This is a genomic window from Meridianimarinicoccus aquatilis, from assembly GCF_004358675.1.
GTDB lineage: Bacteria > Pseudomonadota > Alphaproteobacteria > Rhodobacterales > Rhodobacteraceae > Meridianimarinicoccus > Meridianimarinicoccus aquatilis.
This window is the reverse complement of the sequence record NZ_SMZO01000007.1, coordinates 55923-113593: the sequence shown is the minus strand read 5'-3', so window position 1 is coordinate 113593 and position 57671 is coordinate 55923. Positions and strand designations below refer to the sequence as shown.

Sequence of the window (57671 nt, the reverse complement as noted above, 5' to 3'; positions counted from 1 at the left end):
GGCGGCGATCATTCAGCGCCCGCAACAGGGCGTCCGTCACCGACGAGGCGGGCAGTTCGAACTTGTTGCCCCCGCTCCCTTTGTAGAGCTGGTCCAGCAGGCTGTCGCGATATTGCGCCGCGCGGGGGGATGCCTCCCAATCGATCCAGCGTTCGAATTGCTTGATGGCATTGGAACGGAACGCAGTGGCAATGGGGCCGGGTTGCAGAAGCACCACGCGCACCGGCGTATCGGCCAGTTCAAGACGCAACGTGTCGGTATACCCTTCGAGCGCATATTTGGACGCCACATACGCACCCCGCCATTTGGCCGGAATGAAGCCCAGCACAGACGAACATTGCACGAGTCGCCCGCCGGAGGCGCGCAACATTGGCAGCGCGGCACGGGTCAGGTGGTGCCAGCCGAAAAAATTCGCCTCAAACAAGGTGCGCAGGGCGTCGGTCGGCACGTCTTCTAGTGGGGCGGGTATTGCATAAGCGCCATTGTTGAACAGCGCATCAAGTTGCCCGCCGGTCAGGGCCGACACCTGGGCAAGCGCGGCATCGATGCTGGCGGTATCTTCGTAATCAAGATGAAGCGCGGTCAGACCGGCCTCCGCAAGCGCGGCGCAATCAGCCGGGTCGCGGACCGCAGCAAACACGTTCCAGCCCAACGCGTGCAGCCGAAGCGCTGCGTCGCGGCCAATGCCGGACGAACAGCCCGTGATCAAAATCGAGCGGGCTGTCACGTCAGGGCTGTATCTGAAGAAAGCGGCTGGCCATGAAGACCTCTTGGCCGGTGTCCGGGTGCACGACACTGGCCCAGCCATCGCGGAACGGCGCGGTAAGGTCTAGTTCGACCCCGAAGTTCACCCGCCCCACGACCGCGTCAGAGGTGGATGGTCCTGCCCGCAGGTTGACCGATGTGGCGGTGACCAACGCCCGTCGCGTGACCGGCGCGGGATTAGGGCTTGTGGGTTGCACATCACCCAGAACAGGGGCGCCGTCTTGCTCACCCGCCGGGGTTTCGTTCAATAACCCTTGCAGCAGGTCGTCGGTGGCATTCTGCGCCGCTTCGGCACCCCGATTGCGCACAGATTCGGATAAGGACAAGGCGTCAGCCGCATCGCCGCCTGTTGCGCCGAAGTCGAGACCCGGCAAGGTCACCGCCCCGTCATTGGACTGACTTGCATCATCTGAAAGCAAGTCGTCTGCCTCATCGGCTCCGGGCGCTGGGGCCGGGTCCAGCAGCGAAGGCTGCGGTTCGGCTTGCGTGACCTGGTCATCCAATGGCGGCGTATCTGGCTGCGGCGCTGGCGCTGCGACAATCGGTTCGGAAGGCTGCGTTGCGCGGCGCGGACCCTCAGGCGCGAAATACATCGCGAGGAAAATGACCGCGAGAAGCAAGAAAGTAAGTTTGAAACCCATAGAGCCGCCCAGCAACGCTTTTTCCTATGGAAGTACAAAACAATATTCCGCGTCGTAATGCCAGTGGGTAGCATTAGCAAAGCGCGCGGGTGCTTTACCCTTCCGCAGGCCGGATATACTGTTCTCGCATGGATGATCCACAGTTGCCCGACAACATTCCCGAAAGTGTAACCGAACCGCTTCGCCGTGCCATCGGCAGCCGGTACCTGACCTATGCCTTGTCCACGATCATGCACCGGGCCTTGCCTGATGCGCGGGATGGTCTGAAGCCAGTTCACCGGCGAATTTTATACGCGATGCGCGAATTGCGATTGGCGTCGAACGGCGGATTTCGCAAATCGGCGAAGATTTCCGGCGATGTCATGGGCAACTACCACCCGCATGGCGATGCCGCGATTTATGACGCCATGGCACGGTTGGCGCAGGATTTTGCAGTTCGCTATCCCCTGGTAGATGGACAGGGCAATTTCGGCAATATCGACGGCGACAACCCTGCGGCAGCGCGGTACACCGAGGCCCGCATGACTGCCGCCGCCGAGGCGCTGCTGGAAGGTCTGTCCGAAGACGCGGTGGATTTTCGCGACAATTACGACGGCACATTGCAAGAACCCGTGGTTCTGCCTGCCGCATTCCCGAACCTGTTGGCCAATGGCGCCAGCGGTATTGCCGTGGGGATGGCAACCAACGTGCCGCCGCATAACCTGCATGAATTGGTCGGGGCATGCCTGCATTTGATCAAACACCCCGGCGCGGCGGATGACACGCTGCTGGATCACGTAAAGGGCCCGGATTTCCCGACGGGCGGTGTGATCGTGGAAACGCCCGCATCCATGCGGGACAGTTACCGCACCGGGCGCGGGTCATTCCGGCTGCGTGCCCGTTGGGAGATTGAAGAACAAGGCCGCGGTCAGTGGGTCATTGTCGTGACCGAGATCCCCTATCAGGTGCAGAAGTCCAAGCTGATCGAAAAGCTGGCCGAGTTGATCAATGCGCGCAAAGTCCCAATTCTGGGCGATGTGCGCGACGAATCTGCCGAAGATGTTCGCATCGTGCTGGAACCCAAGTCGCGCAACGTGGATGCAGACGTTTTGATGAACACCTTGTTCCGGTTGTCGGATCTTGAGATTCGCTTTTCCATGAACATGAACGTTCTGATTGATGGGCGCACGCCGAAGGTCTGTTCGCTCAAGGAAGTGATGCGCGCCTTTCTTGACCATCGCCGCGAGGTGCTTTTGCGCCGGTCGCGGTATCGGTTGGCCAAGATCGATGCGCGGCTTGAGGTTCTCGAAGGCTATATCATCGCCTTTTTGAACCTGGACCGGGTGATCGCGATTATCCGCAACGAGGATCAGCCAAAGCCGGTCTTGATGGCGGAATTCGCGCTGAGCGACGTTCAGGCCGAGGCAATCCTGAACATGCGGCTGCGGTCATTGCGCAAACTTGAAGAGATGGAATTGCGGCGCGAGCGCGACAATCTGCTGATCGAACGCGCGGAACTGGAAGATTTGCTTGCCGATGACGGGCTGCAATGGGGCCGGATCGCCGAAGAGTTGCGCGCGGTGCGCAAGCAGTTCGGCGAAAGCGCCGTTGGCGGGGCCCGGCGCACCACGTTTGCCGAAGCGATCGAGATGGCAGACGTGCCGATCGAAGCGATGATCGAACGCGAGCCGATCACGGTGGTCTGTTCCAAGATGGGCTGGATCCGCGCCATGAAGGGGCATCTGGCCGAAGGTGCGCCGCTCAAGTTCAAGGATGGCGATGAAAGCCAGTTTGTTCTGCACGCTGAAACGACAGATCGGCTGATCGTGTTCGGATCGAACGGGCGGTTTTACACGCTGTCTGCGGCAAGCCTGCCCGGTGGTCGCGGCATGGGCGAGCCGTTGCGCCTGATGGTGGATTTACCAAACGACGCCGACATCGTAACGCTGTTCTTGCACCAACCGGGGCGGCGGTTGCTGGTTGCGTCAACTGGCGGCGATGGATTCGTTGTGCCCGAAGACGATGTCTTGGCCCAGACACGCACCGGGCGGCAAGTGCTGAACGTGCGGGCCCCTGTGCGGGCGCTGATGTGCAAGCCGGTCATCGGTGATCACGTGGCCTGCGTGGGTGAGAACCGCAAGGTGCTGGTCTTCCCGTTGACAGAATTGCCCGAGATGGGGCGCGGCAAGGGTGTGCGCCTGCAAAAGTACAAGGATGGCGGCCTGTCGGACGCGATCACCTTCCGGTTGGCCGATGGGTTGTCGTGGCTCGATCCGGCAGGGCGTAAGCGTCTGCAGTCAGACCTGACCGAATGGATCGGTAAACGCGCCGGAACAGGACGCATGGCACCGCGCGGCTTCCCAAGAGACAACCATTTTAGTTGATTGCTGCTCTGCGTTACCTATGGTCGGTCCACTGCCCTGCCGCGTGCAATGCAGACAGTGACAGACGATAAGGCTGGCGGAGGACCCCATGAATGACCTGACGGCCGTTTCTTTTTCGGACGCGGTAGGAAGTGCTCAACTTTTGCCGCTGTGGGTCTTGGCAATCTTTGTCCCGCTTGTTCTGCCGATGTGTTCGTATCTGGGTTACTGGACAGGCCGCGTTAAGCGCCAAAGGCTCTTGGCGGATGGTAACAATGTCAAACCAAGAGCCAGCGAAGACACCAGTACTGCGGTGATGGCTCTGCTTGGCTTGCTGCTTGCCTTCACCTTCAGTTTCGCCCTCAGCCGTGCTGAAGATCGCCGACATACTCAAGTCGAAGAAATCGCTGCGATCGGCACCGCCTTTCTACAGGCCGATTTGGTTGCGGAGCCGGGGCGGACTGCTTTGAGGCAGGCCATTGCCGCCTATGCAGAAACCCGGTGGTCTGACGCAGATGCCTTCGTGAACGAAGATTTGATTTTGGACTTCGTGTCCCGGACAGTGCAGGCGCAAGAGCAACTTTGGCCCGTGGCAATGGCCGCCATCGGCGGCGACACTCCGGCACCGATTAAAACCATGGTCGCTGGTGGGATCACCGAAGTCCTTGACGCACACACCCGGCGATACTCAGCTGCTGTTCAGTATATCCCGCTTTTTGCCAAGTTGATGATTTTCGTGGTGGCCTGCACTGGGCTTGTGCTGACCTCCAACAGTTCGGCCATGAACGGGCATGAGTTCACTTGGCGAAACTTCCTTGTGGCCATGCTGCTGTCGGTCGTCATGATCGTGGTGCTAGACTTTGAACGCCCGCGCGAAGGGTTGGTGAAACTCGATAACAGCCAATTCAAACTCTTGGTCGAAGAACTGAACGGGATGCTCGACGCAGGCTGATAGTCCACCATCCAGACAGGCTGCCCACATCACATGCGTGCCCGCAGGCGAAGCCTGCCACGCCCAACGGGATGAGACATCGGCAGATGTCGAAGACGGGCGGGAGCGCCCCTTTGCCGTCAGACGTTACGCAGGGACAAGGTCATATCGCGCAGCCAGTCCACCATTTCCCGCGGTTTATCCGACCAGCCGTCAATCTCTTCAGGGCTAATCGGCTGCCCGACCACTGGCCCTTGGGCGCGGTTCAGCGAATGCACAACCTCATGGATCAGCAACCCCTGGCGCAACGTAGCGGAAATCTGGTTCGCCACCTGATAAAGGCGGCTATTCTGACCCGGAAAGAACACCGGCAGCACGGTGGCGCGGCTGCGCTGCACCATTTTTGCCGTGAACGGATTCCAATCGGCTTCGATCGCAGGGCCAAACATTGTTTCAGAGGACGCGACCACCCCCGACGGAAAAAGCACGATGACGCCACCTGCCGCCAAGTGGTCCATCGCCCGGCGGCGCATTTCAAGGTTCTGCTTCAAGGCATCCGCCTCGTGCGGGAAGGGAACAGGGATCATGAAGCGCTTCACTTCATCCACACCCGTCAGCAGGGACCGGGTCAAAATTCGGTAATCCTGACGTACCTGTCCAATCAACTCTGCCAGCACCATCCCGTCCACCAGCCCATGGGGGTGGTTCGCAACCACCACAACCGGCCCTTCTCGTGGGATGCGGCGGATCTGATCTTCCGGCGTGGTCAGGGTGATACCCATAGTCGCCAGCGCCTTGGCCCAGAACGCGTGACCTTCGGGAACACCGGACCGTTCGAATTTTCGGATCAACCGAAGCAAGGTCAGCTTCCCGGTCATCCATTCCAGCGTCTTGATCGCCACCGCCTGCGATTTGTTGTCGAATGTTGTCGCATAAGACAGATTGCGCTTGTCGAACGGGATGTAGGGCGGTGCTGGCAAATCGGTGCCGGGCGTTGGGCCGGAATAGCTTTCAACCATTGTTGTTTCTCCGGAACTGCGGGACGGACTTAAACATCCTCGCCGAACCGTTGCATAACCAGCGTCTCTATTGCGAGAGCCAGTTCTGCGGCCCGTGGCCCTGTGACAACAATGTCGATCTGCGATCCGCGCGCGGCGCCCAACATGAGCAAGCCCATGATGCTATCGCCCGACGCGCTTACCCCATCCTTGGAAACCTCAGCCTGCGCATCATGGCTTTCGACCACTTCAACGAGTTTGGCCGAAGCACGGGCATGAAGCCCTTTTTCATTCACGATGGTGAGTGTCTTTGCGATACGATCAGTCATGTTGATCGCCTCAATCGTCGAAACCGTCGAAGCAATCAAGGTATTTCCGCCCCGCTTTCAGCCCATTCTCAACGGCCTCGGGCACAGAGAGGTGCCGCGACTTCACTAATTTGATCAGCATTGGCAGGTTCGCGCCATACATTATGCGGCGTCCGGGCTTGCCGCTGGCGGCCAGGGAAAGGTTCGACGGCGACCCGCCGAACATGTCTGTCACGATAATAACGCCATCGCCATCATCTACTGCGTCAGCGACATGGGCGATTTCCAACCGCTTTCCCTCGCGGTCTTCCTGCGCAGCAATGGACACGGCGCGCATACCGTCCTGTGTGCCCAGCACATGCTCGACCGCCGAGAGATATTCTCGCGCTAGACCCCCATGGGCCACGATCACGATGCCGATCACCGCATTGCCCCGCTTTGCTGTACGCCGGCTATCCGGCCTTTATGTTCCAGTTCATGGTGACGGACGGACACTTTCCATCCCGCTGCGTCCAGTGCCGCGCAAAGCGCAACCGCCGTCGCAACAGAGCGGTGTTGCCCCCCGGTGCAACCAAGCCCGACTGACAGGTACGATTTGCCTTCGGCGGCATAGGCGGGCAACAAAAAAGCGACAAGATCGTTAACTTTTTCAAAAAAATCGGTATAACGGGTATCCCGCGCCACAAATTCCGCGACACGGGGGTCACGGCCATCCAACGTTCGAAGCGTTTCGTCCCAATACGGATTATCCAAGAACCGACAGTCGAACACCATATCGACGCCGCGTGGCAGCCCCCGCTTGTAGCTGAAGGAATGCACCATCACGGTCAGGCGTTGCGCCGCAGATGGATCGAACCACCGCGCCAGATCTGCTTTCAAATCATGCGGCGTCAGCGTGGATGTGTCGATCAACAGGTCCGCTCGGGCTTTTAAGGGGGCCAGAAGGTCCAGTTCACGTTCGATGCCGATCTGCGCTGTTTCTGCCGGAGCCAATGGGTGCCGGCGACGGGTTTCGGAATATCGCCGTTGCAGCACGTCGGGCCGCGCATCGAGGTATAGCAGTTCGGCCCGGCCATCTGGCTTGCCCTGCGTGCCGTCATCCGCCTCGCCAAGCCAGTCCATCAATTCCAGCAGGCCCCGCACACTGAAATCACGATTTCGCACGTCAACACACAGCGCGAGTGGCCTATTCAGGCCGGGACCATCCAAAAGCCGCGGCACGAGGCTGAGCGGCATATTGTCGATCGTCTCAAAGCCAAGGTCTTCGAGCACCGCCAGAGTTGATGACTTTCCGGCGCCAGATGGACCGGTCACCAACACGATCTGGCCCTGCATGCCATTCGATTTGCTATCCGGGCGACACGGTTCATCGTCGGGCATTGCTGATATGTTCTGACCCCTATCCGCCATGTGTGTGACCTGATTTATTTCTGCATCTCAAGTATTGCAAAAGAGCATATGGGAAATGAGCATTCTCAGGATTGTGAAACAAGGCGACCTTATGACCGAGCACCAATTCACTGCGTATTTGTGGCAAACGGTCGGTTTCCGGGCGGTCCAGGCGCACGAGCGCGACAAGCGGTACAGGTCCGCTGTGTTTTGCAGGCAACAGCCCCATTCCGCGCGCTTCGATCAAGGGTGGCAAACCCGGCGGGGCATCGACCCATACGCGGGCCGGCGTGCCCCTCACATGCAGCGCCGTGCGATCATCGGCCACGAGTTGCCCGCCATGTGCCATCAGCACCAAGGCCAGCGCAGATTTTCCGGCTCCAGAAGGGCCTTGAATCATCAGCCCGCACCCCGCCACGGCCACGGTGGTTGCATGCCGAATTTCCGAGGCTTGTGAGTTTGCCATGGCGCAACTTCCGGGTGCTAAGCAAAACGGCCCGCGCGAGACCCGTTTGATCCCGTTATGATGTCTCGCATCACGGCATGCTGCAAGTGCAACTCCGTTCACGATCTTCCGACTCACCGAAGCGAATGACAAAATCTTTGGCGCTATCATTTTGGTGCGCAATAAAATTTCACAAACCGGGCGCTAAACGATTCATCTTGATGGCGCAAACATGGCTTTGGTTGCGCTAACTGTGCGAAACCGACCTGTTTTGCACAGATGCCTCCGTGGTATAGCAAAGCCGTCTACCCACTCTGGGTTGATGCAGTTGTTCAGGCGTGCGAACTACCGCCTCGAACTTCCGCAAGTCTGCGACATACAACGCCGATATCGGCGTCTGGAGAAAAAGCAATGGAACATGGACGCGTGAACCCTTCGCACAAGCTGCAAGATCAGGGCATGAATGGGCTTGGCACGGTCTATTATAATATGCTTGAGCCTGATCTTGTCGCCCATGCGGTCAAGCGCGACGAGGGCACATTGGGACAAGGCGGCACCTTCCTTGTTTCGACCGGCAAATACACCGGTCGGTCACCAAAGGATAAGCACGTCGTCAAGACAGCGAATGTTGCCGACAAAATCTGGTGGGAAAACAACGCTGAAATGTCGCCCGAGGGCTTTGACGCTCTGCATGCGGACATGCTGGAACATATGAAGGGCCGCGACTTCTTTGTGCAGGACCTTTACGGCGGCGCCGACCCGGTGCTGCGCCTTGATGTGCGCGTTGTGTCCGAATTGGCCTGGCACAACCTTTTCATCCGCCATCTGCTGCGCCGTCCTGGTCGCGATGAGCTGGATAGCTTCGTGCCGGAATTCACCATCATCAACATGCCCAGCTTCAAGGCCGACCCGGCCAAGCACGGGTGTGTGTCTGACACAGTGATCGCACTGAACTTTGAAAAGAAGCTGATCCTGATCGGCGGCACAGAGTACGCGGGCGAAAACAAGAAATCCGTTTTCACACTGCTGAACTATCTGCTGCCGGAAAAGGGCGTGATGCCGATGCACTGCTCGGCCAACCACGCGACCGGCAACCCGGTGGACACCGCGATCTTCTTCGGCCTGTCCGGCACCGGCAAGACCACCTTGTCAGCCGACCCTGACCGCACGCTGATCGGCGATGACGAACATGGTTGGTCCGACCGCGGCACCTTCAACTTCGAAGGCGGCTGCTATGCCAAGACCATCAGCCTGAGCCCAAAGGCAGAACCTGAGATTTACGCCACGACCAAAAAGTTCGGGACCGTGATCGAAAACATGGTGTTCGACCCGGAAACCAAGGAATTGGATTTCGAAGACGACAGCCTGACCCCGAACATGCGCTGTGCCTACCCGCTGGAATACATTTCCAACGCGTCGGACACCGCGCTTGGCGGGCACCCCAAGAACATCATCATGCTGACCTGCGATGCGTTCGGTGTCTTGCCGCCAATTTCGCGACTCACCCCTGCGCAGGCGATGTATCACTTCCTGTCCGGCTTCACGTCCAAGATGGCGGGCACAGAACGCGGTGTGACAGAACCGTCGCCCGTCTTTTCGACCTGCTTTGGCGCGCCTTTCATGCCCATGCGGCCCGAGGTGTACGGCAACCTGCTGCGCGACAAGATTGCGAAGCATGGCGCAACCTGCTGGTTGGTCAACACCGGCTGGACCGGCGGCGCCTTCGGCACCGGGAGCCGGATGCCAATCGCGGCAACCCGCGCACTGCTGACCGCCGCGTTGGACGGGTCGCTGTCAGAATCGACCTTCCGCAAGGATCCGAACTTTGGGTTCGATGTGCCGGTCACGGTCGAAGGCGTGGATGCCAAGCTTCTTGATCCGCGGTCGACTTGGGCCGACAAGAAAGCCTATGACGCGCAAGCCGAAAAACTGGTCGATATGTTCGCCGAAAACTTTGAGCAATACGTCGCCCATATTGATGATGATGTGAAAGCCGTCGCCATCGGCTGACGCCGCTGAACACCGTGAAGACAAAGGCGCGTCCCACCGGGCGCGCCTTTTTTGTGCCAAAGTGCTTGAGGTCGGGATGCTACGGCCAACCCGAACGCATATGCCAATAGTCAGCCCAAATCGCCAAGCCCGCGCCGGATCAGGTTCAGCCCTGCGATAATCAGAACAAACAGCATCGCGCGGCGGAATTTCTGCTGATCCAGCCGGTCCTGCACCATTTGTCCAACCCAAAGGCCGGCGATCATCGGCACCAGCAACGCCGCGCCCAACGGGGCTGTTTCGGCGCTTAGAACGCCCGAGCGGATATGAGCCAACATCAGAACGAGCGACCCGGCCCCGTACACGACGCCCTGAACCGATATCGCGTCTTTCTTGGGGGCTTCGATGGCAAGCAGGTACAGCACTGTTGGCGGCCCCCATACGCCCGACAGCCCTCCCATGAACCCGGCAAGCAGCCCTATCCCCACATCGGCCAGCCAGCGCCCATGCGGCGGGATACGCGGCTTCCAACCTGCGATCTGCACCAGCGAAAAGACAATGATCGGGATGCCAATGACCAAATACATAACCCCCGGCGGCAGCGACGTGACAAGCTGGGCAGCCAGCGCGATAAAGACGAGCACCACCAGAAGATAGCGCCAGAATTCACGCACAACCTGACGCGCCTGAGGCAATCCGCCCCGCAGGGTCTGCCACAGATTTGCCATCAAAGTCGGTATGATAAGCGTCGCCAGCGCGCGTTCGGCCGGCATGACGCTGGCAAGGCCGGACATCATGATCATCGGCATGGCAAAGCCAACCGCGCCTTTGACGAAACTGGCGATGAGCGTGACAGCAACAACTGCGACAATGATTGGCAGGGGAAGAAGTAAACCAGCGGCGTCCATGGGGTTTTCCTAAATGGGGTACGCTCTATATGCCTTCGTCACCGCTGCGGTGCAAAACTTGCGTTGGTTATAATGCTTCAAGTATTGCGCCTGTTTTGAAAAATTGTTGCGCTGCAGGTGCGAAATGCGTATGCGGTTTGTGATCAGAGAAAGGAACCGATTCATGGCTCATGACGGACAGACTTTGCCAACCGTGGACGCAAGCACACCGGTGCTTGCAGACCTGCTGACCCTGACGCGCGCTGCGCTTGACCCGGCCGCCGCGCTGCTGGACCGCGCCAAGGCGGCGGTATCGACAACGGTTACTGAAAATGGCCGCGTCTCTGGCGGCCTGATCGAAGCAAACCAGACCGCCGCGCACGGCTTGGCGTGGCTCGCGACCTATGTCGAAGCATTGAAGCAGATGCAGGCATGGGCGGACAAGCTGACAGCCGAAGGCAAGTTCGGCGAGATTGAACAGATTATTCACCAGATCGCCTTTGGCGAGTATCTTTCGCAGATGTATGGCGGCCTGCCCATGAACCAGGGCGAAATTCTGCGCCCGCAGGACATGGGCCTGACCCAGGACGACTGCGCGGTTCTGATGACCGACGCGGTCAAGACACTGACCCAGACCGGCAACACGCAGGCAGCGCGCACGCGCCTTGTCGCGCTGATGCAGGAACAGTCGGCAAATGTGACTGTCGGGGCCTCTGGCCTTGATGAAGAACTTGAGATGATCCGCGAGCAGTTCCGCCGCTTTGCCGTGGAAAAGGTTTTGCCTCATGCCCACGAGTGGCATCTGAAGGACGAATTGATCCCGATTGAGATCATCACCGAACTGGCCGAAATGGGCGTGTTCGGCCTGACCATCCCCGAAGAATATGGCGGGTTCGGCCTTTCCAAGGCATCCATGTGCGTTGTGTCCGAAGAATTGTCGCGCGGCTATATTGGTGTCGGCAGCCTTGGCACCCGATCCGAAATTGCAGCCGAGTTGATCATCTGCGGCGGCACTGAAGAGCAAAAGCAGAAGTGGCTTCCCGGTCTTGCCAGCGCCGAGGTTCTGCCAACTGCCGTATTCACGGAACCCAACACGGGGTCTGACCTTGGATCGCTGCGCACCCGCGCGGTCAAGGACGGCGACGATTACAAGATCACCGGCAACAAGACGTGGATCACGCACGCCTCCCGCACCCAGATCATGACCTTGCTGGCCCGCACCGACCCCGACACGACCAATTACAAAGGTCTGTCGATGTTCATCGCGGAAAAGACGCCCGGCGACTGCGAAAACCCATTCCCGACCGACGGCATGACCGGCGGCGAGATCGAGGTATTGGGCTATCGCGGTATGAAAGAATACGAACTGGCCTTTGACGGCTTCCACGTGAAGGGTGAGAACCTTTTGGGTGGGGCTGAGGGCAAAGGGTTTGCCCAGCTTATGGAGACGTTCGAAAGTGCGCGCATTCAGACAGCGGCGCGGGCCATTGGGGTCGCGTGTTCGGCACTGGATATTTCCATGCAGTATGCTCAGGACCGCAAGCAATTCGGCAAGGCGTTGATCGAATTCCCGCGCGTATCGGGCAAGTTGGCGATGATGGCGGTCGAGATCATGGTCGCGCGGCAGCTGACCTATTACTCTGCGTGGGAAAAAGACAACGACCGTCGCTGCGACCTTGAGGCGGGCATGGCCAAGCTGCTTGGCGCGCGTGTCGCGTGGGCCGCTGCGGACAACGGCTTGCAGATCCATGGCGGCAACGGTTTTGCCCTGGAATACGCCATCAGCCGTGTGTTGTGCGACGCGCGTATTCTGAACATCTTTGAAGGTGCGGCCGAAATTCAGGCGCAAGTGATTGCGCGGCGTTTGCTGTCCTGACCCACCCGAACCGTAATTTTCGAAAGCCCCGGCCTTGTGCCGGGGCTTTTGCGTTTCAACCCCGCGATGAGAGGCGATCCAACAGGCGCTGACGGGCGGGCGGAAATGGTTGCCCGGCGCGGCGCGGCTCAAGATGGGTGTGCAGAAAATGCCCGGTGGTGCGCAAGGCCAGCGCTATCTCGATATCAGGCGCTTCACCAATCCCCAGCAGGCAGGGCGGCAGAGGCAGCAACCGGTCCGCCCAGTCCCCTGCCCCCTCCGCTGACACGGCCCGGCCCGTGCGAGGCGAAACATAGACCAGACCATCGGTCGCCCCCGTCGCCGCGCAACAGCTTAGGTCCAACGCGAACCCCATGTCTTCGAGCAAGGCCACTTCCCACTGCAAATAGGCCAGCGGCCATGCAGGTGTCACCGGCATCAAATCCAGAAGGCGGATCGTGCGGGCATGCAGGGCGGGGTACGCCGCGCGTTCTGGCAATGTGTAAGACAGCAGCGCACACACCGCGTTCATCCCCGCAAGTCCAAGCCGGTCATTCATGATCCCCGACATGCGACTGCGCACCGGTTCAACTGTGAACGCGCCGAGATGATCCTCAAGCCGGGCACGCCAAGTCAGGTCAAGCTGCGCACCGGGTTGCAGAACAGGCGACAGCTTGCGCCCTGCCCCCCCGCGTACGACACCGGCATGACGCCCGCGCCCTTCGGTGAAAACTTCGATGATCGCGGCATTTTCACCGTGGCGGCGTACCGCCAGTAAAACGCCCTCTTCGCGCCAATCCATAGGGTTCAGCTACCGCGTGGGGGAAAATTTACAAGGGGTATGCACCGCAGAGCCAACGGTCAGTCGGACAGGCCTGGTTCATCCAACAGATCGCGCCCATCGCGGGATTCGATTTCGATGATCCATAGATCGGGGTCAAAGCTGCGCTGACGGGTCAGGCTGGCGTCAACGTCTTGCTCTGGCCCGTCTGCCAGAACCATCCAGATCCGCGCCCCGGTTTCCATGTCAAAGCTGCGCGATTTGGCAACCGCTGTCCCGTCAAGCCGCGCGACTTTCACAATCACCGACCCGGCGGTCGCATCCCCCTTGGCGATGACATAGGCGGGAATGTCAGCAAGTTGCAGGCGGCGAATATAGGCCTGCACCCACAGTCCCGCCGCAAGCCGCATCAGGCGTCGCCATCACGGAAATCGAGCCCGATCTCGGAATAGCGTTCGGATTCTTCCAGCCAGTTGGGTCGCACCTTGACCTGCAAGAACAAGTGTACCTTGTGGCCCAAAAGCTCTTCCATATCGACGCGCGCGGCTTGGCCCACGCCCTTGATCGTCTCGCCCTTGTTGCCAAGCACGATGCCCTTATGGCCGTCGCGCATCACATAGATCACCTGATCCACGCGGGCAGAGCCGTCTTTGCGTTCTTCCCAGCTTTCGGTTTCCACGGTCAGTTGGTACGGCAGTTCCTGATGCAGGCGCAACGTCAGCTTTTCACGGGTCATTTCCGCCGCGATCATCCGCAGGGGAAGATCGGCAATCTGATCTTCGGGATAGAGCCATGGCCCTTCGGGAAGACGATCTGCCAGCCAGCCGCGCAGGTCCGCCACCCCAAATCCCTTTTCAGCAGAGATCATGAAGGTCTGCGCAAAATCGAACCGGGCGTTCATGTCTTCGGTCAGCTTGAGAAGGTCGGCGGCTTGCACCCGGTCGATCTTGTTGATCGCAAGCGCCACAGGGTGGCCCGCAGCCCGTTCAGCCAGCACGTCAAGAATGGCTTCAACGCCTTCGGTGATCCCGCGATGGGCTTCGATCAGCAGCACGACCAGGTCGGCATCTGCGGCCCCGCTCCAGGCGGCAGCGACCATGGCGCGATCAAGGCGGCGCCGCGGCCGGAACAGGCCTGGCGTGTCCACGAACACGATCTGTGACGCGCCATCAATCGCCACCCCGCGAATACGCGCGCGTGTGGTCTGCACCTTGTGCGTCACGATCGAGACTTTAGCCCCCACCATGCGATTCAGCAGAGTCGATTTACCGGCATTCGGCTCGCCAATCAGTGCGACAAAGCCAGCGCGGGTGCTTTCGCCTTCGGGGATTTGGCCTTCGGTGTCAGTCATTGCCGTCCGCCTCCACGCGGGTCAAAAGGGCCTGCGCAGCGGCCTGTTCGGCCTGCCGTTTTGTGCGCGCCTGTGCGGTTTCGTTTGCGCCGTCCTGAAGCACGACGCGGATTGTAAAAATCGGGGCATGGTCAGGTCCACTGCGGGCCAGCTGTTCATAGCGTGGCGGCGGCATGCGCCGGGCCTGCGCCCATTCCTGCAAGGATGTCTTTGGATCACGCGCATCGTCTTTGACCGACGCAATGCGCGTCCCCCAAAGGCGAAGAACCATGTCCCGCGCCGCATCCAGACCCCCGTCAACGTACACAGCTGCAATGACGGCTTCCATTGCGTCACCCAAAAGCGCCTCTTTGCGGCGCCCCCCGGACAGCATTTCAGATCGGCCAAGCCGCAGAACATCGCCAAGGGCAATCTCGCGTGCCACTTCTGCGCAGGCTTCCTTGCGGACGAGCGCGTTCAACCGCGGTGCAAGCAGCCCTTCGGGCGCGGCTTGATCAGCGTTGAGCAGAGCTTCCGCCATTACAAGGCCAAGCACCCGATCCCCGAGAAATTCAAGTCGCTGGTTATCCGACCGAACAGCCGACGCGACTGACCCGTGGGTCAGCGCCGCACGGAGCAGGTCAGGCTGAGAAAACTCGTGGCCGATCCGCCGTGAAAATTCTGTGTATTCAGCTGACAGCGCCAAGGATCAATTCAGCCCCTTGAAGAAGCGATCGCCGCGCCAAGTCCAGACGAAGAAGATCGACCGCCCGGCAGACGAGAACATCACCCGGTCTGCCCGGCCGATCAGGTTCTTGAACGGAACAAAACCCACGCCGCGCGCCGATTGCGGCACCCGGCTGTCGATGGAATTGTCGCGGTTGTCGCCCATGAAGAAGAAATGCCCTTGGGGGACGGTGAACACATCGGTGTTGTCCAGCGGGCCATCGCCAATGTTCAGGATGTCATGGCTCACGCCGCCTGGCAAAATCTCTGTTGTGCGGGTTTTCTCGCAGGTGCCGCCGATGCCAACCGGGCCATTCTCGCACCGCGGGAAGCTGCCAGCAGGGCCCTGCTTTTCATAGGTTTCAACAAAAACACCGGCCGGTTCCGTCGGTACTTTTTCACCGTTCAGGTACAATTCACCGTTTTTGACCTGCACTGTATCGCCGGGCAGACCGATAAGGCGTTTGATAAAATCACTGCCGTTGACCGGATGCTTGAAGACCACGATATCACCGCGATCTGGTTCGCTGCCAAAAAGGCGGTCGGGAATGAACGGACAGGCCGAGAAAGGGCAGGAATACTGCGAATAGCCATAGGCCATCTTGTTCACGAACAGGAAGTCCCCCACCAAAAGCGTGTCTTTCATGGACCCTGACGGAATCCAGAACGGCTGAAAGAAGAGCGTGCGGAATATGCCCGCAATCAAGAGCGCGTAAACGATCGTCTTGATGGTTTCGACGATGCCGCTTTCGGCTTCAGCCTTGCTTGCCATGCGATGTATCCTGCCGGTTCTTGGGTTTCGCGCTTCATGGGCGTGGAGCGGGGTGGAGTCAAGAAGCCTAGGAGGCGGGCGCGGGTCGTGGGCGGGCCTCGATGACCACAAACGCCTGCGCCCAAGGGTGGTCATCGGTCAACGTGACGTGGATTATGGCATCGTGGCCGGGGGGGGTCATCTCGGCCAGCCGCTGCGCCGCCCAGCCTGTCACCGCCATAACAGGTTGGCCGGTGGGCAGGTTGCTGACCGCCATGTCCCGCCACGAGATGCCCATGCGCAGCCCGGTACCCAGCGCCTTTGAACACGCTTCCTTGGCTGCCCAGCGTTTGGCATAGGTGCCTGCCACATCGGCCCGCTTTTCCGCCTTGAGCTGTTCGATGTCGGTGAATACGCGATTGCGAAACCGGTCCCCGAACCTGTCCAAAGTGCCTGCAATACGGTCGATATTGGCAAGGTCGCTGCCAATTCCAAGGATCATGACGGACGCTCCTGTTTGTTTTTGATCGGTTTATGCGAGCGGCCAGCTTGCCCGGTCATGCGCCCGGCGCAGCCGCATCGCGCAGCACCCGGCGCAAGATTTTGCCGGAGGCCGATTTTGGGATCGCATCCACCGAATAGACTTTTGCAGGATGCTTGTAGTGGGCAAGTCGGGCTTCACAATGGGCCGCAAGGTCAGGCACCTGACCGTCACCGGTCACGACATAGGCCACCACGGCTTCGTCACCGGTGTCATCCGCACGGCCCAAAACAGCGGCATCCTGTATATTCGGGTGTTCCAGCAACACAGCTTCAACTTCGGCCGGAGCGACCTGAAAGCCGTGCATTTTGATCAGTTCCTTGAGCCGGTCGTGGATGGCAAAGCTGCCGTTTTCATCGACCGATGCCAGATCACCCGTGCGCAACCAGCCGCCTTCGGCCATAGTTTCCGCGGTCGCCGCGGGGTTGCCGTGATAGCCCAACATGACCTGTGGCCCCTTGATCCACAATTCGCCCTTGCCCCCCGGCGCGGCGTCCTGTCCGGTTTCTGGCACGACGATCCGCGCGGCGGTGCCCGGAACCAACGCGCCGATGCTGCCGGGTTTCAGGTATCCGTCGCAGCACGCGTGGGAAACAGGGCTCATTTCGGTCATGCCGTATGCCTGCATTGCCGTGCATCCAAGCCGCGTGCTGATCGCGTCCGTCGTGGCTGACCCAAGCGGCGCCGCCCCCGAGATCACGACCTTCAGGGCGCTCAGGTCAAATTCTTCCACCAGCGGATGCTTGGCCAACACCAAAGCGACCGGCGGGACAAGGCAAAGCATCCGCATCTTGTGATCCTGTATCGCGCGCAGCAGCGTTTCCAAATCGAACCTGGGCATGGTGACAAGCCCCGCCCCTGCGCTCAGATACATGTTCATCATCACTGTCAGGCCGTAGATGTGAAAGAACGGCAAAAACGCGACGGTCATTTCGCCCGGATAGACGGGCACGGGTACAAGCGCCTGGTCCACGTTCACCACGAGGTTGCGATGGGACAGCATCACGCCCTTGGGCAACCCCGTTGTTCCAGATGAATAAGGAAGCGCGAGCACGTGGGTATCCAGATCGACCGGGACCTGCGCCGCAAGAGGTGCGCTCATCAGGCTCGACAGCGGCATTGCACCATTTGCCTCGCCGTCCCCGTCGATGACAGCGATGGGCATATCCATGCCCGAAACCGCCGCCTGCGCGGTTTCAAGTGCGGCGGAGACCGTCACCAAAAGCTGCGCCCCACTGTCCTGCAATTGATGCGCCACTTCTGGCGCAGTGTAAGACGGGTTGATCGTCGTGATTGTGGCACCGGCAAAGGCTGCGCCATGAAATACTGTCACATAGGCGGGCATGTTCGGGGCCAGAATGGCAATCGTCGCACCTGCGCCCCATCCAGCCTCGCTTAATCCGCCTGCCAGCGCGCGAATATCCGCCTCCAGCTCGGCGGCAGTCAGGCTGTCGCCAGTGACCGCGTCGCTCAGAACAATGCGATCAGGGTCGCCCAGCGCCAGACCTTCGAAGACCCGTTCGGTGACGCTCAGATCACGCAATTCGAGTTGCCCGTGCGGACTTTCATATACGGTCATAGACGTCCCAACCGCTTTGGCGCGCAAACGAGCTGACTATCGGCAAAGACGCAGCAAATTATCGGCCCCGTGTTGTCACAATTCATGCCTAGATCCTCCCCGATCGCGCGCTATGCCCCGCGTGCCGGGCATAGCGCATCGTGAAAGCCTAGACCCCGCGCCTAGCTGCTGCCAAGCACCTTGTCACACCGCCCGCAGACGCCGGGGTTTGCATGGGTGCCCACATCGGGCAGCACTTTCCAGCAGCGTTCGCATTTGCCACCCTCGGCTTTTTGGAACACGACGCCGACGCCGGGCACATCGGGAAGCGTGAACGCCCCTTCCGGGATCGGATCGGTGCTGAATGTCAGATTCGATACGATGCACAATGTCGCAAACTTCTCTGCATCCAGCTTGTCCGCCGTTTCGGCGGGGACATAAACGATCGGTGCAGCCTCAAGCGAGGCCCCGATTGTCTTTGCCTGGCGTTCCAGTTCCAGCGCACCAGTGACCACCCGGCGCACAGCGCGGTGGGTTTCGATATGTTCGGCCAAAACCGGATCATGCCAGCTTTCGGGCGTTGCGGCCATGTCCTGCAAATGGATCGAGGTGTCATCGCCGGGGAACCGTTCCAGCCAAACCTCTTCCATCGTGAACACCAGGATCGGGGCAAGCCAACCGGTGAGTCGGTGGAACAGGATATCCAGCACGGTCAGAGCCGAGCGCCGTTCAAGACTGTCCGTCCCGTCACAATACAGCGCATCCTTGCGGATATCGAAGTACAGCGCGCTCAGGTCGATGGTCGCGAACTGGAACACCTTCTGGAACACGCCCTGAAAGTCGAAGGACGCATAGCCTTCCTTCACTTGCCGGTCGAGCCTTTCCACGTGGTGCAGGATGTACTGCTCCAGCGGGGGCATATCATCCCGGTCAACGGCAATGTCGGGGCTGTAATCCGCAAGGCTGCCCAACATGAAACGCAGCGTGTTCCGCAACCGGCGATAGCTGTCGGCAGTGCCTTTCAGGATCTCTGGTCCGATGCGCTGATCGGCGGTGTAATCCGCCTGCGCCACCCAAAGCCGCAGGATATCGGCGCCGTATTGCTTGATGATCGCTTCGGGCACGATGGTGTTGCCCAGCGATTTGGACATCTTGTTGCCCTTCTGGTCCAACGTAAACCCATGTGTGACCACGTTGCGATAGGGCGCGCGGCCCATGGTGCCGCAGGCCTGAAGCATGGACGAATGGAACCACCCGCGATGCTGGTCGGTGCCTTCCATATAGACATCCGCGATCCCGTCCGGCGTGCCATCTTCGCGGTCGCGCAGCACGAAACTGTGGGTCGATCCGCTGTCGAACCACACATCGAGGATATCAAACACCTGATCATAGGCGTCTGCGTCAACGATCCCGTCTAGAAACCGCGCCTTCGCGCCATCCGCATACCACGCGTCTGCGCCTTCTTCCTCGAAGGCGGCACAGATCCGGGCATTCACCTCTTCGTTGCGCAGCAGGAAATCGGGATCGGTTGGTTGCGTGTCTTTCTTGGTGAAACAAGTCAGCGGCACACCCCAAGCCCGCTGACGCGACAGCACCCAGTCAGGGCGCGATTCGATCATTGAAAACAGCCGGTTGCGCCCGGTGCGCGGTGTCCAGGTCACCAACTCGTCGATCGAGGTCAGCGCCCGTTGGCGGATCGTAGTGCCATAAGTGTCCTGCCCGTCGCCAACTGCTTTGTCGATGGCGGCGAACCATTGAGGCGTGTTGCGGAAAATGACAGGAGCTTTGGACCGCCAGCTGTGCGGATAGCTGTGCTTGACCCGACCGCGCGCGATCAGTCCGCCAACCTCGACCAGCTTTTCGATCACGGTACGGTTTGCTTTGCCTTCCTTGCCCTTGCGGTCAAAGACCGTCAGGCCCGCAAAGAACGGAACATGGGGCAGGAATTCTGATTCCTCACCCACGTTATACGTCATCCGGTCCACCCAGCCGCGCTTGACGAAGCACTCATAATCGTCTGCGCCGTGGCTTGGGGCCGTGTGAACGAACCCGGTGCCTGCCTCGTCCGTCACGTGATCGCCGTCGATCACCGGCACGTCGTAATCCCAAAAGCCGTCCGCGCCTTCGATGCCCGCAAATGGGTGGGCACATGTCAGCCCGCCCAATTCAGCCGCGCTTACGCCGCGCACCCGAGAATGCGATGTCACACGGGCCTGTTCCAGAACCTGAGCAGCCAAGGCATCGGCCACCAAGTACAGATCCCCAACAGCAGTCCAGCTTTCGTCCTGTGTGGCATCAACGCGGTACAGGCCGTACTCAATGGACGGGTTGAACGCGATCGCCTTGTTGCTGGGGATGGTCCAAGGAGTCGTGGTCCAGATCACCACCCGCGCGGCATGAAGGTCATCGGCCAGCACGGCCTGATTGGCCCCATCAAAATCTGACGTTTCAACATCGGGCATGGGGGCATTTCCGCCACGGCGAACCCGGAACGGTACCCAGATCGTGTGGCTTTGGTGGTCGTGATATTCCACTTCCGCCTCGGCCAGCGCGGTTTTTTCAACCGGCGACCACATCACGGGCTTGGACCCCTGATACAGCGTGCCGGTCATCAGGAACTTCTGAAATTCCTCTGCGATCACCCGCTCGGCATGGAAATCCATGGTCAGATAGGGACGATCCCATGCGCCGGTGATCCCCAGTCGCTTAAATTCTTCGCGCTGGATGTCTACCCAGCCTGCCGCAAACTCCCGACACTCGCGCCGGAAATCGTTGATCGGAACATCGTCCTTGTTTCGCCCTTTGGCGCGGTATTTCTCTTCGATCTTCCATTCGATGGGCAGGCCGTGGCAGTCCCAGCCCGGCACATAACGCGCATCAAAGCCCATCATCTGGTGGCTGCGCACGATCATGTCTTTGATCGTCTTGTTCAGGGCGTGCCCGATATGCAGGTGCCCGTTCGCATAAGGGGGGCCATCATGCAGCACGAATGGGCGGCGGCCTTCGGCATTGGCGCGCAAACGGTCATAGACACCGATCCGTTCCCAGCGGGCCAGCCATTCCGGCTCGCGCTTGGGCAAACCCGCACGCATTGGAAACTCCGTGCGCGGCAGGTTCAGGGTGGATTTATAGTCGGGGGCGGTTTGGTCGGGCGTGTCGGACGACATGGATCAGCGGTCCTGAATTTGGGAAATCAATAAGGATGAGCATCATATGCGGCGCGGCAAGGCAGACGCCTGTTCCCGGCAACCCCTTGTCAGAGCGCCGGGCCGGTAATTCGCATGATGATGGCAAAAATCCCTGTCATAGCCGCGCTTATAGGCAGGGCCACGGGGCAGGTAAAGACACTGGCGGCGACGCGCGTGATACACTCAGGTGTTTGATCACGGCGCGTCCCTACCAAAGAGTGTTTGGGAAGGGCGTCAGCGGCTATCCCTTGCCGAAAAGCCCGGTCAAAGCCCGTTTTATGATCCCCGACACCGAGGGTCTGCGCGATGTCCCAAAAGGCAGCGGGCGGCACACTTCGATTGCGGCGATCCCGACGCGCGCGGTCAGCGCCCCGTTCACCACACCTTCGCCAAAGCGGCGCGAGACTTTGCTGACCAGTGACCCGCCCGCAACCGAGCTGATCAGATCGTCCCCAACCGCAACGGCCCCCGTGGCCACGAGGTGGGTCATGACTGCCCGCATCAAGCGCCATGTGCCAAGCGTGCCGGACCTGCCGCCATAAATCTCGGCAATGGCGCGGATCATGCGCAGGTTGGCTGTTGCCGCCGTGACTACGTCTGCCAAGGCCAAGGGAACAAGGGCTGTCACCGTCGCCACTTGGCGCGCGGCCGCTTCGACCTGCCGGGTCGCCTGCGCATCCAGCGGGGCAAGAAGATCGCTTTCGATCAGCCCCAGAGTCGCGTCGGCATCGAAACTGGCCGCAATCCGGTCTTGCAACCCGTCGCGGGACCAACGCAACTCTTCGCGGCTGGCATAAAAGCCGGACAGGTCGTTGGCCAAGACCCGCGCCGCGCCCAGATCCGCTGTCGCCAGAACTTCGGCAGCCCGGTGTTGCATCTTGTCAATGCGCGTCAGCCGGGAAAATGCAGCCAACTCGCGCAGAATAATCGCCCCACAGACTACGCCAAACGCCGCCAACAGCCCCGTCACAGCCGTGCCCAAAACAGGGCTGCGCGCAAGAAGTGCGTCGATCAAGCCCCACAAGGCCAACGATGCAAAGGCGCCGATCAGCGCCAACAACAGCCCCCAGAACCATGTTGCAAGCCGGTTGCGCGGTTTGGTCGCCAGTTGTGCCAGACGCTGCATCGCTGCGGCATCGGGCGGACCTTCCAGCGCGTCGGGCACGGGGGGCGCATCGGCCGGGGACGGGGCTGCTTCGGCCTTGTCCCCCTCAAGATCAATCAGAACGGGCCCCTTTGGTGTGCTCATGGCGCTTCCTTCGTCATAACCGATCCCCAATCAAAAACTGTGCGGCGCGGTCCAGCCGGATATGCGGCGGCCCTTCGCCCGAGCGAAGGTGCAGACGCGCCGGGGCAAACCGCATGATCTGGTAATCCTCGTCCAGCCACGACTCAGCCCAGTCTCGTGCCGGCGACAACAAAACAGACGGATCTTGCGGCAGATCACCGGGGTAAAATGCCGCTTGCCGACCGTCCTCCAGCAACCGCCCGCGCACGAGGTCAAGTTCACGCCCATCATGCATGCGCGTTTCCTCGGTGGTCGCGCGCAACGCGGCAATCGACATGGCCGATGTTTTGGCCCCGGCAAAATCGGCGCGAGCCCGAGCATCTTTCACCAAGGCCTCCATGAATCCAGTCAGCCGCGCGTGCTGTATATGGTGCAGGTGATCCGCCTTTGTGGCCGCGAACAGGATACGGTCCACCCGGCGCGCGCCCAGAAGCCTGCCAAGCCAACTGTTTGCGCCCGGGCGAAACGCGGTCAGCGTATCGGCCAGCGTCCGGCGCAAATCCTCAACCGCACGCGGGCCGTCATGGATTGCGCCCAAGGCATCGACCAACACGATCTGCCGGTCAAGGCGGGCAAAGTGGTCGCGAAAGAATGGCTGCACCACCTTGGCTTTATATGCGTCAAAACGCCGGGCGAACTCTGCCCGCAAGGAGCCACGCGGGGACGGGCCGGGAGGCAAAGGAGCAAAGGTCAAAACCGGCGAGCCCGCCATTTCGCCCGGCAAAATGAACCGGCCCGGCGTGCAATCCGAAAACCCCGCAGCGCGCGCCTGGATCAGATAACTGGTAAAGCCCTGCGCCAAGGACTGCGCGACCCCCTCATCCAACTTTGCCGTACCATCGACTGCGGCAATCGCCCCTTTTGCTTCAGCACCGCCGGGGCGCGTCGCCATCCGGTCCAGCGCATCCGCGCTCCACTGGGCATAACTTTTGGACAAAAGCCCTAGATCAAGCAGCCACTCGCCGGGATAATCGACGATGTCCAAGTGCAGCGTGCGCGGTCCGGTGATGCCGCCCAAGAGCCCCCCTGACCGAAGCCGCAGCGACAAGCGAAGCTGCGACACAGCGCGCGTGCTGTCGGGCCAATGCGGATCGGTCGCGGTCAGCGCGGCATTGTGCGCCTCGAAATCGAACCGGGGCACCGTGTCGTCAGGCTGGGGCTGCAAGAACGCCGTCAGGATGCGCCCGTCTGCTGCGGCCGCAAGTTGCGGCATGCGGCCCCGGTCAATCAGATTGGCGATCAAGGATGTAATGAATACCGTTTTGCCGGCGCGGCTCAGGCCCGTCACACCAAGCCGCAGCGTCGGGTCGAAGAACTGCTCGCTCACCGATTGGCCCACACCCTCAATCCCACGCGTCACGCCATCGGCTAATCGTCCCAAAACCACGTTTCGTCCCTCGTTTTCTTGTTACCCCAACACTTATGAGGTCGCTGGCTACTTTGCCAGCCCGGCGCACCCGCAGGCGAAGCCTGCCACGCCCAACGGGATAAGACATCGGCAGATGTCGAAGACGGGCGGGAGCCTTCCCGCCCTATGGCCCATGCAGACTTGTCGCCGCGCCCCGTGGCGGGTAATCGGAGCAAATGCCTCGTTATGCCCTTAAAATCGAATATCACGGTGCCCCCTTCCGGGGGTGGCAGCGCCAGCATGATCATCCCTCCGTGCAAGCGACTATTGAGGCTGCGCTGCGCCGCCTTGACCCGTCCATCGACAAGATCACCGCAGCCGGGCGTACCGACGCAGGGGTACATGCCACCGCGCAGGTCGCCCATGTGAACATGTCGCGCGAGTGGGATCCTTTCCGCCTTGGCGAAGCAGTCAATCACCATATGCGCCCGGCCCCGGTCGCCATCATCGGCGTCGCCCCGGTGTCAGATGAGTTCCATGCTCGGTTCTCCGCACTGGGTCGCCACTATGTGTTTCGCCTTGTCGCCCGCCGCGCACCGATCACGCTTGAGGCCGGACTGGTCTGGCAAGTGCGCAAACCGCTCGACAGTGCCGCGATGCAAGAAGGTGCGGACCGTCTCTTGGGCCACCATGATTTCACCACGTTTCGGTCCACCATGTGCCAGGCCGACAGCCCGTTTAAGACGCTGGATCGGCTGACCATAACCGAAGTGCCCCATGCGACAGGGATCGAGTACCGCTTTGACGTGCGCGCGCGCAGCTTCCTTCATAACCAGGTCCGCAGCTTTGTCGGCACGCTGGAACGCGTCGGGCGCGGTCACTGGACCCCGGATGACGTAACCGCTGCGCTAAAGGCCCGCGACCGCGCCGCTTGCGGGCCGGTCTGCCCCCCCTACGGCCTGTACCTCGCTCATGTGGAATACCCCGAGGACCCGTTCGCGAGGACGTGACTGGCCTTTCGGTGCCGCGGCACGATCTTGTAGACCACACACCTACGGAGCCCGCCATGACCCGGATCACCCGACGCGCATTGATGCTTTCCGCTCCCGCGCTTGCCCTGCCCGGCATCCTGCGGGCCCAGTCCAATCCCTTCGCGGCTGCGGCGCGCCGGGCGCAGGGTTTGGACCAACTCCATTCCCTGACGATCGTCAAGAACGGCGAAACAGTTGTGGCACAGCGGGTGCGCGGCCCCGGCCTCGACACCCCGGTCAACGTGAAATCCGTCTCGAAAACCGTCGTGGCAGCCTTGACCGGCGCAGCCATCGACCGCAACGAATTGCCCGGCCTTCAGGCAAAGCTGGGGGACTTGGCCCCGCGCCTCATCCCATCCGGCGCTGACCCGCGTGTCGCCCTGCTGACCGTGGAAAACCTCCTTACACTGCAAGCCGGACTGGAACGTACATCGGGCGGCAATTACGGCGCATGGGTTGGTAGCCGCAATTGGATCGCAGACGCACTTGGGCGCCCCTTCGTGGCCGAACCCGGCGCGCGTATGCTGTATTCAACCGGCACCACGCACGTGCTTGGAGCCGTCTTGGCCGAGGTCACGGGGCGCAGCCTTTTGTCCTTGTCCCGTGAATGGCTCGGGGCCCCTTTGGGGATCGATATCCCTGCCTGGACCCGTGATCCACAAGGCTTTTACATGGGCGGCAACGAAATGGCGCTGGCACCAATCGCGCTGGCCCGGTTTGGCGAAATGTTTCGGTTGAACGGGATGTGGCAGGGAAATCGGGTGCTTCCCTCAGCATGGGTCAGCGACAGTTTTCGCGCCCGCACCCGGTCGCCATGGTCCGGCCTTGGTTATGGGCTTGGCTGGTTCTTGGGCAACGCGGATGGCGCGCGTTTTGCCTTGGCGCGGGGTTATGGCGGACAGGTCGTCGTTGTGGTGCCAGATCGCGCGCTGACCATTGTGATCACGTCAGACCCAACGCGCCCCGCCCGTTCACAAGGGTATTTTGGCGACCTTTTGGCCATGATCGAACAAGACATCCTGCCCAACGCCCCCCGCGCCTGACCGCAAAGCGCCCCTTGTCATGTCCACATCTGACGCATCGTTTGCGCCACATCTATCGGCGGCGGCGCGGGCCGCGCTTGGCCACCGTGATGCTGCGGAGACCAGTGAAAAGCATCAAACTGTCCAAGAATCTCGGTCGGAATGAACCGCGTCCGCATTGCAAAGACGTGCCGGTCACCATTCCGCGTCTGCTGGGTAACATAGAAACGCAATGGCAACCCAAGCGTCAGACGATCCTTCGCCCGCGTCATGGCAACGTATAAAAGCCGTCTCTCTTCTTCCAACTCATGGGTGGACCCGGTGCCAAGATCGGATGGAATGCACCCATCCACAGCGTTGAGCAAATGCACCGATTTCCATTCTTGCCCCTTGGCGGAATGGATCGTCGACAAGATCAGGTAATCTTCGTCTTTCAGGGGGACCCCCGACGTGTCGCTGGTGGCATCGGGCGGATCAAGCGTCAAATCGGTCAGGAACGCTTCGGCAGACGCATACCCGGCAGCGATCTGTTCGAGTTGCAAAAGATCGGCCCGCCGCGCGTCGGCATCTTCGTGGACCCGATCCAGATGCGGGTCATACCATGCACGCGCCTGACCTAATGCGGCAGGCCACGGCGCATCGGTGGTCATGGCCTGCACGAATTCCGGCCAATCAGCCCCGGCGCGGCGGGGCGGCGCAACGTCATGCAAAGCCGCGCGCGGGTCGGCGGACAAATCCAGCGCGTCCAGCACATCGGCCGCTGCTTTGGGACCAATGCCGGGGATAAGTTGCAGCACGCGAAATCCCGCGACACGGTCGCGTGGATTGCGCGCCAACCGCAAGAAGGACAGCAAATCCTTCACATGGGCACTGTCGAGAAACTTCAGCCCGCCAAACTTGACGTATGGCACGTTGCGGCGCGTCAGCTCTGCCTCTAGCTGAACTGCGTGGCTGGAGGTGCGAAACAGCACCGCCTGATCCTTGAGCCGTGTGCCCGTCTCGCGGTCCTCCAGCACACAATCCACGACAAATCGCGCCTGTTCGGCTTCTGTGCCGACGGTTACCAAGCGGGGCTTGTCCGCCGATTTTCTATCTGTCCACAGATCCTTGGCAAACCGTTCCCGCGCCTGTCCGATAACGGCATTGGCCGCCGCCAAAATCGGCTGCGTCGATCGGTAATTCCGGTCTAGCGTGATAATGTCTGCCGGGGGCGTGAAGCCGTTCGGAAAATCCAGAATGTTGCGCACTGTGGTGGCCCGAAACGCATAGATCGACTGGGCATCATCCCCCACAACAGTCAATCCCCGCCCGTCCGGCTTCAGCGCCATCAAGATGCGTGCCTGCAGGCGGTTGGTATCTTGATATTCATCGATCAACACGTGATCCCACATATCGCCGATATGCGCCGCGAACGCGTCGTTTGCCATGACCTGCGCCCATGCCAGCAACAGATCGTCATAATCCAGCACGTTCTGTGCCTGCTTGGCCGCGACATACGCCGCGAAAAGGCGCTTCAGTTCTTCTGCCCAAGAGGCGCACCACGGAAAATGATCGCGCAGCACATCTGCCAAGGGGGCTTCAGAATTCACCGTACGGGAATAGATCGCAAGACAGGTTCCCTTGGCCGGAAACCTGCTTTCGGCCTTGGAAAACCCCAACGCATGGCGGTTGAGGTTCATCAAGTCCGCGCTGTCTTCGCGGTCATGGATCGAGAATTCCGGGTGCAGCCCGATTGAAGTGGCGTTTTCCCGCAAAATCCGCGCACCGATGCCGTGGAAGGTGCCCGCCCAAGTCAGCGCCTCAGCGGCAGTGCCCGTGCCCAAGGCTTGCGCGGTGATCCTTTCGACGCGGCGGGTCAGCTCGGTCGCGGCGCGGCGTGAAAACGTCATCAGCAGGATTCGGCGCGGATCGGCGCCATTGACCAACAGATGCGCCACGCGGTGCGCCAACGTGCTGGTCTTTCCAGACCCTGCACCCGCAATCACCAACAAGGGCGGCGGCAGCGCGTCCGCGCCCACACCAAACACCGCCGCCGCGCGTTGTTTGTCATTCAGCTTGTCGAGATACCCTGCGCCCGCCACGTTCTGCACCCCTTTCACCCGTGATCGGACCGTAAACGAGCAAGAACATAAAATGAACTTTAATATCCATGTCCCGACGTGAACATCGCGTCTTCACCGCGCTGGCATGATCGGATAGGCCACTGGGCGACACAAAGGAACAACGCCATGCTGCCGTGGATAGAACTTGCCACCGCAAAGGCACCGCAGGGCGAAACCCTGCGATTGCTGCAACGGGGCACCGAATATTCGATCCGGCTGGGAGGCGGGAACGAGTTGATGAACAGCCGCCTTGGTGGATCTGAAGAAGTGCTGGCAACCGCCGCCCTTGATCGCCTGCGCGGGGTCTCTGCGCCGCGCGTTTTGATCGGCGGGCTCGGTATGGGGTTCACCTTGCGCGCCGCGCTTGCGGTTCTGCCCGAGGGTGCACGCGTCGCCGTATCAGAGATCGTGCCAGAGTTGGCTGATTGGGCGCGTGGCCCCATGGCCGAGGTGTTCGGGACCTGCCTGTCTGATCCTCGGGTCGAAATTCGCATCGGCGACGTTTGCGCCGAAATCCGGCAATCACAGGGCGCTTTTGATGCGATCTTGCTTGATGTGGACAATGGGCCTGATGGGCTGACCCGCGCGGGCAATGACGCGCTTTATGGGGCCACCGGGCTTCAGGCGGCGCGCCGGGCGCTTGGTCCCGGCGGGGTGCTGGCCGTGTGGTCAGCAGAGCCAAGCGCGGCTTTCACAAAGCGACTCACCCGATCAGGTTTCGACGTTCAAGAGGCATCCGTGCGTGCCGGGCGCAGCAAGCGCGGCCCGAAACACACGATTTGGACAGCCGCGTCCCCACGCCCCTGATTAATAGCTGTAGTCGCCGTAAATCCGGGTCAGATCCCCGTTCCAATCGGTTTGATAGCGTTCCAGCAACTCGTCTGCCGGGGCACGGCCGGTTTCAACACTTTCCTGCAAAGCGTTCAGGAAATGCGTCTCATCTTCGATCATTCCACCTGCCCCCGGCAAGGCGCGCGCTTTTAGCCCGCTTTGGGCAATCGACACAACTTCTGCCGCGATATCGCGCATGGATTGGCCGTTGACCTGAGCCTGCAACCCGTCAACCGACGCGGCCACGCGCCATGCTTCGCGGGTTTCAGCATCCCAGCCTTTTGCCACGTCCCACGCTGCGTCCAGCGCGGTTTGGTCGTACATCAGGCCGACCCACAAGGCAGGCAGCGCACAAAGCCTGCGCCACGGGCCGCCATCTGCCCCGCGCATTTCGATGAACTTTTTGATCCGCGCTTCGGGAAAGACCGTCGTCAGGTGATCGGCCCAGTCCGACAGGGTCGGCATTTCACCCGGCAGCGCGGGCAATTCGCCCTTCAGGAAGTCGCGGAACGACTGGCCAAGCGCGTCAATATACTGCCCGTCGCGATAGACGAAATACATCGGCACATCGAGCATGTACTCAACCCAGCGTTCAAATCCCATGCCGTCTTCGAACACAAAAGGGAGCATCCCCGTGCGGTCTGCATCCAGATCGCGCCAGATGCGGGACCGCCAGGATTTGTGACCGTTTGGTTTGCCATCAAAGAAGGGTGAATTGGCAAACAGCGCCGTTGCCACAGGTTGCAGCGCCAGCGCCACGCGTAACTTTTGGACCATGTCGACTTCGGACCCAAAATCCAGATTCACCTGAACGGTGCAGGTCCGGTACATCATCTGCGTGCCATGGGTGCCGACGCGCCCCATGTAGTCGGTCATCAGCTTGTAACGCCCTTTGGGCATTTGCGGCATCTGATCACCCGTCCAGATCGGCGCGGCCCCAAGTCCGATGAACCCAACGCCGATCTTGTCGGCCACGTCGCGCACTTCGCGCAGGTGGGTGTTCACCTCGTCACATGTTTCGTGAATCGACACCAACGGCGCGCCAGACAACTCAAGCTGCCCGCCCGGTTCAAGGCTGACATTCGCGCCGTCTTTTTCCAGCCCGATCAGCTTGCCGGCTTCGCGCACTTCGGTCCAACCAAAGGCGTCGCGCAGCCCTTCGAGCATCGCAAGAATGGACCGGGGCCCTTCATACGGCAGTGGGTTGAGCGTGTCGCGACAATAGCCGAACTTTTCGTGCTCGGTGCCAATGCGCCAATCTTCCTTCGGCTTGCAGCCCGAAGACAGGTATTCGGCCAACTGGCCCCGATGTTCGATCAAGCCGCCGCCCGACTGTGGTATCGACATGGCTCACGCTCCGTTCTGCACCTGTTCTAATTGGCACAGGTGGCGCGGATTAGAACAGGTGTCAATGCCGGCAAGATCAGCCGAGGCGCTGAACCGACGACATTCCATCGCCCGGACCAGCGCGCGACCAAATCATCTGGGTGACCTCACCAGGCTGCGCGAGCCTTCGCAGAACAGCTTCCAGACGAAAACCGGGCAACTGCGTGAACGCGTCCAGAAGCGCGTCAGCCCCTTTGGCAGTCACAGGAATGTGCAATGGGGGACCGTCCGGGTGATACAAAACCCAGTGAACAGGATGCCCCGTCGGATCAAGCGTGATTGCCCGCAACGCATCAATCGCCACGACCCCGCCCTCCAGCGGGCCAAAATAGCCGATCTGTGCTTCGGTCAATTGAACCACGCCGGGGCCATCTCCCGCGCCGCGAAACCGGCCGCGCTGGACCCCGACCCACGCCAACGCCAGCCCAATCCCCATCACGGGCAAAGCCAGCCAATGGACCAACCCGAACCCCCGCAGCCAAAGCCAGAGCGCCACGAGGCACAAGACCCCGCCAATGATCGCTTCGCGCCAACGCCGGGCCTGCGCCAAGAGTTCAGGGCGCACGAAGCTCATCGCCAATCCCCAAGCGCCGCTTGCCACAGAGCAAGTGCGGCCACGGCCGCCGTATCGGCCCGCAAAATGCGCGGGCCAAGACTGACAGGATGCGCGGCGGGATGAGCATGCAACCGCGCGCGTTCAGCCGGGCTGAATCCGCCCTCTGGCCCGATCAGAATCGCCCAAGGTCCGGGCATCGCAGGCAGCGCGCTGACCGGTCCGGCCAAATCTTCGTCGCAGAACATCAAACGGCGATCTTCGGGCCAGTGGTCAAGCAGTCGGGACAGTGGGCGCAGGTCATCCACGTCGGGCACAAAGGTGCCGCCGCACTGCTCTGCCGCCTCCACCGCGTGGGCCTGAAGCCGGTCGCGCCGAATGCGTTCGGAGTTGGTAAAATCGGTCTGAACCGGACAAATCCGCGCCGCGCCCATTTCAGCCGCTTTTTCGACGATAAAATCGGTGCGGGCCTTTTTGATCGGCGCAAAAAGCAGCCACAGATCAGGCGGCATACGTATTGGCGCGGTCTGCGGACCGATCACCAACGTCGCGCTGCGCTTGCCAGCCTGCCCCAGATGAGCCAGATATTCCCCTGAACGACCATCAAACACGGCCACAGCATCACCGGAAACAAGCCGCATGACGCCCGTCAGGTAATGGGCCTGATCGCGCTGCAAATCGACGGTCTGCCCCTCGGCAAGGGGTTGGTCCAGAAACAGCCGGGTTTTGGCAACAGATGACATGGGACACTTGATATGACCGACGCGCGCCAAGCACCAGAGGCCCCGGACCAGGTTGTTGCGGATGCGGCGATCGGCAACTGGGTCGACAGATACGCCCCGCCGGCCGCGCGCCCCTGGCTCAGGCTGAGCCGGGCGGACAGGCCCGTCGGCACATGGCTTTTGCTGCTGCCCTGCTGGTGGGCGGTTTTTTTGTCAGCCGCGTCCGGTGATGGGCTGGGCTGGAAAGGCGCATGGATCATCCTTGGCTGCGCGATTGGCGCGTTTCTGATGCGCGGCGCAGGTTGCACCTGGAACGACATCACCGACCGGGACATTGACGGCGACGTGGCGCGCACAGCGTCGCGCCCCATACCGTCCGGACAAGTCACCTTGCGGGGCGCAGTGATTTGGATGTGCGTACAGGCCTTGCTGGCGTTGGGAATTCTGCTGACCTTTAACTGGGTGGCCATCGGCCTTGGGGTCGCATCACTGGCCTTGGTCTGCGTCTACCCGTTCGCCAAGCGGTTTACGTGGTGGCCGCAGATCTTCCTTGGGTTAGCGTTTAATTGGGGCGCGCTGCTTGTCTGGGCCGCCCATGACGGTGCGCTTGGGTGGCCAGCTGGGCTGCTCTACCTTGGCGGGATTGCATGGACGCTTTTCTATGACACGATTTATGCCCACCAAGATCGCGAGGACGATGCGTTGATCGGGGTGAAGTCCACCGCACGGCTTTTCGGCGAAAACTCGCCGGTTTGGCTGGGTGGTTTTCTGGCGCTGACAATGGGGTTGATGACCGCCGCCGTAGACCTTGCCTTTGACACGGGATCGTCTGGCCGGGCGCTCGCGCTTGCGGGTGTGGCGGGTATGGGGCTGCATATGGTGTGGCAATTGCGCAGCTTAGACATTCACGACGGCGAAAGATGCCTCAAACTTTTTCGGTCAAATCGGGACGCCGGCTTGATCGTTGTGCTCGGGTTCGCCCTGGCAACCCTGATCTGACGCCGCCCACGGCCCGCCCATCGCCAGCCCGATTGATTGCCAAGGTCCGGCGAACCGCCTAGAGCAGGATCGATCCGCAACACTTGAGGCACCTTCATGCGATCCACTCTTCAACCTGTGCTCCGCCTGCTCGCGCTTGGTGCTGGAGCTGGGGCAAGCGTGTGGGTTGCGATGACCGCCGCCGACCTGATCGAAGTCCAAAACCGGGATGCGATCGCGGCTGCCCTGTTGCGCGATGGGTTTCGCTGGGCGGTTGTAGACACCGACGGGTTGACCGCCACGCTAAGTGGAACAGCCCCCGATGAAACCGCACGGTTCCGCGCCCTCCGCTCCGCCAGCGATGAAATCAATCCGGCGAATATTCGGGATGCAATGACGGTTGCGCCCCCTCGGGACGTGCCGATGCCCGACTACAGGTTGGAGTTTTTGCGCGCCGGGAACAAAGTGACCACTCTGGGGCTGCTGCCGGGCGGGCTTGACGCCGAAGACGCGTTGCTTGCCGCAATCGCCGACGCAACGGTGGGGCTGGAGGTATCATCGCTTGTGACCGCAAGCGCAGATGCCGCGCCTGACGGGTGGTCGGGTGGAATCTCCACTGCCATCGAAGCCACGCAATCCCTTCCCGAAGCGCGCGTGGTTCTCACCCCCGGCAGGCTCTCGGTTAAGGGCCGTACAACAGATCGCGCTACTGCAACAACGCTTGAGGCTGCACTACGGGACAGCTTGCCAGACGACATCGAGCTGGCGCTTGACCTAAGGATTCCGCTGCCCACACTTTCACCGTTCGTAACGCGGCTTCGGGTTGCGGGCGGCGCTGCGACCTTTGATGCCTGCGCCGCATCCAGCCCAGCCGGTGCCGCAAGAATCAAAGCCGCTGCCGTGACCGCCGGGCTTGCCCCTGATTCAGCGCCGTGCACTTTGGCCCATGGTGCCCCCGATGCGGCGTGGGATCGCGTTGCAGTAGACGCGATCACTGCGTTGCATGGGCTGGGCAGCGGCGCTGTCACCTTGTCCGATCTCACCGTCACATTGTCGCCCGACGCCGCCAGCAGCCCCTCGGCGATTGATGCCGCGCGGGCTCGGTTGGAAGCCGCGTTGCCCGATGGCTACAGGCTTGTCGTCATGGTTCCATCCGGCACCGATGGCGGACCTGCATCGTCCTCCGCAGCCCCAAATTTCTCAGCCACGCGAAGCCCTGAGGGTCAAATCCAAGTGCGGGGCCCCCTGCCTGATGCACAGGCCGAAACAATGGTCGATAGTTTTGCAGACGCGCGTTTCCCGGCCGACTCTTTGACCATTGCGCTGCGTCGGCGCAGTGATCTGCCAGAGGGCTGGAGCCTTCGTGTGCTGGCTGGTCTTGAAGCCTTCAGCGCACTTGAATCGGGACGCCTGAGCGTCACACCGGCGATGATAATGTTGTCTGGCACAACGGGGACGCAGGGGTTGTCATCGACACTTGCAGGGCGGCTGACGACAGCCTTGGGGCCTTCTGCGGCGATAAAGCTGGATATCACATACCGTGAGCAATTGGACCCAGTCGCAGCCTTGCCCACCGCCGAAGAATGTTTGGCGCAGGTCCGGGCTATTCAAGAACGCGACAAGATCACGTTTGGGCCTGGGTCTATCGAACTGGACACCACCGCGCTATCCATTGTCCGCCGGATCGGCAGGGTCTTGCGCGACTGCGAGGGGATCGCAATGGAAGTGGGCGGGCACACTGACAGCCAAGGCCGCGCGGAAATGAACCAAAGCCTGAGCCAAGCTCGCGCAGACGCCGTTCTGAACGCACTGATTGCAGAGCGCGTTTCCAGCAAATCACTGACCTCAGTCGGCTACGGCGAAGACAATCCAGTGGCAGACAACGACACAGCGGATGGTCGCGAGGCCAACAGACGGATCGACTTCCAACTGCAGTTTCCTTTACTGGGCCCTCCTGCGCCCATAGTGGAAGACGCGGCCGCATCGGCTGACCCAGAGATAGAAACACAGGCCAGCGAGGAGACATCGGATGGACAGGACTGAACTGATTATCGCCACTGGCATCCTGTTGTTCGGGGCATTCCTTTTGGGCTTTCTCACGCACTGGCTTGTCAGCCGTCTGTCCCACGTTTCATCATCTCAGCTAGGCGAGCTTGAAGCCATGGCCGAGGCTCTGCACTATGCCGAAGAAACACGCGATGCCGCGATGGCCGAGCGCGTATCCGTGGAAACACGTCTGCAAGCACAAGTCACACAGGCCGAGGCCGAACTTCGCGCTGCCATGGAAGGGTTGCGCGAGGCGCGCCATGACAGCGAAGCCTTACGCGCCGAACTGGCCCGGCTTGGCCACACGCACTAAGCGGCGACCGCAGCACGGGCCGGAGCGTTTATTGCCAACGCTCCAAGGCGGCCTCATCCACATCGCGCGCATCCACCCAAGCTGCGCCTTGCCCGGTCACTTCTTTCTTCCAAAACGGCGCGCGCGATTTCAGGTAATCCATAAGGAACTCTGCCGCCGCGAAGGCATCGGCACGGTGGCGGGATGCAGTTGCCACCATCATGATTGTCTCACCCGGTCGCAACGTTCCAAAGCGATGAATAATCATGGCTCCCGACAAGGGCCAGCGGGCCAAAGCGGCATCGCGGATATCTTGAAGCGCGCGCTCGGTCATGCCGGGGTAGTGTTCAATCTCCATACGCTCAAGCGTGCCGGTTTCCGCGTCGCGGACCACACCGGTAAACGTTACGATCCCACCTGCCCCCGTCTGTGCAGCCGCGAAGGCGTCGGTTTCGGCTGCAAGATCGAAGGGCGCACTTAGAAGTTTAACGGTCATCAGCCCCCCGTCATCGGCGGGAAAAAGGCAACTTCGCGCGCATCGGTGAGCGGCGCATCAAAGTCTGTCAACGCCTGGTCAACGGCGACGCGCAATGCGGACGTATCAGCAAAGGCCGCAGCATAGCGTTCTTCGCGCGCAGACAGTTCCGCAACCAGATCGGCGACGGTCGCCGCCTGTGTTTCCAACGTTTCGCGCGGAAGGCCAATCCGTTCTCGCACCCAAGCAAAATACAGAACATCAAGCGTCATTTGCGATCCTCCCTAAGGAAAGGTAGCGATTTTCTAAAGTAATCCCAGCCGGTGATTGCTGTTAGTATGGCCGCAACCCAGAACAACGCCGTGCCAATAAAACCAATTGCCCATGCACTGCGAGCCACCACCCACGTTGCGTTCCAATCTGACGGCCCGGATGCGATGGCCGCATAGAAACCGGCCTGATCAACGCTGCGATACATCCAGTACAGCTTTTCCTGAAGCCCAAGGCTGGCCAACAGCAGCGTAATCGCCACCATTTGCGCTGTTGTTTTCCATTTGGCGAGTTGCGTCACGCGCAGGCGACCAGCATCAGCTCCCAGAAATTCGCGGAGACCGGAAACAAAAACTTCGCGGAACAGAATGACAACGCCCGGCACAACCAGCCAAGGGTTCAACCCGGAAAGGGCGACCACAAGCGTCAGCGCGATAATGACCATCGCCTTGTCAGCAATCGGATCGAGCATGGCCCCGAACCGGCTTGTCTGATTCCATCGACGCGCCAAAAAGCCATCAAACCAATCTGTCAGGGATGCACCAACAAACAGCACGAGAGCCACCCAATCCGCGGTCGGACGGGTGAACACAACGAAAGCGATTCCAAGGGCGGGAGCTGCCAAAAGGCGCAAGACCGTCAGAATATTGGGAATGTTCCAAGTCATGGCGGCGGTGTATCGCTTCGCAAGGGGGCAGGAAAGCGGATTGATCCTTTGGCCCTGCCGTGGCCGCGAATTCAGACGGCGGGCACCACTATTGGCATATAGATCGGGCAAGGAACTGGGGCGGGTGGATTGCCCACCACTATGGGCCACGCACATCTGTAAGAAGAACGGCGGCACGCTCTGACATGTCAGAGCGTGCCGTCTTGATCACTCGGTTGGCTGCGATGCAGGCGACGTAACGCCGTCTTCAAGGGCCTTCATTTCAGCCATCAAAGCATCCCGTTCCGACCTCGCTTGCTTTACCAGTGGAACCACACTTTGACCCCATAGGTCCAAAGCGATGTTGTAATATCGGATCGCGTCTTCGTTCCGTCCAATTGCTTCGTAGAGGCGGGCCAAATGATATTGCACTGTCGGGTCGTTCGGCAGGCCATCAGCCGCCGGTTCCAGGTTTTCTTGGGCATCATCCAAGTTACCAAGGCGATAAGCAATCCAACCGTAAGTATCTTGGAATGCAGGGAAGTCCGAACCGCGCAGACGTCGCGCAATGACAAAGGCACGCTGGAGGCTTTCGTCGTCATCACGGTAGGTCGTAATCATGCTGGCCAAGTTGTTGGCAATGATCGTTGAATTGGTATCGTCTTCGTACAGCTCTTCGTAGAGGGCGATCGCCTCATCAATCATGCCTTGCTTCTCTGCCAATCCTGCCTTTATCCACCGCAGGTTAGCCGATTTCGGCAATGCGACGAGGGACTCGTCCACGATGCTCATCGCATCTTCGATCTTGCCCTCGCGCACCGCTGTCGCGACCAGCGCGCGCCATACGGCTTCAATGCTCGGATCCTGAGCCAAGATATCGCGATACGTGGCACGAGCCGCGTCAAAATTCCCCTCTGTTGCGGTCAAAGCGGCATTCAGAAACAAGACGCCAACGCGATCTGGGCTTTCCTCCGGTGTGTCCCGAAGCAGATCGTTCATGAAGCTCCGCGCTTCTTCGACTTCACCGTTCGCCAGTCGGGTTCGGATAATAGCTGTTTGAGCAACAAGGGCCGATTGCCCTTCTTTGATCATGTTCTGCATCAATTCGATGCTTTCATCCGTCCGCGACGACCGTTGGAAGATAGCGGCTTGAACGCCATTGGCGAGAGCTGCCCCCTCGTCCGTTCCCAGCCCTCTTAGCGCTTGAACGACCTGACCTGCACGAGAGAGGTCATTCAAAGCCAAATACACTTCGGACAAACTGCGCAGCAGGTCAATATTTGCCGGCGACAGGCGCAAGGACTGAAGAAGCACGTCTTCAGCGCCAAGATATTTTTCGTCAGCAATCAAGAAACGGGCATATCTGAGCGACTCGGTCGGTGCAGCGTTGGACGCTTCAACTGCCAAGGACAGGCTTTCCGCCATCAGTTCCCTATTGCCGCCCCGTTCGTAAGCGCGAGCCAACAATGTGATTGTTTCAGGATCGCTTGCTTCTTGATCAAGGGCAGTACGCAATGCAAGGACGGCATCCCGAACTTTGTCCTCTTCGATCAACCAGTTCGCATGCAGTTTCAACGCACTCTGATCATTCGGATCTTCAGCCAAGACCTGGGCAACAATTTCTTGAGATCTTTCTTTTTCACCAGTCGCAAGCAACATGCGCGCAAGCGTTGTCTGGAGATTGCGAATTTCGTCGCTACTCTCTTGATCCCCGATCAGTTCTTCCACCTGAGAAATGGCAACTTCTCGCTCACCCTTATCAAAAAGCAAGCTCGCCTTGAGAAGTCGGAACGTCATGTCATCAAGACCTTCTTCGATAAGAAGATCGACATCCTCAAGCGCCCTGTCGACACCATAAACTTGGTTCAAGAATTGAATGAGGGCCAAGCGCGGCGGGATTTCATCACCGGAACGCTCAATCAAACGCCGCACAAAATCTTCTGCACCCTGCGCGTCGTCGTTTGCCAAATACCACCGAACCAAAGCTGTGCGGACTTCCCGGTTCTCGGGAAAGCGTTCGACCATATCGCGGAGATGCGCGCCCAAGCCGACCATGTCTTCTGATTGTGCCAAAAGAGACAATTTGATCTGGTTGAACTGGCGGTTCAATGGATCAATTGAAATCGCACCTTCAACTGACTCAAGCGCCTCGTCCAAGCGACCCTGCCGCATCAGGGAATCGAGAACGATCTGTTGCGATAGAATATCACTGGGATTTTCGCTCAGCAGAGCCTCGGCACGTTGAGAAATCGCCTCGAGCGCTTCTGGATCGGCGTTTCGCCGGGCTTCGCTATACTCGACGGACAACAGGATTGGCTGCAGTTCTTTGTTATCAGGTTGCAGCAACTTTGCCGCATCCGAGTGGACTTTGGCTTGGTCCCACGCGCCAAACGAGGTGGCTAGTTCGGCAAGCTTGAAACGCGCATCGAAGTCTTCCGGGAACATCTCGGCGACTAGAATATAATGCGAAAACGCTTCTTCAGTTCGCCCGTCCTCTTCGAGAATTTTTGCGAAGAGCTTTCGCGCCTCGAGGTGCTCTTCATTCAACTTGAACACACCGCGCAGTTCGACAAGAGCGCGATCAACTTCGCCGCTTTCGTTCAGCTCCACAGCGTTTTGGTATTTCGCCTCGGCCTTGTCTTCCACTGTCTCGCAAGCGGACAACAAGAGAGTCGAGCCAAGCAGGGCTGCCAAGAGGGTTTTTGATGCAATCTTCATAATGGATCCCAGCGTATGTAAGGCACTTTATCTTCTATGTACGTATAGACCTACCAAAAAGCAAAGAGGCCCGGAGTTTCCGAGCCTCGTTTTCTTACAAGACAATCATAGGGTCATCAGTGTTTCTTACGAACAGGTTAATCAGACACCGTGTGCGAGCCGGAAACTAAGCCTTAAACACCGGTTCCACGCAGCATGACACGGACCGTCCGCAAAATGATCGACACATCACTGCCAAAACCAACCAGGCGATAGTAATCAGCATCAAATTGAGCACGGGCAGCGAAAGACGTATTATTGCGGTCACCAACCTGCCACAGACCTGTAACGCCGGGTCGCAGAGCGTAGTAAGCTTGGCCTGGATAGAGTTCGCGCTGAGACAACATCATGGGGCGGGGGCCAACAACGCTCATATGACCCAGAAGAACATTCCAGAACTGCGGAAGCTCATCCAAGGAGGTGCGGCGAATGACCCGTCCGACAAGAGTGATCCGGGGATCGTGCCGCAGCTTTTGTGTGGTTTCCCATTCAGCGGCAGCGTCAGGGTTGGATGCCAAGTAGTCTGCAAGCTTCCGGTCTGCGTCTTTCACCATAGACCGCAGCTTGAGCATGGGAAAACTGCGACCACCACGACCGACGCGCTGCTGAACATAAAACGGTGATCCGCCATCCAGCATGACCATAACTGCCAGAATCAAAACCACTGGAAGAACAAAAAGTGCCGAGACCAAGACGAAGGCCACGTCGAAACCGCGCTTGATAACATCCCGATAGAGGCTGTCCCGTGGCGTGTAATCGACCAGTTCCGATATTACATTGGAGGAATTCGGGAAATGTGCTGTCACAAGAACCTACCTTTAGTTAACCACGCTCAAACACCAGAAGGGTACGAACGACGTATACCCAGAGCAACAAAATCGACGCGAAGCTCACCGAACTTCAAAGTCAAACTATCCTTAGCATGTAAAACCAATGTGTTTCAACATTTCAGAAGCGCGCTTCAGATTTTAGGTAAATGAAGCAAGTCATTGTTGAAAAAGGAAAAACCTGAACTTTTCATCAAATGAAGCAAAAAGCAGACGCAGGGATTAACGTACTTGCCGGTCATTCAGGCATCATTTTGTAGGTCTACGCATACATTTGAGGCAACTTCGAACTCGCGCTATGCGAGAAAATCAGCTTCCATGATTCTTGAGCCGCCTGTGTGGCGACATTCCCACACACGCTGTCTTGCGGCGATGCGCACTTTGCATACAATTAAGCGTTGTCATTTAATCGGCTTTCACTGAGCACCGTTTTGCGAGTAAAGACGCTGGTGAGTGATTGGTGAGTGAGAGTCTTGTGCCTTGCAAAGGCATCTTTGGCGGCGTTCTGAGTTTTCCGCGCCGGATTGTAGGAACATGAATACAACAGCCCCTGTCGATATTTACAATTCGTTCTTCGGGTTTCACGAACGACCCTTTACCCTAGTGCCCGATCCAGATTTCATTTTTTGGTCGAAAACTCATCGGCTTGCCTACACGATGCTTGAGTATGGCGTGCTCACGCGGTCGCCAATAACGGTCGTCACGGGAGAAATTGGCGCCGGTAAAACCACGCTACTCCAACACCTGCTCAAGACCCTTCCCGAAGACGTCGTTGTCGGCCTCATTTCAAATGCACAAGGTGACCGCGGCGAGCTTTTGCAGTGGGTGCTTCACTCTCTTGGTGTCAGATTCGATCCGGCGGCTTCTTATGTGAGTCTGTTTCAACATCTACAGGACTTTCTGCTTGAGACGTATGCGAACGGCAGAAGAGTCATCTTGATCATCGACGAGGCTCAAAACCTCAACGTGAACACGCTTGAAGAGTTGCGCATGCTGACCAACATCAATTCGAACAAGGATGAGTTGGTACAACTCGTCCTGGTCGGGCAGCCTGAGCTGCGGGAGTTGATTTTGCGCCCGGAACTGAAGCAGTTCGTGCAACGTGTTGGATCTAGTTTTCACCTCACCGCCATGAATCGCGACACTGTCGGTGCATACGTTGCGCACCGTCTGCACGTCGCCGGTGGCACGGGACGAGAGATTTCTGATGATGCCCTCGACATGATCCACGATTTGACTGGGGGCGTCCCGCGTCTCGTGAATCAAATTTGTGATCTCGGGCTCGTCTACGCATTTTCTGCGGAAGAACATATGGTGACCAAAGAAACCATAGAAAGCGTGTTGGGGGATGGTGTGTTTTTTGGGGCTGCAAGTCTGAACGGAGGCCAAGCAAATGAAGCTTGATCTGAAATACTACTTTTCGATTTTTTTGCGTCGCAGCCCCTATTTTATCGTCGTGGCAGCTCTGTTTGCATCGATTGGCCTGACAGTCGCAATCATTCTCCCGGCTGAATATGAAGCGAAGGCAACGTTGCTCGTGGAATCGGAACAGATCCCCGAGCGGCTTGCGAGTTCGACCGTGAACACAGGCGCAAACGAGCAACTGCTCATTATTCAACAGCGCCTTCTGTCACGAGAGAACCTTCTTGACGTGGCAAACCGGCTTGATCTGTATCCACCTGATGAAGAGGGCGTGCGTCTTTCGGCCTCGAGCATTGTTCAGGACATGCGGGACCGTGTAACATTCTCCCAAAACAGCACGACAGCCTCGAAGCGTGGCCCTGAAACGTCGACGATCATGACGATTTCGTATCGAGGAAAGCGTCGGCAAACCGTTGCCGAGGTCACCAACGAGTTTGTGACGCTTGTGCTTCAGCAAAATCTGGAACTCCGGACAGAGCAAGCCTCTGATACACTGGCTTTCTTTCGGCAAGAAGTTGATCGGCTTGGCGGGGAACTTGACGCCCAAAGCGTCCGTCTTATCGACTTCCAAAACCAAGTTGGCATGGCGGTTCCTACCAATTTATCGTTCCTCCGCACCCGCTTGGATGATTTGCAAACCCAACGCAGCACGAATCGCCAAAGCATCCTTGACCTTGAGGAACAAAAGAAGCGGATCGAAGCCATTTTTCGTGTGACGGGCGACATCAATGCGAGCGCGGCAGGCTCTCCGCTTGAGCAGCAACTCAAAGCCGCACAAGACGAACTGAACAATGCGCTTCTGGTGTTCTCACCAACCAACCCCCGGGTAACAATGCTCAAGGCACGTGTTGCCCAAATCGAGCAGCAGCTCAATGGCGCTGTGGAAACGCCCGAAGACGATGCGGATGAGCAAGACTCAGGAAATGAACCAAACGTGTTGGACGGCGAGCCCCGCAACGAACGCGAAGTCCGCTTCCAGGCAGAGATGGACAACATCGACCGCCGCATTCAAGAGATGCAGGCCGAAATTGAAGTTTTCTCCGCCGAGATCGCAGAAATCGAGGAGCAGATCAGCGACGTTCCTGCGAATGGCGTGACACTGGCAAAACTTCAGCGGGACTTTGACAACATTCAAGGCCAGTACAACCAAGCTGTTAATCGCCTTTCTGTTGCTGCCACTGGTGAACGTATCGAGCTTTTATCGAAAGGACAGCGGACATCGGTGATCGAACAGGCGACCCCACCTGAGCGCCCGACCAAACCGAATCGCCCATTGATCGCGGCTGCCGGTGCGGGTTTTGGTGTGTTCGCAGGTCTGGCGCTGATCGTCCTGATGGAGTTCCTTAACCGCTCCATCCGTCGACCTATGGAGCTTACTAACAGACTGGGCATTACGCCGTTTGCTGTGCTTCCTTACATCCGCACGCATCGCGAAGTCGCCCTTCGGCGCACTGTTATCTTCGGGACCGCAGGTGTGTTGATTGTACTGGTGCCGCTTAGTCTGTTCGCAATGCACTCTTTTGTTTATCCGCTCGATACGATTATCGAGTCTTTGTTCAATCGCGTTGGACTTTCGGTGATAGGATGAAACATATCCTGTCCACAGCCGCAGCGTATGCAATGTTTTTCGAGGTGAATTGATGGAACGACTTCAAGAGGCCCTCAGCCGCGCCCGAGACAAGCGCCAAGAATCCGGAACAGCGGTGCCACGCACGCCTGCCGAAAAGGCGCGGGCAGTAACGCCCCCCACCTCGGCAACGCCAGCGGTCCCATCGAACGCCTCTTACGCGTGGCAGTCATTGCCGCAGTTCATGCCCAACGAAAAACTGCTCAAAAACAATCGGGTCGTGTCCTATTTCGGGGGTCACGCGGCGCAACCATTCGACATGATGCGCACAAAGCTTCTGCAGCAAACCAAGGCGAATAATTGGAAACGCGTGGCGGTCACATCTCCGACCGCGAAATGCGGTAAGTCCACGGTCACCGCAAACTTGGCTTTCAGCCTCGCTCGCCAAAGCGAGTTGCGCGTGTTGGTCATTGAAATCGACATGCGTCGCCCCGAGATCGCCAACATTCTTGGCATCAAAGAAAATTTGGCGTTCGAACGGGTGCTGAGCGGGCAAGAACCGGCCGAGGCGCATATGGTCGCGTATGGAAACAACCTTGCCTTCGGCACCAATCGGGTGCCCAGCGCAAATTCTTCGGAAATCTTGCACAGTGCGTTCGCTCGCGAGCAACTCATTGCCGTCGAGAAGAAGTTTGAACCTGATCTCGTGCTCTTCGATGCGCCGCCAATTCTGGCAAGTGATGACACCATCGGATTTCTGGACTTTGTCGACTCTGCAATTCTTGTCGCCGCGGCGGAAATGACATCGATCGACGAGGTCGATATCACCGAGACCGAGATTGCGACGGCTACCAACGTGATGGGCGTAGTCCTTAATAAGACACGCTATAGCAAAAGCACCTATGGGTACGATCAGTCCTATTACTGATCAGATACCGAACCGATAACTCGGGCCTCCAAGGACAACGCTCCTTTGGAGCCCTGAGCGGCAAGAAACTGCTGAGTGACAGGTCTCCCTTGCTCGTCGGTCGTTAGCCACCCGAGTGGAACACGCTGAAGCTCCTGTACACGGCCTGTCTTGGTCCATGTTCGGGTGACACTGACAATTTCACCCTCTTGATTGCGCCGTATCTGATCACGCCAGTCCTCAACCGGCCAGATCAATGGATCTGCGTACGGATCTTCCGGTCTTGTCGGCGCATAGCCCAAACTGTGGAGTTCCAGTTCCCCATCCGGATTCGGCCGATAGTCCCTTTCCTGAAATGTGGGAAACAGAATTGAAATCATCGCTGGGGCAGAGATATGTGCCCCGTTATCCGCAAAAACCGCGATATCTACACGCGGGCTCGTCATGGGGTTTGTCGACGAAAGTGCAAATCGATCATGCCACTTTATGTCGATATCCGCGACAGTGCCCGACCCGTCCTGGGGCGTGATCTGGATCTTTTCGGGGTCTCCCTGAAGGACAGCCCAATGAAACTGTAAGGGACGGTTGTTCGGATCCTCTGTTTTTGCCGCACTTACGGTAATCCTCCGCGTATGGTCAAAGCTTCGCCATGCACGCGCGACGGCCGATGGCGTGGTGAACAGCACCTCACCAATATTCCCCGGAAGATAGTCCACCGCCGGGCGCGCCTTGAAATCGGACACCATGCTGATCTGGACCATTGGGGGAATCGTGTCAGGTGTAATAGAATTGGCAAACCCAACTGCCGCACCATGCCGAAGTTGGTTGGAGTGGAACACAGGTGGATGCGCGCGTGGGGACACGTAATCAGTATCGTTTCGCACCCCAGCCAATGTCCTGCGCAATATCATCTGTAATGTCGGAGCAAGAAGTTTCAGGTCGACCAAGCGGTCGAAGGTCGCGGGTTGCAGCGCAGCAGTCGTCAGCAACAATGCTTCGACAAAAGGCTGATCTCGATAAGACGACCCTTGCGACAACATGAAATAGGGCGCCGAGGCGAACAAACGGTCCCCTGTATCAGCGTCATAGTCCCGATGTTCCGGATAGACGTACATCTGATTAGATGTGTAGAGCCGGTAGCTACGCAATGCACTCGCCTGATCCCCAAGCGCAAGTCGACCCAAACTGCGGGCAATCGGTGTGCGGGTCAGCGCCGTCGAGGAATTGCCAATCGTGGGCAGCGAGAACATAAACTGACCCGCAACTCCATTGTGCTGCATCCGAGATGTGAAAGCTTCGTCATACCGTGTGCGGGACACTTGCGGAAACGCCATTTCCTGAAGATCAGAATGCCCTCGATCTCTATTGTCATAAAGTACTTGGGACAGTCCGGCGGCATTACCCGCGGCATCGATACGCCGCAACAAACCCGCTTCCGGCCGTGTATTGTTAGGGTCGATCACCGGCAGGTCTTCTCGCCCAGGTTCCGGCAGCAAAAAAACGTCTATGGCACCAGTCATGGGATCGCGCCGGGTATTTGACGGGGTAACAGGCGCAAGACCATCCTTGATCACCGCAGGGGTCACCGTGCTTTGAACCTGCACCCCGGACGTGGCCGCGACAGCTTCGGAAGCATTTCCGCCCACCTGCCCTAGGGCCACAGTTGGGGCAAGAAGCATGTAAAACCCAAGGACAGCAGCCCGCATGTGGTTCCCTTTGGTTGCGCTTGTTGCGTGATACTGTGCGCAGCCGTGCGCCCGAACAACCCGGAATTAATCGAGTTGGGGCAGATTTTCCAAACAGAATCTGAACAAGTCGTCCCGCAACCAGGCTCTAACGAACCCGAAAGTGCGGCGGCGCAATGTTGCAAATGAAGGAACCTGATATGGCCGACCTGTATTCAAATACCACACCCGGACTGACGTCACCGGCGATTGACGGCAACATGATCGTGCCAAGCGACGCAGCAGACCTGCCTCATGTGACACGGGCGATCTATGTCGGCACAGCGGGCGAAATCCAAGCCGAGCTTGCATCGGGCGTAACCGTCAGTTTCATATCCGTTCCTGCCGGCACAATGCTGCCCCTGCGTCTGCGGAAAATTCTGTCGACCGGTACAACAGCCGGTGATTTGGTAGCACTTTGGTAACGACCGGCCCATCCTGAAATGAAAGCCCCGTCAAACGCGCCGGGGCTTTTGCTGTTCAAGCCTCGGCTACCTTGTTGTCGGGACCACGGCACTCTATGTCGAGTGCATGAGACGCTTTATCCCCTTTGTGAAAAAACCCGCGCGCGTCGCGGTGGTGCGATTGGCCGGTATGATCGCATCAGGCGGACGTTCGGGCTCTATCAACGACGAATCCGTTGCCCCTATGCTGGAAAAAGCATTTCGGCGCGGCAAGCCCTCGGCGGTGGCGTTGATTATCAATTCGCCCGGCGGAAGCCCCGTACAGTCCTCTCTCATCGGGGCGCGGATTCGCCGCCTCGCAAAGGAGACGGAGATTCCCGTTCTTGCCTTTGTCGAAGACGTCGCTGCGTCTGGCGGATACTGGATCGCTTGTGCAGCCGATGAGGTCATCGTCGATCCAGGGTCTATCGTTGGCTCCATCGGTGTGATCTCGGCATCGTTCGGCGCGCATGAGTTCATCACTCGGCAAGGCATCGAGCGCCGCGTTTACACGGCTGGCACTTCGAAAAGCATGTTGGACCCCTTCCGCCCGGAACAACCAGAAGACGTGGCCCGACTGCGTGTCTTGCTTGACGATCTGCACGGCACATTCAAAGATCACGTCACAGAGCGACGCCAAGACAAGCTTCCTGAAGATCGCGATCTGTTTACCGGCGAGGTCTGGATTGGCAAATCCGCAATAGAAGTAGGGCTCGCAGACAGCATCGGTCATGTGGTGCCGGTGATGAAACACCGCTTCGGCGATGAGGTTCGCTTCCTGCGCTACGGGATGAAACGGAGTTTGTTCCAGCGTTTTGGCGCTTCAGTACTTGGCGACGCGCTCGCCCACGCAGAAGAACGTGCCCTGTACGCGCGTTACGGCCTGTAAGTGTTGATAAAGATCGTCAGCCTGTTCCTGATTGGAATGGTCGCATTGGCAATGTTCGGGCGGCTTCGCATGCCTGGGCCACCGCGACTGACATCAAAAAAATGCAAGTCTTGCGGACGACCACGAATTGGCCGCGGACCCTGCCCGTGTGAACATAAAAGGTCTTAGGAATGGATTGGATCTATGTCGCCCTCGGGCTGACAATCCTGCTGCTTGCAGGGGATGCTTTGGTGAAAGGCGCGGTGAACCTTAGCCTTCGGCTGGGAATACCGGCCTTGATCGTCAGTCTGACGATCGTTGCGCTTGGCACATCCGCTCCGGAACTTCTTGTTTCCGTCCAAGCGGTCCTGCGGGACGCACCGGGCATTGCATTGGGCAATGTCGTTGGGTCCAACACCGCGAACATTTTGTTGGTTCTGGGCATTCCCGCTCTGATGAAAGGGCTGTCGACGGGAGAGTCCGACACACGGCACAGCTACATTTTGATGATGGGCATTTCTCTTGTGTTCATCGCGCTATGCGTCACCGGCCCTCTTACGTGGTGGCATGGCTTTGTTCTTTTGGCCTTACTCGTATTGATGCTGACTGATCAGTTCCGCCGCGCACGTACTCACCGAAGGCTTGGCGCATCCTGCACCGCGGCTGAAGAAGACCTTGAAGGCGCAGACCCGCAAATGCCCGCGTGGAAAATCGCTCTGTTTCTGGTGCTGGGCCTGATCGGGTTGCCGCTTGGCGCAGACCTCTTGGTGGATGGCAGCGTGGACATCGCGCGCGACTTTGGAATTAGCGAAACGGTGATCGGCCTCACTCTTGTGGCGCTAGGGACCTCTGCCCCTGAACTGGCGACAACCGTGATGGCCGCCTTGCGCAATCAAACGGATGTGGCGCTTGGCAATGTGATTGGTTCAAATATCTTCAACCTCGCTGGGATTATAGGGATCACCGCATTGGTCGGGCCGATCCCGGTCGATGCAGAGTTTCTTCGTTTTGACCTGTGGGTCATGCTCGGCGCGTCCGCATTGATCGCCCCGTTCGTTTTTCTTGGATGGAATGTCAATCGTCCCGCCGGGGCCGTGTTGACCCTTGCATATCTGGGCTATCTCTCTCTCCTGCTTGTGTAAGGAGGACGCGACGATGGACGGCAAAGCTTTGGTAACCGGCGCAGCGCATCGGTTGGGGCGCGCCATGGCGCTCGCACTTGCAGATGCCGGGCTGGATGTGGCTGTCCATTACGCAAGCTCGGGCGAGGCAGCGCACACCTTGGTTGACGAGATTCGCTCCAAAGGTCGGCATGCGGTCGCGCTTCAGGCCGATTTATTGGACGAGACGCAGACCACACCGCTTGTGGATCGAGCCGCAGACACGCTTGGCGGGCCACTCACAGTGCTGGTCAACAACGCGTCGATCTTCGAACGCGATACAATCCAAACCGGGACCCGTGAAAGTTGGGACCGGCACATCGAAAGCAACCTGCGCGCGCCTGTGGTGCTGACGCAAAGCTTTGCCACTCAAGTTCCACCAACTACCACCGATGCAGCCGGAGAGCCAAAAGCAAGCGGGCTTGTCGTCAACTTGATCGACCAGAGGGTTCACAAGCTTACACCCGATTTCATGAGCTACACGATCGCAAAGATGGGCCTTTGGGCGTTTACACGCACCGCTGCACAAGCTCTTGGACCAACGATCCGGGTCAACGCCATTGGCCCCGGGCCCACGTTGCAGGGGGCGAAACAAACCGCAAACCAATTTTCCGATCAGCGACGAGCGACTATTTTAGAACGTGGCGCGAACACAGACGACATAACAGCAGCCTTGCTGTACTTTCTGCATGCACCTGCTGTAACGGGACAAATGCTGGCAATTGATGGCGGCCAACACCTTGCGTGGCAAACCCCCGATGTGCAGGGCGTGGAATAGGCAACATACCAGAGTTTTACACCTTTCACGGTAGGGTCATGTTTCCTTTACAAAAAAGTCATTCGTTTCAGTCCGCTACCGCAGGCATATAAAAATAACTAGCAATTACAGAGACTTAAAAACGCGCCTAAAAATTGGGCACCCCGGCGAAGTGCCGTGTTCTTAACGAAAAATCCGGGTATCCCAAAACTTACCAACAGAGTTATCCACAGAAACCGTGCATATGTTTTTACTTGAGCCTGCAACCCAAACCATGCTGGAAACCTGAGAATCGCGCTTACCCCGATGCCCTATGAGAACAATCCAAACCCACGCGACGAAACACCCGTTGAAGGCCCCCGCGGATACGAGTGCATTCAGTCCTATCTGAAAACGCTGGACGGCTCTCCCGGTGTCTACAGGATGCTCGATTCCGAAAGCAGGGTTCTTTACGTGGGCAAGGCGCGGAACCTGAAAGCGCGTGTTTCGAACTATTCGCGACCCTCTGGCGGGCATAGCGGGCGCATCACGCGGATGATTTCGGAAACCGCGTCGATGATGTTTCTGACCACTCGCACGGAAACCGAAGCGCTGCTTCTGGAACAAAACCTCATCAAGCAACTCAAGCCTCGCTATAATGTGCTTCTGCGCGATGATAAGAGCTTTCCCAATATTCTGGTCACCAAGGACCACGCCTTTCCGCAGATCCGAAAGCACCGCGGGCGCAAGGCATCGAAGGGCAATTACTATGGCCCCTTTGCAAGTGCCGGTGCCGTGAACCGAACGCTGAACCAGTTGCAACGCGTCTTCCTTTTGCGGACTTGCACCGACGCCACCTTTGAGACGCGTACAAGGCCCTGCCTTCTGTATCAGATCAAGCGCTGCGCCGCCCCCTGCACGGGTGAAATCGACAAACCGGCCTATGCCGCCCTCGTGGCAGACGCCGAACGCTTCTTGTCAGGAAAATCGACCCGCGTGCAGGAAGAACTGGCTGGCAAAATGGCCGAAGCTGCCGAAGCGATGGAATTTGAACGCGCAGCGGCCCTGCGCGACCGCATTCGCGCCCTGACCCAAGTCCAAAGCACGCAAGGCATCAACCCCCGCACCGTGGCAGAGGCGGACGTGATCGCGCTTCATATGGAAGGGGGGCAAGCCTGTGTTCAGGTGTTCTTCATCCGCGCCAACCAGAATTGGGGCAATCGCGATTTCTACCCTCGGACCGGCGCGGGGGCAGATGCTGCCGAAGTGCTCGAAGCGTTCATCGGGCAGTTCTACGGCGACAAGCAGCCTCCTCGGCTTTTGTTGCTGTCCAACGTGATCGACAACGAAGACCTGATGACCGAAGCGCTCAGTCAAAAGGCCGAACGCAAGGTTGAGATTGCCGTTCCACAGCGCGGCGAAAAAGCCGAATTGGTGGCTGGCGCGGCCCGAAATGCCCGTGAAAGCCTTGCCCGCAAAATGGCTGAAAGCGCAACACAAACCAAATTGTTGGCTGGTCTTGCCGAAGCCTTTGATCTCCCTGCCCCGCCACAGCGCATCGAGGTATACGACAACAGCCATATTCAAGGCACCAATGCCGTCGGCGGAATGATCGTCGCCGGACCAGAAGGGTTGATGAAAAACGCCTATCGCAAATTCAACATAAAAGGCGTGGATCTGACACCGGGCGATGACTTCGGCATGATGAAAGAGGTTCTCACGCGCCGCTTCGAACGGCTGATGAAAGAAGATCCTGATCGCAGCTCAGGCACCTGGCCAGATTTGTTGCTTATTGACGGCGGCGCAGGACAGGTCAGCGCAGTGGCGGGGATCATGGCAGATCTCGGTGTAGACGACATCCCGATGGTTGGTGTTGCCAAAGGCGTTGACCGGGATGCAGGCAAGGAAGAGTTTCATCGCACCGGCAAACGGCCCTTCGCCCTGCGCCACAATGATCCGGTGCTCTATTTCGTGCAACGACTGCGAGACGAAGCGCACCGATTCGCCATCGGCGCGCATCGTGCCCGGCGGGCACAGGCCATAAGCGCCACGCCACTTGATGACGTACCGGGTGTCGGTGCCGGGCGTAAAAGGGCCCTCTTGGCACATTTTGGGTCAGCAAAGGCGGTCGCCGGTGCAAACCTTGTCGATCTGAAAGCAGTCGATGGCATTTCGGACAGTTTGGCCGAAGCGATCTATGACTTCTTTCACGCCAACTGACGTCCCGAGGGACCACGCGAACAACCCGCTGCAACCTGTTGCATTCCCATGACTACAACTTCAAATCCGAACTTGTTCGCCAAAAATCGCTTTTTCAGCGAACCTTGCTGTGCGTAACTTCCACAAAAGCGCAAAGGTAGCTTTGCGACGACACCAATTGAAAGGCAGTGACCATGCGATTCCTCTTCGGCCTGATGGCCGCCCTGATGCTCGCAACCATGAGCCAGGCACAGACCTACAACCTTGAGGTTGGCGATGTTCTGGCTATTGAAGTGCTTGAAGATGCAAGCCTAAACCGCAATACGCTTGTGCTTCCCGATGGCAACATTTCCTTTCCTTTCGCAGGCAACGTGCGCGCAGCGGGGCGTACAGTATCTCAGGTGCAGCAATCCCTGATCACCGCATTAGCGCCAAATTTCGCAACAGCGCCCACAGTCTTCGTGTCGATCAACCAATTGAACTCGCCGCCAAGTACAGGTGGCCGGGACATCACGATTTACGTCATCGGTGAGGTGAACAACCCTGGCGAAAAGGAATTGGAAAAAGGCACAACATTCCTTCAGGCGCTTGCTTCTGTTGGCGGCTTTACGTCGTTCGCCGCAACCAAACGCATTCAGCTGCGCCGCACAGATCCAAGCACCGGGCAGGAAGCCGTTTACTCCTTCAATCTGCGTGCCGCAGGCGATGGCGCCAAAATTTCCGGCAACGCGACGTTGCTTGATGGCGATGTAATCTTGGTGCCTGAGCGCCGTCTGTTCGAGTGACGGGAGCGCCAGCCGTGGGGCTAATCAGATTTACTACCGGAGCCGTGATACTAAGCAGTATCGCGGCGCCGATCGTTCATGCACAGGAAGCCGACCGCGCAGTACGGTCCGCTTTCATTTCGTCCGATCTGGAATTCAACGACAACTATGACCTGCGCCGCGATTCCCTTGGAAACGCGCTTTTGTGGACCACGACACTCGGCTTCGGGCTGTCGACATTCACACCTGTCGATCGACTAGACCTAAGCGCAGAAGGATCTGTTCGCGCCGCCGATCTTCCCTCAAGGGATGACGACGTTAGTGCCGACAATCCTATCGTGCGGTTGGATTATGACCGCACAATCGATGACAACAACATCCGTTTTGGCTTTGTTGCCCAACAGGCGGATGTGGACTTTTTTGATCCACTCTCGGATGTCGATTCGGATGGTCGGTTTGATGATACAACCGGTGGCGGAACGCGGCGCAGCCTGCGCGCAAATGCCGGGTTCGACTTCAACGAAGACGGACCAGTCAGTTTGGGCGCGTATGCGCGCGCCTTTGACATTGATTACACCGACAACACTGACCCGGATGTGTATGATCGCCAATCATTCACCGGCGGGGCTGAAATCGGATTTCGCCTTTCTCAAACCCTCCGGTTCACGACCGGCGGCGAATATCGTCGCGAGCAATATGAAGATAGCGACAATCTTGATCGCGAAACCCGCCGCGCCGACGTTGGAATCGACGCAAGCATCAATCCCGCTTTGTCGATGCGTGGCCGCCTTGGGTATTCCCGTGTCGAAAGCAATCGCGACAGCGGCACGACAATCGAAGAAGGTGTCGTTGGCGATTTGAGCCTTATCTCGTTGGATAAACGGGGGGAGACACGCGTTGGCGGCTTCGTCGATGTCGATGAGAACGGCCAAAGGTTTACGTTTTCGGTGGGCAAACTGGTGAACTGGGACAACGCGTCGTTGGATGCCGATTTGGGCGTGTCAACGAACGAGGATACCGATCTGCGCTTTGTCGGCAACATAGACTATACGCTACAGGGCCGTGACAATGAATTGAGCCTTGGGCTGCGACAGTCTGCATCAACCGACGAAGATGGTCGCAACGTTCTTTACACGTCCGGTCGTGTGAATTTCATTCAGCTTTTGACAGACGTCTCTTCCTTGGGTCTGGCCGTCGACGGCGGCTTAACCCGATATGAAGATGGGGCAAGCGACGATTCGGATCGGCTGAATGTGACCGCCCAGTACAATCATGCGCTGACCCAAGATTGGAACATGAACATGGGCTATCGGTACAGGCAGGCCAACTCGGACAGCAACGGCTTTCGCGAGTCCAACGCTGTTTTCGTCGGCGTCTCGCGCGACTTCTTGAGCGCGCGTTAATCAATTAGCTTTCCGTTAAACGGCATTGACAACAATGCGTGTAGAGGCCGCTTTTGCTCATGCAAATTGCGGCCTCTTGGTGTATTGATGCTGCCAGTTGAAGCCACCAAGGTGTATCCATGAGTGTTCAGGACAATGTAAGTCGACCCGTGATCTCGATAGGCTCTCTTCCCGTCAACCCGATGGGGCTGGGGCTTTTTGTGGCATTGTTGGTCTGCACGATAACAGTCTTTCAATTCGGCCTTGCGTCCCTTCTGACGGAATGGTCGACCCCTGAATACAGCCATGGTCCGCTGATCCCGCTGATCTCCCTATACCTTTTCCTGCGCGAATTGCGTCAGGCTCCGGCGGTCGATCCTGCTGCGCCAGTTAACCGCTGGCCCGGCGTTCTTGTTCTTGCCTTTGGTCTTGCAGTTGGCCTGATCGGCAACCTTGTTCAGATCCCCGACATTACTGCATACGCCTTTATTGTTTGGGTCATGGGCGTGGTTTTGATTGGCTTTGGCTGGGAGCGCGGGCGGACACATTGGCCCCCCGTACTCCACCTGATCTTCATGCTTCCGCTGCCCCAATTCATGTACTGGCAGCTGACAATCTTCCTGCAAGGTGTGTCTTCGGTGATCGGCGTCTGGTTTATTGAGCTGGCGCGAATCCCGGTCTATCTTGATGGAAACATCATCGACTTGGGTGTGTACAAACTGCAGGTGGCCGAGGCCTGCTCTGGTTTGCGGTACCTGTTCCCAATCCTGTCCTTTTCGTACCTGTTTTCGATCCTCTACCGCGGGCCGCTCTGGCACAAAGCCGTTCTTCTTCTGTCGGCCGCACCGATCACTGTTTTCATGAACTCGTTTCGAATCGGTGTTATCGGTATTCTCGTCAACCATTACGGGATTGAGCAAGCGGAAGGGTTTCTGCATTTCTTCGAAGGTTGGGTGATTTTTCTTGCCTGCGTCGGGATCTTGTTTGTGATGGCGATTGCCATGCAACGGCTGACCCCCAATCCATTGCCACTGAGCGAGGCGATTGACCTTGATACAAACGGCCTTGGCCCTATCGCTGCGCGCATCCTGAACATCAAGCCAAGCTTGGCAATGGTTTGCGCTGTGGTATTTGGCGCAGCAATGTCCATCACGTTGATCCTGTGGCCCGCGCCGCCGACAACTTTGCCCGACCGCACCCCGTTCATGCTTTTCCCACGGCAAATCGACGGAAAATATGCCGCCTTCCAATCGCTTGATCCCGAAGTGGCTGCGACCTTGGCAGCAGATGATTACGTTTCGGCAAACTATCAAGCCGGGAGCGACCCCACAGTGAACGTCTTTGTGGCCTATTACGACGACCAGACCAATGGGGGTGGCATTCACTCTCCTGAAGTGTGCCTTCCGGTTGGCGGTTGGGAAGTGTTTAGTATTGATCCCTACGAGGTCAGCTTCCCGGACACGGTCTATGGCGACTTTACGTTGAACCGGTCGGTCATCCAAAAAGGAGTGAACAAACAGCTCGTCTATTACTGGTTTGAACAACGCGGCAAGCGTATGACCAACGATTTCCTTACCAAGCTGGTTGTGGTTTATGACAGCTGGACTCGCGGACGACGCGACGGTGCCATAATTCGGTTCGTAACACCGATCGGAACCGGCGAGACCGAACAAGAAGCAGACCAACGTGTGCAAGCCTTCATGGCGGAAGCATTGAAAGTCATGCCACGATACGTGCCAGAGTAAGGGGACCGTCATCCATTCCGATCCTGCAACGGCTGCTTTAGTGCAGCGAAAACCGCGCTTCCTCTACGGAAAAATACCACTTACCGTCATCATTCTGATTGTGCTGAATGCACTGCCGGAAGTGATACTTTTTGGGGCTGACCACGGGGTCTGGGCCACACCAGACCTGCGGTCAGCCGCGTATCGGATCGGCGCCTTCTGGCAACCAATCCTGTTGGGGGCACAGCCAATCTTCCCGGCACAGCCGGTGACGATGTTCGGCACTTACGCCCTGCTCCATGGCGGCCCGGTGCATATGATCGTCAACATGATCGCCCTTGCCAGCTTGGGCACCGTGATTGTTGAAAGGGTGGGGCAAAAACGCTTCGTCATCATCTATGCGATTACCGCCTTGGGCGGATCGGTTGGTTTCGGACTGTTATCCACCAGCAGTGCCCCAATGGTCGGCGCATCGGGTGCCTTGTTTGGCCTGCTTGGTGTATGGGTCTGTTGGGATTACCTAGACCGGCGCTATTATGGCGATCCGCTTTGGGTCACACTCCGCGCCGTTGCTTTCCTTGTTCTCTACAACCTCGTTTTTTGGGTTCTGCTCTCTGGCAATCTGGCTTGGGAAACGCATTTCGGCGGGTTCATCGTTGGATGGCTTCTGGCCGTCTATCAAGGGCGCAGCGTGCTGGAACAAAGCCGCAGGCGCAGGTTTGGCACCGACAAAGGCAATGTGGACTGAGCAGCGCTCTAACGGCGCCGCATTAGCACCGAACTGACAACAAACAACGCTGTTGCTGTGGCCACAATGGTGGGGCCAGTCGGTGTGTCGAACTGATACGACATGGCAATGCCGCCCATCGTAGCGACCGCACCACAAAGCGCTGCCAGAACAGCCATCGCTTCGGGGGTGCGGGCGAACGGGCGCACAGTGGCCGCAGGCACAATCAGCATGGCGGAAATCAACAAAGCGCCCACCACTTTCAACGCAACCGCAACCACCAGCGCCAGTGCCAGCATCAAGATCAGGTCCTCGCGCCGCGCATCTACCCCGCTGGCCCGCGCCAAATCGGCATTGAGTGTCGCAATCAACAGCCCCGACCAGCGCCAGGCCAACAAGCCGACCACAATCACCGCCCCGCTCCAAATTACCGCAAGATCTACTTTGCCAACCGCAAGAATATCGCCCAGCAACAGGCCCATCAGATCCACGCGCGCACCGGGGAGCAGCGACACAACCACCAGCCCAACCGCGAGACCGCCATGGGCAAACACCCCAAGCAATGTATCCACCGGCGCGCCCCGCGCCGACAGCGCCGACACCGACACGGCCAGCACCAGCGCAACCGCCAGCACCCCGGCAAAGATGGAAATCGACATGGCTAGCGCCAGCGCCACACCCAGCAGCGCAGCATGGGCCGTCGCATCCCCGAAATAAGCCATCCGCCGCCATACGATGAAGCAGCCCAGCGGCCCCGCAGCCAGCGCGACGCCAAGCCCTGCCAAAGCCGCGCGGATCAAGAAGTCATCAAGCATCGCGCGCCGCTCCGCTGTTGTGCTTGATCCCTTTACCGCCGCTATGACCGCCGTCGGCGTCATGGGTATGATCATGCGTGTGATCGTGGTCAGGTCCGCAGGCGCCCGCCTCGTCATGCGCATGATCGTGCTCATGCCGATACAGGGCCAATGTTCCTTGCGTCCCGACCCCGAACAGCGCGCGGTATTCTGGCGCGCTGGCGACAATTTCGGGGGTGCCATGGCAGCAGATATGCCCGTTCAGGCACACGACCCGGTCAGACGCGCTCATCACCACATGCAGATCGTGACTGACCATCAGAACACCGCAGCCAAGCCTGACGCGCAGGTCCTCGACGATGCGGTAAAAGGCGGCTGTACCCGGTTGGTCCAAACCGCGTGTCGCCTCATCCAGAACCAGAATATCAGGGCGCATCAGCAAAGCACGGGCCAGCAAGACCCGCTGGAATTGCCCGCCCGACAGCGATGTCATCGGTTGCCGCGCGACATCGTCCAGACCGACCATTGCCAGCGCTTCGGCCTGTTCAGCCCGGCTATGGCGCTGCGGCAATGCAAGAAACCGGCCCACCGGCATCGGCATCGTCGCATCAATATGCAAAGACTGCGGCACATACCCGATCTTAAGCCCCGGTGCACGGATCACCGCCCCTTGATCCGGGGTCAGCGCGCCGATCAGCGTTTGCATCAGCGTTGACTTCCCAGACCCGTTCGGCCCCACGACCGTCACAATTTCACCCCGGTCGACGCGAAAATCCACATGGTCCAGAACCACGCGCCCGCCCCGCGCAAGGCTCACGTCACGCGCCTCTATCAACGCGGAATTTCGGGCAGCGGGCATAGCAGACTCCACGGGGCGTAAGAGATAGGGAACAGCGCGTGTTGTCCCGCAGGACGCCGCCAAAGTCCACCGCATTTGACACCGGCAGGCGACGCCGCGCATCGGGCCGACAATGGCCTTATGCACAGAAATTTGGATTTTGCTCAGAAAACCGGCGCTACGTAACCTAGGGTCCAAAACCGCATCTCAGGATCAAAATATGACTTGAACCGAGGGTAACAACCGTTAACAAAAAGTTGATGATTTGTCGAAGGCCTTTGTGGTGCAGAGGTCGGCCCGTTTTAAACTTGGAGGATTCAAACATGAAGATTTTTACCACCGCAGCGCGCGCTGTGGCTTTTGCAGGGGTCGCCTTGACGGCTCTCACAACTGCCGGATCCGCAGGCACGATCACCG

Annotated in this window: 53 protein-coding genes (2 of these 53 cut by a window edge); 23 read left to right on the top strand and 30 right to left on the bottom strand. The window is 58.8% G+C overall.

The features are described from left to right. Both E2L05_RS04985 and E2L05_RS04980 read right to left on the bottom strand, forming a co-directional pair. Positions 1 to 727: the 5' portion of an SDR family NAD(P)-dependent oxidoreductase gene (locus E2L05_RS04985; protein ID WP_133341787.1), read on the bottom strand. The gene continues 101 nt to the left of window position 1, outside the view; 727 of the gene's 828 nt are visible here — the first part of the coding sequence; the start codon lies at positions 725 to 727; its stop codon lies beyond the left edge, outside the window. Position 728: 1 nt separating this feature from the next. Beyond that, the gene (locus tag E2L05_RS04980; RefSeq protein WP_133341786.1) at positions 729 to 1406 is read right to left on the bottom strand and encodes an SH3 domain-containing protein; all 678 of its coding nucleotides are present in this window, start codon (positions 1404 to 1406) and stop codon (positions 729 to 731) included. Positions 1407 to 1534: 128 nt separating this feature from the next. On the opposite strand from E2L05_RS04980, the gene parC reads away from it, so the two are divergent. Beyond that, complete coding sequence (gene parC, locus E2L05_RS04975) at positions 1535 to 3769, top strand: DNA topoisomerase IV subunit A (RefSeq protein ID WP_133341785.1); 2235 nt, start codon at positions 1535 to 1537, stop codon at positions 3767 to 3769. Positions 3770 to 3857: 88 nt separating this feature from the next. Then, a complete protein-coding gene (locus E2L05_RS04970; protein WP_133341784.1) occupies positions 3858 to 4700 on the top strand; it encodes a hypothetical protein in 843 nt (280 codons plus the stop codon). Between the two features lie 119 nt (positions 4701 to 4819). Here the strand turns inward: E2L05_RS04970 and E2L05_RS04965 are convergent, their stop codons facing one another. From E2L05_RS04965 to E2L05_RS04945, 5 genes are read right to left on the bottom strand one after another with little or no spacing between them, the layout of a single operon-like run. Next, the gene (locus tag E2L05_RS04965) at positions 4820 to 5698 is read right to left on the bottom strand and encodes a lysophospholipid acyltransferase family protein (RefSeq protein ID WP_133341783.1); all 879 of its coding nucleotides are present in this window, start codon (positions 5696 to 5698) and stop codon (positions 4820 to 4822) included. Positions 5699 to 5727: 29 nt separating this feature from the next. Next, positions 5728 to 6006 (bottom strand): HPr family phosphocarrier protein, encoded by a 279-nt coding sequence (locus E2L05_RS04960; RefSeq protein WP_133341782.1) that lies wholly within the window; start codon positions 6004 to 6006, stop codon positions 5728 to 5730. Between the two features lie 10 nt (positions 6007 to 6016). Next, entirely contained in the window at positions 6017 to 6409 is a 393-nt protein-coding gene (locus E2L05_RS04955) for a PTS sugar transporter subunit IIA (RefSeq protein ID WP_133341781.1), read from the bottom strand. Continuing rightward, a complete protein-coding gene (gene rapZ, locus E2L05_RS04950; RefSeq protein ID WP_243721872.1) occupies positions 6406 to 7365 on the bottom strand; it encodes an RNase adapter RapZ in 960 nt (319 codons plus the stop codon). The genes E2L05_RS04955 and rapZ overlap by 4 nt, the downstream gene beginning before the upstream one ends. A 19-nt stretch (positions 7366 to 7384) precedes the next feature. After that, positions 7385 to 7840: an HPr kinase/phosphorylase gene (locus E2L05_RS04945; protein ID WP_133341780.1), complete on the bottom strand. Its 456-nt coding sequence runs from the start codon at positions 7838 to 7840 to the stop codon at positions 7385 to 7387. A 390-nt stretch (positions 7841 to 8230) separates the two neighbouring features. Between E2L05_RS04945 and E2L05_RS04940 the strand changes: the two genes are divergently transcribed. Continuing rightward, positions 8231 to 9829, top strand: a complete 1599-nt coding sequence (locus E2L05_RS04940; RefSeq protein WP_133341779.1) for a phosphoenolpyruvate carboxykinase — start codon at positions 8231 to 8233, stop codon at positions 9827 to 9829. 110 nt (positions 9830 to 9939) lie between these two features. Here the strand turns inward: E2L05_RS04940 and E2L05_RS04935 are convergent, their stop codons facing one another. Then, entirely contained in the window at positions 9940 to 10716 is a 777-nt protein-coding gene (locus tag E2L05_RS04935) for a sulfite exporter TauE/SafE family protein (RefSeq protein ID WP_133341778.1), read from the bottom strand. Positions 10717 to 10879: 163 nt separating this feature from the next. Here E2L05_RS04935 and E2L05_RS04930 point away from each other — a divergent pair, with 163 nt between their 5' ends. Next, on the top strand, positions 10880 to 12571 hold the full coding sequence (locus tag E2L05_RS04930; protein WP_133341777.1) for an acyl-CoA dehydrogenase family protein: 1692 nt from the start codon (positions 10880 to 10882) through the stop codon (positions 12569 to 12571). A gap of 55 nt (positions 12572 to 12626) precedes the next feature. Here the strand turns inward: E2L05_RS04930 and recO are convergent, their stop codons facing one another. From recO to E2L05_RS04880, 10 genes are all read right to left on the bottom strand, one after another. Then, positions 12627 to 13352, bottom strand: a complete 726-nt coding sequence (recO, locus tag E2L05_RS04925) for a DNA repair protein RecO (protein ID WP_133341776.1) — start codon at positions 13350 to 13352, stop codon at positions 12627 to 12629. A 59-nt stretch (positions 13353 to 13411) separates the two neighbouring features. Further along, positions 13412 to 13741, bottom strand: a complete 330-nt coding sequence (locus E2L05_RS04920; protein ID WP_133341775.1) for a DUF1491 family protein — start codon at positions 13739 to 13741, stop codon at positions 13412 to 13414. Beyond that, complete coding sequence (gene era, locus E2L05_RS04915) at positions 13741 to 14682, bottom strand: GTPase Era (RefSeq protein ID WP_133341774.1); 942 nt, start codon at positions 14680 to 14682, stop codon at positions 13741 to 13743. Before era ends, E2L05_RS04920 begins: the two co-directional genes overlap by 1 nt. Beyond that, complete coding sequence (gene rnc / locus E2L05_RS04910) at positions 14675 to 15367, bottom strand: ribonuclease III (protein ID WP_133341773.1); 693 nt, start codon at positions 15365 to 15367, stop codon at positions 14675 to 14677. Before rnc ends, era begins: the two co-directional genes overlap by 8 nt. Before the next feature lie 3 nt (positions 15368 to 15370). Beyond that, the gene (gene lepB / locus E2L05_RS04905; protein ID WP_133341772.1) at positions 15371 to 16159 is read right to left on the bottom strand and encodes a signal peptidase I; all 789 of its coding nucleotides are present in this window, start codon (positions 16157 to 16159) and stop codon (positions 15371 to 15373) included. Positions 16160 to 16226: 67 nt separating this feature from the next. Continuing rightward, entirely contained in the window at positions 16227 to 16640 is a 414-nt protein-coding gene (gene acpS / locus E2L05_RS04900) for a holo-ACP synthase (RefSeq protein ID WP_133341771.1), read from the bottom strand. A gap of 55 nt (positions 16641 to 16695) precedes the next feature. Beyond that, entirely contained in the window at positions 16696 to 18258 is a 1563-nt protein-coding gene (locus tag E2L05_RS04895; protein ID WP_133341770.1) for an AMP-binding protein, read from the bottom strand. Between the two features lie 161 nt (positions 18259 to 18419). Further along, a complete protein-coding gene (ileS, locus tag E2L05_RS04890) occupies positions 18420 to 21404 on the bottom strand; it encodes an isoleucine--tRNA ligase (RefSeq protein WP_133341769.1) in 2985 nt (994 codons plus the stop codon). 262 nt (positions 21405 to 21666) lie between these two features. Then, on the bottom strand, positions 21667 to 22674 hold the full coding sequence (locus E2L05_RS04885; RefSeq protein ID WP_133341768.1) for a YcjF family protein: 1008 nt from the start codon (positions 22672 to 22674) through the stop codon (positions 21667 to 21669). A 13-nt stretch (positions 22675 to 22687) separates the two neighbouring features. Then, entirely contained in the window at positions 22688 to 24100 is a 1413-nt protein-coding gene (locus E2L05_RS04880) for a YcjX family GTP-binding protein (RefSeq protein WP_133341767.1), read from the bottom strand. A gap of 197 nt (positions 24101 to 24297) precedes the next feature. Here E2L05_RS04880 and truA point away from each other — a divergent pair, with 197 nt between their 5' ends. Then, positions 24298 to 25071, top strand: coding sequence for a tRNA pseudouridine(38-40) synthase TruA (gene truA / locus E2L05_RS04875; protein ID WP_133341766.1), 774 nt, complete (start codon positions 24298 to 24300; stop codon positions 25069 to 25071). Between the two features lie 56 nt (positions 25072 to 25127). After that, positions 25128 to 26135, top strand: coding sequence for a serine hydrolase domain-containing protein (locus E2L05_RS04870; RefSeq protein WP_133341765.1), 1008 nt, complete (start codon positions 25128 to 25130; stop codon positions 26133 to 26135). A 17-nt stretch (positions 26136 to 26152) separates the two neighbouring features. Here the strand turns inward: E2L05_RS04870 and E2L05_RS04865 are convergent, their stop codons facing one another. Continuing rightward, positions 26153 to 28195, bottom strand: a complete 2043-nt coding sequence (locus tag E2L05_RS04865; RefSeq protein WP_133341803.1) for an ATP-dependent helicase — start codon at positions 28193 to 28195, stop codon at positions 26153 to 26155. Between the two features lie 147 nt (positions 28196 to 28342). Between E2L05_RS04865 and E2L05_RS04860 the strand changes: the two genes are divergently transcribed. After that, a complete protein-coding gene (locus tag E2L05_RS04860) occupies positions 28343 to 29023 on the top strand; it encodes a spermidine synthase (protein ID WP_133341764.1) in 681 nt (226 codons plus the stop codon). On the opposite strand, the gene E2L05_RS04855 is transcribed toward E2L05_RS04860, so the two are convergent. The 3 genes from E2L05_RS04855 to E2L05_RS04845 all read right to left on the bottom strand — a co-directional run bounded on the left by E2L05_RS04855 (position 29024) and on the right by E2L05_RS04845 (position 31729). Then, positions 29024 to 30394, bottom strand: a complete 1371-nt coding sequence (locus tag E2L05_RS04855) for a glutamate--cysteine ligase (RefSeq protein ID WP_133341763.1) — start codon at positions 30392 to 30394, stop codon at positions 29024 to 29026. A 76-nt stretch (positions 30395 to 30470) separates the two neighbouring features. Beyond that, complete coding sequence (locus E2L05_RS04850) at positions 30471 to 31007, bottom strand: hypothetical protein (RefSeq protein WP_133341762.1); 537 nt, start codon at positions 31005 to 31007, stop codon at positions 30471 to 30473. After that, positions 31004 to 31729: a 16S rRNA (uracil(1498)-N(3))-methyltransferase gene (locus tag E2L05_RS04845; RefSeq protein ID WP_133341761.1), complete on the bottom strand. Its 726-nt coding sequence runs from the start codon at positions 31727 to 31729 to the stop codon at positions 31004 to 31006. The genes E2L05_RS04850 and E2L05_RS04845 overlap by 4 nt, the downstream gene beginning before the upstream one ends. Positions 31730 to 31741: 12 nt before the next feature. On the opposite strand from E2L05_RS04845, the gene ubiA reads away from it, so the two are divergent. From ubiA to E2L05_RS04830, 3 genes are all read left to right on the top strand, one after another. Further along, complete coding sequence (gene ubiA, locus E2L05_RS04840) at positions 31742 to 32707, top strand: 4-hydroxybenzoate octaprenyltransferase (RefSeq protein ID WP_133341760.1); 966 nt, start codon at positions 31742 to 31744, stop codon at positions 32705 to 32707. Positions 32708 to 32803: 96 nt separating this feature from the next. Next, entirely contained in the window at positions 32804 to 34729 is a 1926-nt protein-coding gene (locus E2L05_RS04835; protein ID WP_133341759.1) for an OmpA family protein, read from the top strand. Next, positions 34716 to 35045 (top strand): hypothetical protein, encoded by a 330-nt coding sequence (locus tag E2L05_RS04830; RefSeq protein WP_133341758.1) that lies wholly within the window; start codon positions 34716 to 34718, stop codon positions 35043 to 35045. The genes E2L05_RS04835 and E2L05_RS04830 overlap by 14 nt, the downstream gene beginning before the upstream one ends. A 28-nt stretch (positions 35046 to 35073) precedes the next feature. Here E2L05_RS04830 and E2L05_RS04825 read toward each other — a convergent pair whose 3' ends face one another. From E2L05_RS04825 to E2L05_RS04805, 5 genes are all read right to left on the bottom strand, one after another. Then, entirely contained in the window at positions 35074 to 35520 is a 447-nt protein-coding gene (locus E2L05_RS04825) for a molybdenum cofactor biosynthesis protein MoaE (protein ID WP_133341757.1), read from the bottom strand. Beyond that, positions 35520 to 35771 (bottom strand): molybdopterin converting factor subunit 1, encoded by a 252-nt coding sequence (gene moaD / locus E2L05_RS04820; protein WP_133341756.1) that lies wholly within the window; start codon positions 35769 to 35771, stop codon positions 35520 to 35522. Before moaD ends, E2L05_RS04825 begins: the two co-directional genes overlap by 1 nt. Then, entirely contained in the window at positions 35768 to 36436 is a 669-nt protein-coding gene (pgsA, locus tag E2L05_RS04815; protein ID WP_133341755.1) for a CDP-diacylglycerol--glycerol-3-phosphate 3-phosphatidyltransferase, read from the bottom strand. The genes moaD and pgsA overlap by 4 nt, the downstream gene beginning before the upstream one ends. Before the next feature lie 207 nt (positions 36437 to 36643). Then, a complete protein-coding gene (locus E2L05_RS04810) occupies positions 36644 to 39133 on the bottom strand; it encodes a tetratricopeptide repeat protein (RefSeq protein WP_133341754.1) in 2490 nt (829 codons plus the stop codon). Between the two features lie 173 nt (positions 39134 to 39306). Next, complete coding sequence (locus tag E2L05_RS04805; protein WP_243721871.1) at positions 39307 to 39978, bottom strand: sugar transferase; 672 nt, start codon at positions 39976 to 39978, stop codon at positions 39307 to 39309. A gap of 555 nt (positions 39979 to 40533) precedes the next feature. Between E2L05_RS04805 and E2L05_RS04800 the strand changes: the two genes are divergently transcribed. The 3 genes from E2L05_RS04800 to E2L05_RS04790 are packed head-to-tail and all read left to right on the top strand — an operon-like array spanning position 40534 to position 43916. Next, positions 40534 to 41403 carry an ExeA family protein gene (locus E2L05_RS04800; RefSeq protein WP_133341753.1) on the top strand — a complete coding sequence of 290 codons (870 nt, stop codon included), beginning with the start codon at positions 40534 to 40536 and terminating at the stop codon, positions 41401 to 41403. Then, positions 41393 to 43009, top strand: a complete 1617-nt coding sequence (locus tag E2L05_RS04795; protein WP_133341752.1) for a GumC family protein — start codon at positions 41393 to 41395, stop codon at positions 43007 to 43009. Before E2L05_RS04800 ends, E2L05_RS04795 begins: the two co-directional genes overlap by 11 nt. 52 nt (positions 43010 to 43061) lie before the next feature. After that, entirely contained in the window at positions 43062 to 43916 is an 855-nt protein-coding gene (locus tag E2L05_RS04790; RefSeq protein ID WP_133341751.1) for a CpsD/CapB family tyrosine-protein kinase, read from the top strand. Here E2L05_RS04790 and E2L05_RS04785 read toward each other — a convergent pair. Beyond that, positions 43910 to 45601, bottom strand: coding sequence for a hypothetical protein (locus E2L05_RS04785; protein ID WP_133341750.1), 1692 nt, complete (start codon positions 45599 to 45601; stop codon positions 43910 to 43912). The two genes, E2L05_RS04790 and E2L05_RS04785, sit on opposite strands and share 7 nt — an antisense overlap. 179 nt (positions 45602 to 45780) lie before the next feature. Between E2L05_RS04785 and E2L05_RS04780 the strand changes: the two genes are divergently transcribed. The 9 genes from E2L05_RS04780 (at position 45781) to E2L05_RS04740 (ending at position 55643) form a co-directional block, all read left to right on the top strand. Next, positions 45781 to 46044: a spike base protein, RCAP_Rcc01079 family gene (locus E2L05_RS04780; RefSeq protein ID WP_133341749.1), complete on the top strand. Its 264-nt coding sequence runs from the start codon at positions 45781 to 45783 to the stop codon at positions 46042 to 46044. Positions 46045 to 46150: 106 nt separating this feature from the next. Further along, the gene (locus E2L05_RS04775; protein ID WP_133341748.1) at positions 46151 to 46951 is read left to right on the top strand and encodes a S49 family peptidase; all 801 of its coding nucleotides are present in this window, start codon (positions 46151 to 46153) and stop codon (positions 46949 to 46951) included. A gap of 170 nt (positions 46952 to 47121) precedes the next feature. Next, positions 47122 to 48072, top strand: coding sequence for a calcium/sodium antiporter (locus E2L05_RS04770; RefSeq protein ID WP_133341747.1), 951 nt, complete (start codon positions 47122 to 47124; stop codon positions 48070 to 48072). A gap of 13 nt (positions 48073 to 48085) precedes the next feature. After that, positions 48086 to 48868, top strand: coding sequence for an SDR family oxidoreductase (locus E2L05_RS04765; protein ID WP_133341746.1), 783 nt, complete (start codon positions 48086 to 48088; stop codon positions 48866 to 48868). Between the two features lie 285 nt (positions 48869 to 49153). Next, complete coding sequence (gene uvrC / locus E2L05_RS04760; protein WP_133341745.1) at positions 49154 to 51046, top strand: excinuclease ABC subunit UvrC; 1893 nt, start codon at positions 49154 to 49156, stop codon at positions 51044 to 51046. 173 nt (positions 51047 to 51219) lie between these two features. Next, the gene (locus E2L05_RS04755) at positions 51220 to 51810 is read left to right on the top strand and encodes a polysaccharide biosynthesis/export family protein (RefSeq protein ID WP_133341744.1); all 591 of its coding nucleotides are present in this window, start codon (positions 51220 to 51222) and stop codon (positions 51808 to 51810) included. A gap of 44 nt (positions 51811 to 51854) precedes the next feature. Further along, a complete protein-coding gene (locus E2L05_RS04750) occupies positions 51855 to 53192 on the top strand; it encodes a BamA/TamA family outer membrane protein (protein WP_165971690.1) in 1338 nt (445 codons plus the stop codon). Positions 53193 to 53311: 119 nt separating this feature from the next. After that, positions 53312 to 54916, top strand: a complete 1605-nt coding sequence (gene xrtD, locus E2L05_RS04745) for a VPLPA-CTERM-specific exosortase XrtD (protein WP_133341742.1) — start codon at positions 53312 to 53314, stop codon at positions 54914 to 54916. 40 nt (positions 54917 to 54956) lie between these two features. Continuing rightward, complete coding sequence (locus tag E2L05_RS04740; RefSeq protein ID WP_243721870.1) at positions 54957 to 55643, top strand: rhomboid family intramembrane serine protease; 687 nt, start codon at positions 54957 to 54959, stop codon at positions 55641 to 55643. Positions 55644 to 55651: 8 nt separating this feature from the next. Here the strand turns inward: E2L05_RS04740 and E2L05_RS04735 are convergent, their stop codons facing one another. After that, on the bottom strand, positions 55652 to 56437 hold the full coding sequence (locus E2L05_RS04735) for a metal ABC transporter permease (RefSeq protein ID WP_133341741.1): 786 nt from the start codon (positions 56435 to 56437) through the stop codon (positions 55652 to 55654). Then, complete coding sequence (locus E2L05_RS04730; RefSeq protein ID WP_208016227.1) at positions 56430 to 57275, bottom strand: ATP-binding cassette domain-containing protein; 846 nt, start codon at positions 57273 to 57275, stop codon at positions 56430 to 56432. The genes E2L05_RS04735 and E2L05_RS04730 overlap by 8 nt, the downstream gene beginning before the upstream one ends. Positions 57276 to 57577: 302 nt before the next feature. Between E2L05_RS04730 and E2L05_RS04725 the strand changes: the two genes are divergently transcribed. Then, positions 57578 to 57671 carry the beginning of a PEP_CTERM-anchored TLD domain-containing protein gene (locus tag E2L05_RS04725; RefSeq protein WP_133341739.1) on the top strand. Its footprint extends 647 nt past the window's final position, so 94 of the gene's 741 nt are visible here — the first part of the coding sequence; its start codon is at positions 57578 to 57580; its stop codon lies off the right edge, out of view.

Bases quoted from the DNA above. Each gene is read 5' to 3' on its own strand.
- E2L05_RS04980 (WP_133341786.1), bottom strand. From the start codon at position 1,406: ATGGGTTTCAAACTTACTTTCTTGCTTCTCGCGGTCATTTTCCTCGCG.
- parC (WP_133341785.1), top strand. From the start codon at position 1,535: ATGGATGATCCACAGTTGCCCGACAACATTCCCGAAAGTGTAACCGAA.
- E2L05_RS04970 (WP_133341784.1), top strand. From the start codon at position 3,858: ATGAATGACCTGACGGCCGTTTCTTTTTCGGACGCGGTAGGAAGTGCT.
- E2L05_RS04965 (WP_133341783.1), bottom strand. From the start codon at position 5,698: ATGGTTGAAAGCTATTCCGGCCCAACGCCCGGCACCGATTTGCCAGCA.
- E2L05_RS04960 (WP_133341782.1), bottom strand. From the start codon at position 6,006: ATGACTGATCGTATCGCAAAGACACTCACCATCGTGAATGAAAAAGGG.
- rapZ (WP_243721872.1), bottom strand. From the start codon at position 7,365: ATGCCCGACGATGAACCGTGTCGCCCGGATAGCAAATCGAATGGCATG.
- E2L05_RS04945 (WP_133341780.1), bottom strand. From the start codon at position 7,840: ATGGCAAACTCACAAGCCTCGGAAATTCGGCATGCAACCACCGTGGCC.
- E2L05_RS04940 (WP_133341779.1), top strand. From the start codon at position 8,231: ATGGAACATGGACGCGTGAACCCTTCGCACAAGCTGCAAGATCAGGGC.
- E2L05_RS04935 (WP_133341778.1), bottom strand. From the start codon at position 10,716: ATGGACGCCGCTGGTTTACTTCTTCCCCTGCCAATCATTGTCGCAGTT.
- E2L05_RS04930 (WP_133341777.1), top strand. From the start codon at position 10,880: ATGGCTCATGACGGACAGACTTTGCCAACCGTGGACGCAAGCACACCG.
- recO (WP_133341776.1), bottom strand. From the start codon at position 13,352: ATGGATTGGCGCGAAGAGGGCGTTTTACTGGCGGTACGCCGCCACGGT.
- E2L05_RS04920 (WP_133341775.1), bottom strand. From the start codon at position 13,741: ATGCGGCTTGCGGCGGGACTGTGGGTGCAGGCCTATATTCGCCGCCTG.
- era (WP_133341774.1), bottom strand. From the start codon at position 14,682: ATGACTGACACCGAAGGCCAAATCCCCGAAGGCGAAAGCACCCGCGCT.
- lepB (WP_133341772.1), bottom strand. From the start codon at position 16,159: ATGGCAAGCAAGGCTGAAGCCGAAAGCGGCATCGTCGAAACCATCAAG.
- acpS (WP_133341771.1), bottom strand. From the start codon at position 16,640: ATGATCCTTGGAATTGGCAGCGACCTTGCCAATATCGACCGTATTGCA.
- E2L05_RS04895 (WP_133341770.1), bottom strand. From the start codon at position 18,258: ATGACCGTATATGAAAGTCCGCACGGGCAACTCGAATTGCGTGATCTG.
- ileS (WP_133341769.1), bottom strand. From the start codon at position 21,404: ATGTCGTCCGACACGCCCGACCAAACCGCCCCCGACTATAAATCCACC.
- E2L05_RS04885 (WP_133341768.1), bottom strand. From the start codon at position 22,674: ATGAGCACACCAAAGGGGCCCGTTCTGATTGATCTTGAGGGGGACAAG.
- truA (WP_133341766.1), top strand. From the start codon at position 24,298: ATGCCTCGTTATGCCCTTAAAATCGAATATCACGGTGCCCCCTTCCGG.
- E2L05_RS04870 (WP_133341765.1), top strand. From the start codon at position 25,128: ATGACCCGGATCACCCGACGCGCATTGATGCTTTCCGCTCCCGCGCTT.
- E2L05_RS04860 (WP_133341764.1), top strand. From the start codon at position 28,343: ATGCTGCCGTGGATAGAACTTGCCACCGCAAAGGCACCGCAGGGCGAA.
- E2L05_RS04855 (WP_133341763.1), bottom strand. From the start codon at position 30,394: ATGTCGATACCACAGTCGGGCGGCGGCTTGATCGAACATCGGGGCCAG.
- E2L05_RS04850 (WP_133341762.1), bottom strand. From the start codon at position 31,007: ATGAGCTTCGTGCGCCCTGAACTCTTGGCGCAGGCCCGGCGTTGGCGC.
- E2L05_RS04845 (WP_133341761.1), bottom strand. From the start codon at position 31,729: ATGTCATCTGTTGCCAAAACCCGGCTGTTTCTGGACCAACCCCTTGCC.
- ubiA (WP_133341760.1), top strand. From the start codon at position 31,742: ATGACCGACGCGCGCCAAGCACCAGAGGCCCCGGACCAGGTTGTTGCG.
- E2L05_RS04835 (WP_133341759.1), top strand. From the start codon at position 32,804: ATGCGATCCACTCTTCAACCTGTGCTCCGCCTGCTCGCGCTTGGTGCT.
- E2L05_RS04830 (WP_133341758.1), top strand. From the start codon at position 34,716: ATGGACAGGACTGAACTGATTATCGCCACTGGCATCCTGTTGTTCGGG.
- E2L05_RS04825 (WP_133341757.1), bottom strand. From the start codon at position 35,520: ATGACCGTTAAACTTCTAAGTGCGCCCTTCGATCTTGCAGCCGAAACC.
- moaD (WP_133341756.1), bottom strand. From the start codon at position 35,771: ATGACGCTTGATGTTCTGTATTTTGCTTGGGTGCGAGAACGGATTGGC.
- pgsA (WP_133341755.1), bottom strand. From the start codon at position 36,436: ATGACTTGGAACATTCCCAATATTCTGACGGTCTTGCGCCTTTTGGCA.
- E2L05_RS04810 (WP_133341754.1), bottom strand. From the start codon at position 39,133: ATGAAGATTGCATCAAAAACCCTCTTGGCAGCCCTGCTTGGCTCGACT.
- E2L05_RS04800 (WP_133341753.1), top strand. From the start codon at position 40,534: ATGAATACAACAGCCCCTGTCGATATTTACAATTCGTTCTTCGGGTTT.
- E2L05_RS04795 (WP_133341752.1), top strand. From the start codon at position 41,393: ATGAAGCTTGATCTGAAATACTACTTTTCGATTTTTTTGCGTCGCAGC.
- E2L05_RS04790 (WP_133341751.1), top strand. From the start codon at position 43,062: ATGGAACGACTTCAAGAGGCCCTCAGCCGCGCCCGAGACAAGCGCCAA.
- E2L05_RS04785 (WP_133341750.1), bottom strand. From the start codon at position 45,601: ATGCGGGCTGCTGTCCTTGGGTTTTACATGCTTCTTGCCCCAACTGTG.
- E2L05_RS04780 (WP_133341749.1), top strand. From the start codon at position 45,781: ATGGCCGACCTGTATTCAAATACCACACCCGGACTGACGTCACCGGCG.
- E2L05_RS04775 (WP_133341748.1), top strand. From the start codon at position 46,151: ATGAGACGCTTTATCCCCTTTGTGAAAAAACCCGCGCGCGTCGCGGTG.
- E2L05_RS04770 (WP_133341747.1), top strand. From the start codon at position 47,122: ATGGATTGGATCTATGTCGCCCTCGGGCTGACAATCCTGCTGCTTGCA.
- E2L05_RS04765 (WP_133341746.1), top strand. From the start codon at position 48,086: ATGGACGGCAAAGCTTTGGTAACCGGCGCAGCGCATCGGTTGGGGCGC.
- uvrC (WP_133341745.1), top strand. From the start codon at position 49,154: ATGCCCTATGAGAACAATCCAAACCCACGCGACGAAACACCCGTTGAA.
- E2L05_RS04755 (WP_133341744.1), top strand. From the start codon at position 51,220: ATGCGATTCCTCTTCGGCCTGATGGCCGCCCTGATGCTCGCAACCATG.
- xrtD (WP_133341742.1), top strand. From the start codon at position 53,312: ATGAGTGTTCAGGACAATGTAAGTCGACCCGTGATCTCGATAGGCTCT.
- E2L05_RS04735 (WP_133341741.1), bottom strand. From the start codon at position 56,437: ATGCTTGATGACTTCTTGATCCGCGCGGCTTTGGCAGGGCTTGGCGTC.
- E2L05_RS04730 (WP_208016227.1), bottom strand. From the start codon at position 57,275: ATGCCCGCTGCCCGAAATTCCGCGTTGATAGAGGCGCGTGACGTGAGC.